Source organism: Myxococcus vastator (assembly GCF_010894475.1).
GTDB classification, from domain to species: domain Bacteria; phylum Myxococcota; class Myxococcia; order Myxococcales; family Myxococcaceae; genus Myxococcus; species Myxococcus vastator.
On the sequence record NZ_JAAIYB010000014.1, the window covers coordinates 1 to 41,836 of the forward strand.

Here is a 41,836-nt window from a genome sequence, read left to right on the forward strand (position 1 = left end):
GGGCCGCGGTGGCCCGGCGGCTCGTCCGGGAGGGCGCGAAGGTGGCGCTCTGTGCCCGCGGGGCGGAGCGGCTGGAGGCCACCGCCGCGGCCCTGCGCGCCGAGGGTGGAGACGTGCTCACCGTCCAGGCCGACGTGTCGCGTGCATGGGAAGTGGAGCACTTCGTGGATGCCGCCCACGCGCGCTTCGGGCGCATCGACGGGCTGGTGAACAACGCGGGCACCGCGGCGGGCCGGCCCTTCGCCTCGGTGAGTGACGCGGAGTGGGAGGCGGACCTCCAGCTCAAGGTCTTCGCGGCGATTCGCGCCTCGCGGCAGGCGCTGCCCTTCCTGAAGGAGTCGGGGAGCGGCGCCATCGTCAACGTGCTGGCCATCGCGGCGAAGACGCCGGGCGCCAACTCCACGCCGTCGTCGGTGTCTCGCGCGGCGGGGCTCGCGTTGACGAAGGCGCTGTCCAAGGAGCTGGGCCCCCACGCCATCCGGGTGAACGCGGTGCTGGTGGGCATCATCGAAAGCGGCCAGTGGGCGCGCCGTGCCAAGGAGGCGGGCAAGCCCGTGGAGTCCTTCCAGCAGGAGATGGCGCGTCACGCCGGGATTCCGCTGGGCCGGGTGGGGAAGGCGGAGGAGTTCGCGGACACCGTGGCCTTCCTGCTGTCGCCCCGCGGTGGCTACATCACCGGCGCGGCCATCAACGTGGATGGGGGCCTTTCCGCGGCCGTCTGATGTCCCTTCGTCAGGAACGGGCCGGGTGCCCGTGTGTGGACGGTGAAGACGGCTTCGCGCCGTCTGGCGACCGCGGCTGCTGACCCCGGGTCCCTCATCTCTCCGTCACGTCCCCCTGGCAGGTCCGCGCTCGGACCCCGGGGCATTCCTGAGTTGGGTCATGCAGCCGAAACTGAACCGGCTTCTCCGGGCGCTCGCCCGCGAGGGGCTCGAGGTGGCCTATGACGGCCGCCTCTATTCCGTCCGCCTCCTGGGTGACGCCCACGCGCCGCCCGCCGAAGTCCTCCTCCCACCGGACCTGCCCGTGGAGGGCAAGGCCTTCCAACAGCTCGCCCAGCTCGCGGCCCTGAGACACCCCGGTGGTGGCGAGGTGCTGCGGGTACGCGCCACGCCCGACTTCCACCCGGGAGACTCCGGGGTGGCCATTGGCTCGGTGCTCCACACGCGCGGGCTGGTGGTGCCTGGCGCCATTGGCACCGACATCAACTGCGGCATGCGGCTGCACGTCGCGGACCTCTCCGTGGAGGACTTCCTGGCGAAGCGGTCGGCCTTCGTCGAGCGGATGAAGGGCCACTACTTCTTCGGCACGCGCGACGTCACCATGGGCTCGCGGGCCTCCGAGGCGCTGCTACGCGACGGCGTGCAGGGGTGGCTCCTGGAGACGATGGAGCAGCCGCTGGGGTGCGCGGGCCGGGCCGACCTGGCGCAGCTCGACGCGGAGGTGTCGCGCATCCACCTGGGCGGCGGGCTGAAGGGCCATCCGCGCTGGGCGCCCGAGTCCTTCACGCGCGAAGGTCTGGTGCGCGACGCGGGGCTGGCCACCATTGGCGGCGGCAACCACTTCGTGGAGGTGCAGCGCGTGGAGGCCGTGGAGGACCGGGCGCGGGCGTGGGGCTGGGGCGTGCGCGAGGGCCAGCTCGCCTTCATGATTCACTCCGGCAGCCGGGACGTGGGCAAGCACGTGGGCGTCGCCTGGCAGGACCGCGCGCGCCAGGCGTGGCCCGCGGGCACGCCGCTCCCGGCCAGCGGCATCCTCCCCCTGGGTGACGCGCGGCTCGTCGCCGAATACCTGGAGGCGGAGGCGACGGCGGCCAACTACGCCTTCCTCAACCGCCTGCTGCTGGCGGAGCTGCTGCGCCAGACGCTCCGGGAGCTCTTCGGGGACGTGGAGGCGCCGCTCGTCTACGACGTGCCTCACAACCTGACGCTGCCCTACGAGGGCGGCTGGCTGGCGCGCAAGGGCGCGTGCCCGGCGGGGGCGGAGCAGCCCGTCATCATCCCCGGCTCCATGGGCGCCACGTCCTTCCTCATGGTGGGGTGTGGGGACGCGCGGGCGCTGGAGTCCGCGTCGCATGGGGCGGGGCGCGCGCGCTCCCGCTTCTCCCTGTCGCGGGGCGGCGCGGACCAGAGCGAGGCCGCCCTGGGGCTGACGGGCGTGGACTGCATCGCCCTTCGCGCGGAGCGCCGCGTCGAGGAAGCGCCCGTGGCGTACAAGCCCATCCGCCCGGTGGTGGACGCCCAGGTGGAGGCCGGCATCGTCCGGGAGGTGGCCCGGCTCTCCCCGCTGCTCACCTTCAAGGCCTGAGCGGGGAGGGGGACACGTCATTTCACTTGGCGTGCTCCCCTGTCTCCGGGTGGAATGGCCGCGCGGCGGGCCCACTGCCCGCACGGCAGCTCACGCGGCATCGAGGGGAACTGGGGACCATGGAGAACACCTACGGAACGATGAACTCGCCCGGCGGCGCGGGCGCGAAGGAGGCCGTGTCGCTGCCGGCCATCCTGCTGATGGTCCTGTCCGCCATCACCGTGCTGCTGGGGCTCGTCAACGTGCTCCAGGCCTTTGGTGGAGCGGACCCCGCCGTTGAGCAGATGCTCGAGGACCCCAACCTGCCAGAGGGCGCCCGGCAGTTCCTCGCGGGGATGACGACCACGGGCGGCAAGCTGCTGTTCGCGCTGCCCTCGCTGGTGCTCAACGGCATCGTCTTCTTCGGCGCGCTGAAGATGAAGAACCTGCAGAGCTACGGGCTGGCGATGGCCGCCGCCATCATCTCCGTCATCCCCTGCTGCGGCCCCTGCGCCTGTCTGGGCATCCCCGTGGGCATCTGGGCCCTGGTGGTGCTCAACAAGCCCGAGGTGAAGGCGGCCTTCACCTAGCCGCGGCGCCAGGCTGGCCACCGCCCCAGGGCCGTGGCCGGCCGCTGCTTCTGCATCCGCACGCACGCCAGCTGGACGTCGACCGTGAGGGGACGCCGGGCGGAGTGGACGGAGGCATAGCCGTGCCGCTGGTAGAAGTGTTCGGCGTTCAGGCTGGCATCCAGCCCCAGCAGCGCCGCGCTGCCCCGCCAGACGGCGGACTCCAGGGCCGACAGCAGGGCAGGGCCCACGCCATGGCCCGCCTCGTCCGGCACCACGTACAGCGCTTCCAGCTCACCCAGCGCCGCGTCCACCTGGCCGAAGCCCACCGCGCGCCGGCCGCGCTCCGCCACCAACACCGTGCGCGGACGCTCCGGTCGCAGGTAGCCCTCTGGTGTCAAGAGCCGCACCCAGGTGCTCACCTCGTGCGGCGCGTACGCGCGCGGGCACAGGGCTTCCACGGCCAGGGTGTGGATGCGCCACAGCGTGCGGCGGTCGGACTCCTTCGCGGGCCTCAGGAGGAGTCCGTCCGCGCCCATGGCCGCCTCAGGTCACCTTCATGCCCTTGGGAATCACCACGACGCCCCCGGGCGTGACGTGGAAGCGCCGCCGGTCCTCCACCGGGTCGAACCCGATGGTCATCCCCGGCGGAATCTCCACGTTCTTGTCGATGATGGCCCGGCGGATGCGGCAGCGCCGGCCGATGGTGACGTTCTCGAACAGGAGGGAGTCCTCCACCTCCGAGTACGAGTTGACGCGCACCTTCGGAGACAGCACCGAGCGCCGCACGCTGCCGCCGGAGATGATGCAGCCCTCCGCCACCAGCGTGTCCATGGCGTGGCCCACGCGGTGGTTCTGCTCGTCCGCGAAGACGAACTTCGCCGGCGGGTAGTTGTTGGGCTGGGTGTGGATGGGCCAGCGGTCGTTGTAGAGGTTGAACGTCGGGTCCACGTCCACCAAGTCCATGTTGGACTGGTAGTAGACGTCGATGTTCCCCACGTCCCGCCAGTAGCCGCGCTCCTTGGCCTCCTGGCCGGGGACCTCGTTCTGGGCGAAGTCGTACACGTACACCGGCGCGCGCTTGTACAGCTCGCTGATGATGGACTTGCCGAAGTCGTGCGCGCTCGTCTCGTTCGCCGCGTCCCGCACCACCTCCTGCACCAGCACGTCGGTGGAGAAGAGGTAGTTGCCCATGGAGGCCAGGCACATCTTCGGGTTGCCCGGCATGGGCGGCGGGTCCTTGGGCTTCTCCAGGAACTGCAGCATCCGCCCGTCCGGCCCCACGTCGATGATGCCGAACTCGCGGCCCTGTTCAATCGGGACGGGAATCGCGGCCACCGTGCACGCGGCCTTCTTCGCGCAGTGGAAGTCCAGCATCTGCCGCGTGTCCATCCGGTACACGTGGTCCGCGCCGAAGACGAAGATGTAGTCCGGCTCCTCGTCGGTGATGATGTTGAGGTTCTGGTAGATGGCGTCCGCGCTGCCCTTGTACCAGTCCACTCCGGTGCGCATCTGCGCGGGCACGGGCTCCACGTAGTGGCCCAGGAACGCCGTCATCCGCCAGGCTCGGGACAGGTGGTTGTTGAGCGAGTCGCTCTTGTACTGCGTCAACACCTTCATCCGGTACACGCCGGAGTTGGCGAAGTTCGAGAGAACGAAATCGATGATGCGGTAGCGGCCGCCGAAGGGGACAGCGGGCTTCGCGCGCTCGCGCGTCAGGGGCTCCAGGCGCGTGCCAGCGCCTCCAGCCAGAATCATCGCCAGGACTTTGGACATAGGTGCTCCGGACGTTAGCCGTCCCCGGGAGGCCGGCAAGGGCACGTGTGCCTGCCTGCCAGCCATCGTTGAGTGCCGAACCGCCTGTTCAGGTGGCCTGACCGGCGCTGGACGTCCCGATGCCTCGGGTCGCCGCGCCTCGCCGCGCCTGGCCGCCGCCCCGGGCGCATGTGGGAGAAACGCCGCCAAGGGCCGAAGAACCGGCCCCGGCTGCGTTGCATGGCGTCTGCCGAGGCTATCGTGCTAGCCTCGTTTCCGATGGCCGGCGACGAAACCCGCGTCACCAAGATCTCAACGCTCAACGTGCATGCCGACCGCAGCACGGAGTGTTGTCTCGTGCAGATTCACGGCCCGGAGCTCGGCAAGAAGTACCTCATCGAGGATGCCGAGCTCACCATCGGGCGGGATCAGCACAACCACATCGTGGTGGACCTGGACAACGTGTCCCGCCGCCACGCCCGGATTCTAGGGCGTGGGGGGAAGATGCTCGTTGAAGACCTGGGCTCCACCAACGGCACCTTCCTCAATGACCAGGAAGTGCTTCAGGCCTCGCCGCTGCGCAGCGGGGACCTGGTCAAGGTCGGAGGCTCCATCTTCAAGTTCCTCGATGGCGACAACATCGAGACCCAGTACCACGAGACCATCTACACGCTGACCATCGCGGACGGCCTCACCGGCATCAACAACAAGAGGTACTTCCTGGAGTACCTCGAGAAGGAGATGGGCCGGTCCTCGCGTTATCAGCGCACCCTCACGCTGATGATGTTCGACATCGACCACTTCAAGCAGATCAACGACGTCCACGGCCACCTCGCCGGGGACTACGTGCTGCGGGAACTGGCCCAGTCCATCAAGCGCCTGGTGCGCCGCGAGCAGTGCTTCGCCCGCTACGGCGGCGAGGAGTTCGCCGTCGTCCTCCCCGAGGACGGTCTGGACAAGGCGCGCCTGTTCGCGGAGAAGATTCGCCGGCTCGTCGCGGAGAAGTCCTTCGTCTACGACGAGAAGGAAATCCCCGTCACCATCTCCATTGGCGTGGCCGAGCAGACGTCGGACATGCTGGAGCCCACGCACTTCATTAAGGTGGCGGACGCCAACCTGTACAAGGCGAAGAAGTCGGGCCGCAACCGCGTGGTGGGCTAGGCCGTGGCCACCAGCGCAAGCGAGGCGGGTCCGTCCTTCCTCTCGCGGTTGGTGCTCGTGCTCCTGGGCTGCGTCTTCCTCGGCGCGGCCTGGGTGTGGAGCCACCGCTCGGAGCCCTGGGCCGCGCGCCTGGTGGACAACGCCCAGCGCACGGTGGGCGTGCCGCGGCGCTAGCGGTGAAGGGCGGGAGTCCGGAGGCTCCCGCCAGCGTCCCGCTCAGGTGTTCTCGCGCAGCTCCGCCAGCCGGCCCTTGGTGCCTGGCAGGCTCTGGGGCGGCATCTTCCCGTAGATGTGCTGCACCGTCTCGGAGAGCGTCTCCTGGATGTCGCGCGCGCGGAAGCCGAGCTCGGCCTCCGCCTTGGACGCGTCCAGCCAGAACCAGTGCTCGCCGATGTCGATTTCCTGCGGGTCCAGCGTCGGCGTGGTGCCGCGCACCTTGGCCCAGCGCTCCAGCAGCTTCCCGCCGAGCACGTTGACCTTGGAGGGCAGCTTCAGCTTCGGCGCGGGCACGCCGGACAGGCGCTCCAGCCGCTGGAAGAAGTCCTTCATGGACAGATTCACGCCCATGAGGTGACGGCCGTACACCTCGCCCCGGGTGAGCGCCTGGACGAAGGCGTCCGCCGCGTCGCGCGCGTCCACGAAGGAGATGCCGCCGCCCGGCATGGCTGGCAGCTCGCGGTTGAGGAACTTCACCACCGTCCACGTGGAGGACAGCCGGTCATCCCCGGGCCCCATCAGCAGGCTGGGGTTGAGCACCACCAGGGGAATGTCGTGCTTGCGGCAGTACGCGAGCGCCAGCTTCTCCTCGTAGATTTTCGACAGGTAGTAGGGCCACCGGCCCACCACCGGAATCGGGTAGTCGGCGCGCTCGTCGTGGACCTGCGCCTCCTTCGACACCGCGATGGTGCCGGAGGTGGAGGCCAGCACCACGCGCTTCACGCCGGCCTCGCGCACGTCCCGCAGCAGCTCGCGGGTGCTGTCCACGTGCAGCTCGAACATCTTCCGCGCGTCCTTCGGCTGGAAGGAGACGAGCCCCGCCAGGTGGTAGACGGCGTCCACGCCCTCCAGCGCGCGGCGCACCACGTCCCGGTCCTTCAAGTCACCAGGGACGTACTCCGTGCCCGCGTAGGGCGCGCCCGAAGGCCGTGAGCGGCCGATGAGCCGCACCTCGTGGCCCGCCGCCACCAGCCTGGGCACCAGGTGCGTGCCCAGAAAACCCGTGCCTCCCGTCACCAGCAGCTTCACGAGTCCTTCCCTTCCGTGGACGTGGTCGCGCGAGGCGTGGCCCCGGCCCGAGGCGGGTCCACGCGCTCCAGGCTCAGCACCCGGCCGTCGCGCAGCGCCCGCATCGAGTCCTCGGCGATGCGCGTGACGTAGCGGTAGCCCTCCGAGCGCGCCATGCCCTGCACCCGCGTGCGCAGGTCCGCGTGGCCCAGCACCGGACCGATGTTCACCCGCAGGGGCGTCTTCGTCTTGGGCAGCACGCTGCCCTTGGGCAGCGCGTCGAAGGCGCCGCCGATGTACAGCGGCAGCACGTCCATGTTGAAGGTGAGCGCCAGGTAGCCCAGCGTGGACTTGAACTCCATCAGCTCCCCGGTGGTGGAGCGCGTGCCCTCCGGGAAGATGAGGACGTTGAAGCCCTGCCGCAGCGCCTCGCCCGCCATGCGCAGCGACTCGCGCAGCGAGCCCTGCCGTTCGATGGGCACCAGGTTGGTGAAGTTCTCGAACCAGGCGCGCTTGAGCGGCGTGTTGAAGAAGTAGTCGCGCGCCGCCAGGGACACCAGCCGCTCGCCCTGGTCACCCAGCGCCGTGCGGACCAGGCCCGCGTCCAGGTGGCTGGAGTGGTTGGCGATGACGATGAAGTTGCGGTTGCGCGGGATGAAGGGCTTGCCCGTCACCTTCACGTCGAACACGCCGCCGTAGAGCACCTTCTGCCCGAAGGACATCAGCTGCCGGCCCACGTCCGCCACCACGTCGGGCACCGGAATCTCCACCTCTTCCGCGCGCGCGTTCTCCTTGGAGATTTCCTTCGCCCGCGTCTCCACCGAGGGGCGCTTGCCGGAGGACGCCACCACCTTGCGCAGGTCCTCCACCGTCTGCACCTGCGTCAGGTCCTCCACGGCGGGCAGCGGCACGCCGGCCGCCTCCAGCGCGGAGGACAGCTCGGTGAGCATCAGCGAGTCGAAGCCGAGGTCCCCGCTGAGCAGCGCGTCCGGACGCACGTCGGACACCGGCCGGTGGCTGACCTCCGCGATGAGCGGGAAGAGCCAGTCCGCGACGCCGCCCGTGGCGGGGTTGGCCGCCTTCTCGCGCGCCTTGCTGGCGCTGGCCGCCATGCGCTCCTGGCGCTTGAGCTCCTCCACCACCTGCTTGCGCTTCACGCTGCGCTTGGCGGTGCGGGGCAGCTCGCCGTCCCACAGGCGCAGCACCTTCACGCGCCGGTAGAAGGGCATGCCCGCGCTCACCTTGCGGAAGTGCTCCTCCAGCTCGCGGCGCACCTCCTCGCGCGGGCGGTTCGCGTAGTCAGGCACGCACAGGCACGCCACCTTCTCGCCGCCCGCGTCGTCGGGCAGGCCGACGATGGACAGCTCCTGGATGTGCGCGTGGTCCTGGTACAGCTCCTCCAGCTCGTCCGGGTAGATGTTCTTCCCGTTGTGGTCGATGATGACGTCCTTCGCGCGGCCCGCCAGGTACAGGTGGCCCTCCGCGTCCAGACGTCCCAGGTCGCCGGTGTGCAGCCAGCCGTCCTTGAGCACCGCCTCGGTGGCCTCGCGGTCGCCGAAGTAGCCGGGCATGACGTTGGGGCCCTTGGCCAGCACCTCACCCAGCCCGTCGTTGTCCGGGTTGAGGATGCGCAGCTCGATGCCGGGCAGCGCGCGGCCCACCGTTCCAGGCTGGCGCTTGTTGCCGGGCTTCGTCACCGCCAGCACCGGTGCGGCCTCCGTCAGGCCGTAGCCCTCCGTGATGTTGAAGCCCAGCTCGTGGAAGGCCTTGTGCACGTCGTCCGGCAGCGCCGAGCCGCCCGACACGATGACCTTGATGCGCCCGCCGAACTTGCGGTGCACCGGCCAGAACAGCAGCTTGCCCAGGTTGATGTTGTTGCGGTTGCGCAGCTCGCCGTGGGTGGCCATCAGCGCCTTGAGCGCCTGTTCGATGAACGGCGGGCGGCTGGCGAACTCCTGCGTAATCTTGCGGTGCAGGAGCTGCCACAGCGCCGGCACGCCCACCATGGCGGTGATGCGGCCCGTCTCGAACACTTCACCCAGCCGGTCCGACGTCAGCTCGTCGATGTACGTGATTTCCGCCCCGCGCCAGAACGGGGTGAGGAAGCCGGAGGCGAACTCGAAAGTGTGGTGCAGCGGCAGCACGGACAGCACACCGTCGCCCACGCCGATGTCGAAGGTCCCCGCCAGCTTCGCCACCAGCGCGGCGAAGTTGCGGTGGGTGAGCATGACGCCCTTGGGCGTGCCCGTGGTGCCGGAGGTGAAGATGATGCTGGCCAGGTCGTCCGCCGCGGCGGACTTGCGCACCGGCCCGATGCGGTCCGGGTGCGCCGGGTCGCCCGTCATCGCCTCCGCGAGGCTGGCCACGGTGACGCCGTCACCCAGCGCGGTGAAGAGGCCGGGGAAGTCCCGGGCCGCGTCTTCGGAGACGAGGCACGCGCGCGCGTCCGCCCGGCGGGCGATGTTGACCAGCTCCGCCTCGCTCAAGCCCGGGTCCACCGGAACGACGGTGGCGCCCGCGCGCAGGATGCCGAAGTAGCTGATGCCCCACTCGGGCCGGTTCTCCGACACCAGCAGCACGCGGTCGCCGTGCTTGATGCCCGCGGCCAGCAGGAAGCTGCCCACGCGCGCGGCGTAGCGGTGCACCTCGCCGTAGGTGAAGCGCTCCTCCTTCTCACCCGCCACCATGCGGAAGGCCACGCGGTGCCGGTACGCGTGCACCGTGGCTTCCATCAGCTCCAGCAGGTCGCGGTGCGCGGGGATGACGGTGCGCTTCTCGCGCTCCGACTCCATGCCCGGGAACACCCACTTCTCCAGGCCGGGGAGGTGGGTCCCCAGGAAGTACTCGCGCCAGTCGATGTGCTCCGGGTCCCAGGGCACCTTCATCCGGTCCGCGTGCGCCATGCGCGCGTAGACGGAGCGCGTGTTGTCGCAGCGGAAGACGTAGCGGTTCTCGTAGAGGAAGGGGAGGAACAGCTCCGTCAGGGCGATGATGCCCTGGGCGTTGCCGTCCACCTCGTCCAGCGACACCTTCGCCTTGTCCAGCATCGCCTGGACGGCCGGGGCGCCCCAGGCGGGTCGCACCTCGTCGATGGTCTTCTTCAGGAAGCGCGCGCCGCGCAGCAGCATGGGCGCGCTGAACAGCTCGAACTCCCTCTTGCTGACCGGCTGCGGCTCGACGCGCGAGCGCAGCTTGTTCAGCAGCGCGTTGCCGGACTCGCGGTTGCGGTAGTAGCGCCGCCGGTACAGGCCCACCAGCTCCACGGAGCGGCCGGCGTAGAAGGGGTTCTCGTCGCCGGAGGCGAGCTGGTAGATGCGCCGCTCCTCCACGTCCATGGCATGCGCGGTGATGCCAATGGTGGCGCCCGCCACCTGGTCCACCGGGATGATGTCCAGGATGGTGTTTTCGCCCGCGGGGATGCCGCCGGGGCCCTTGATGCCCGCGAAGGCCAGGGGCGCGGAGGTGGTGAAGCCCTCGTTCCAGCCGGGGAAGGGGAAGTGCCGCGCGCTCTCCACGATGGAGGGCCGGACGATGGAGTAGCGCAGGCCCGGCGTGGCCGCGAGCACCTGCTCGCCCAGGGACTTGGTGTACGTGTACGTGTTGGGCCAGCCCCAGTGGGCGGCGCGCTCCATGCCGGCGCGCACCAGCTCGCCGCTGAGCCACAGCTTGCGCTCACGGCCCACCGCCAGCCGCAGCGTCTTCTCGTCGTTGGGGTCGCGGCCTTCTTCTTCCAGCCGGTCCAGCGCCTTCTTGCGGAAGGTGGACGTCAGGGCCCGGTCATCCGCCTGCTCGCGCAGCCGCGCGACGATGCGCGCCGCGTCCTGCAGCTCCTGCTCCAGGCTGAAGTCGCGGCCGTCCATCTCCTCCCGCTTGGGGAAGTAGCCGCGAACCTCCTCGTCTTCAAAGACGAGCCCGCTGCGGTTGCCGGCCACGAAGGCCGTGGACATGTGAATCAGCGGGACGGACCAGCGCAGCGCCAGCGCCGCGGCGAACTTCAGGCCGTGGGTGTTGACGTTGAGGCCCACCTCCAGCGACGGGTTGAAGGACACCAGCCCCGCGCAGTTGATGAACGCGTGCACCTTGCCGGTGAGCGCCTCCACCTGGGGCTCTTCCAGGCCCATCCACGGGTCGGTGATGTCGCCGTCCAGCACCTCCACCTTCTGGCGGATGAAGGCCAGCGCGCCTTCATCCCCCAGGGTGTCGCGCAGCGGCTGGAAGGGCTCGCTGGTGGCCACCTTGTCGAAGAAGCGGCGCTCGGCGGACGCGGCGCTGCCCTTGCGGACCAGCACGTACACCTTGTCCAGGTCCTGCCCGTAGCGGGTCAGCAGCATGGACAGCGTCACCTTGCCCACGAAGCCGGTGGCGCCCGCGAAGAGCAGGCGCTTGCCGGTGAAGGTCTGGGTGACGTTCAGCTCGGGAAGGGCGGCCATGGGCGTCCTCACTTCACGTCCACCATCACCGTGGGCGCGATGCGCAGCAGGCTGATGGAGGCCGAGCGGCCCATGAACCCGCGGGCCTCTTCAATGGCCTCGGTGAGCGTGTCGGTGCGCTCCCAGCCCATCAAGGCGGGGACGTGGTTGTTCTCCGCGCCCGCGACGATGACCTTGCCCACGTGCTGGCGGCCATTCTCGCCCCAGTACCACATGTAGAAGGGGTGCACGCCGTGGTAGGCGTTGCCCTTGCGGTACAGGTGCACGTAGCTGGGGTTCTCCGCGAACTCGCGCTCGTACTTGTGCTCCAGCTTCATGGAGTCGCGCGTCTCCGGCAGCAGCCGGTGGAAGAATTCGATGTAGCTGGGGTGGTGCTCCGGGTCGAACTCGTCGTAGGCCGGGTGCAGGAGGATGAGCACGCCGCCCTTCTTCACCAGCGGCACGCCGCGGTTCAGGTTGTAGAAGTAGCCCAGCCCCATCACCTGCACCAGCAGCGGGTTGAGGATGGAGTTGACGCTGTACGGGGAGATGAACGGGATGGGGAAGATGACGATGTCGCTCTGTCCCTCCACCGGCACCACGTACTGCTTGTAGCTCGTCTCCAGCGTCTTCTGGTGCGTGGGCTCCGTCGCGCCGGCGTAGACACCCGTGACGTCGTAGGGCGCGGGGATGGAGTTGAGCACCTTGCGCGCCGCGGCGCGCGGCACCTTGGACAGCGCGAAGCGCATGGCCTGGAACTTCAGCCGGTCCGCCTCCGTGTAGTCCTCTTCCTTCTTCGCCAGGAAGTCGGTGGGGCCGCCGAACATGCGGTTGTTCAGCGCCGTCTCGATGTGGAAGACCTTCAGGTGCTTGTCGATGTTGCGCCCGATGCGCTCGTTGCTCTTGTAGAGCGCGCTCGTCTTCGGCTCCATGTAGCTGTCGGAGGCGCGGATGGTCTTCGGGTTGTGGTGGTGGCGCAGCGACGCGTAGTTGGACACGCCGGTGCCCATGGACTTGTGCCCGCCGTTCATGGGCACGAAGTTCACATTCACATAGACGATGAGGTCGCTCTCCGCCACGCGGCGGTTCACCGACACCTCTTCACCGTGGGACGTGCGCTCCAGCGCGACCATCCCGTCCGGGTCCTCGGCGTCGTGGTTGTAGTAGCGGTCCGGGTAGTAGGCGTCGAAAATCTTCTCGCCCACCATGCGCTTCATCTCGCCCTCCGTCATCCGGCGGTGCAGGGCGTTGGCGATGATGAGGTGCACGTCGTCCACGCCGCTGTCGGCGGCCAGCTCCAGGACGATTTCCAGGATGGTCTGCCGCACGTCCGGCGTCACCATGGGCGGCAGCGGCACGCTGATGTCGTCGATGACGCACGTCAGGCGCATGCCCGGCTTGAGCAGCGCGTGCAGCGGCTCCATGCCCTCCGGGTGGTTGATGGCGTAGCGGATGGCGGCCTTGACGTTGGGCACGCCGGCCAGGGGCGGGCGCGGGAAGATGACGCGCGTGCCGACCGGCAAATCCTCTTGCAGGAAGTTCTCACCGTGGAACAGCACGCGCGGGGGGCTGCCCTTCTCGGTGATGACGACCTGGCTTTCCTCGTCGTACAGCTTCTGGAGCGTCTTGAACGGGCGCATGGCGTGGGGGCTCTTACTTGAGGTCGAGGATGGGCCAGTTGTAGGCGCGCGCGATGGAGCGCAGCCGCAGGTCCGGGTTCACCGCGGTGGGACGGCCCACCACCGCGAGCATCGCGTAGTCAGAGGCGCTGTCGGAATAGCCGTGGCACTTGTCCAGCGACAGGCCTTCCCGGGTGCAGTAGGCGCGGATGGCGTTCGCCTTGTTCGCGCCTTCGATGATGGGCGGAATCACCTTGCCCGTCGCCTTGCCGCCCACGAACTGCATCTTGTTGGCGATGAGGTCGTCGGCGCCCAGGTGGCGCGCCAGCGGGCGCATGGTGAAGTCCAGCGCGCCGGTGACGAGCACGATCTTGCAGCCGCTGCGACGGGCCTGGTCGATGAGGTCCTGCGTCTGCTCGAAGAGGGCGGGCTGCAGCACGTCCTCGAACATGTCCTCGGCGATGGTGACCAGGCGGTCTTCGCTCAGGCCCGCGTAGTAGCGGTAGAAGAACTCGTTGAACGTCTTGCGGTCCACCGCGTCCATGACACCGAAGAGCGGCACGCTGAGGGCGGTGCTCAGGGTCCGCCCCGCGATGCCCAGGACGGAGCCGCGGTTCATCGCGTAGTACGCGTAGACGTGGACGACGTTCGTCTTCACGAGCGTCCCGTCGACATCGAAGAAGGCGGCTTTCGAGGGCATGGGGCTGCGGGCTTCCTGACACTTCGAGGGGGTGGAGGTCAACGATGCCGGGAGTCTGGCGCGCCTCCCGGCGGCTCGGGGAAGAAGGGCTAGAGCCAGCCTTGCTCCTGGTACCACCGCACGCTGCGACGGATGGAGTCCGCCAGGTCACGCCGGGGGTGAAAGCCCAGCAGCCGCTCGGCCTTGGCCCCGGAGCACGTCCAGGCAGGCGCCAGGAGCTGCTTCGCCAGCTTCCGGCTCAAGGCCAGCTTGCGGCCCGTCAACTGGGACACCCCGTCCGCCGCCGTGGCCAGGGCCTGGAGCACCGCGGGGGGCACGCGCACCGTGCGGGGCGTGAGCCCCAGGGCTTGCGCACCCAGGTCCTGCACCTTCTCCAGGGACAGGGGCTCGCCGGGGCCCGCGCAGAAGAAGGCCTCGCCAAGGGCCGCGGGGTGGGTGGCCTGCAGCAAGAGGACATCCACCACGTCCTCCACATCCACCATGGTCAGCGGGCGGGGGCCGCCGGACAGCTCCAGCCGGATGCCGCGCTGGGCCATCTTGAAGAAGGGGAGGTTCTCCCGGTCCCCGGGCCCCAGGATGCGCGGCGGCCGGGACACCGTGACGGGCAGCCGGTCTCCATAGGAGAAGGCGATGCGCTCGGCCTCCGCCTTGCTCTCCCCGTACCATTCGTGGGGGTGGAAGCCGTCCTCCTCCACGTGCGGCCGGGTGGGCGTGGACGGACCGCAGGCGGCCAGCGAGCCCGTGAGCACCAGCCGGGGGCGGTGCCCCGCGGCCACCATGGCCTCGCACAGGTGGCGGGTGCCCTCCGCGTTGACGCGCATGAAGTCGTCTCGTGTCGCGCCGCGGCGAGCGCCCGCCAGGTGGAAGACGACGTCCTGCCCCGCCACCGCGGCGGCCAGCGTGGAGGGCACCGTCACGTCGCCGTCCACCCGCGCATGGGTCACTCCCGCGAGCCCCGAGGCGTCACCTCCCGGGCGCAACAGGCATGTCACGCTGTCTCCGCGCGCGGCCAGGGCCTTGGCCAGCCACGTCCCCAGGAAGCCGCCTGCACCAGTGATGAGGGCTCTCATGAAGGGGTTTCATCCAAAAAAACACACCACGACCGCAAGGAGAATCCGGCGGCCGTTCGGGGGCTGATCCACGCCGACAAGGGTTTCCCCCAGGGCCCCAAGCGCTCCGGAGCCTGATTTTCGGGCTCCGGACGCGCTCCGAAGCGCGGGCGCGAGAGGGGGCCGAACGCTCCGGAGGCTGATTCTCGGGCTCCAGCCGCGTTCCCCGAGGGGCGCTCAGAGGGAAAAACGCAGGAGAGGGCTGTTTTTCGGGCTTGGGCGTGCTACTTCTACGCCGCATCGGCTCTCGCTTCACATAAGCAAAGCCGTACAACGTCCCCTTCGGAGGGGAGGAGACTCAAGACGAATGGCCGCCAAGAAAGCTGCTGCGAAGAAGGCTCCCGCCGCGAAGAAGGCTCCCGCCGCGAAGAAGCGCACGCCGAACGCGTCGTTCATGAAGGAGATGACGCCGTCTGCCGCGCTCGCTGAGATCGTCGGCGCGAAGCCGCTGCCGCGCACCGAGGTTGTCAAGAAGCTCTGGGCCTACATCAAGAAGCAGGGCCTGCAGGACGCGAAGAACAAGCGGCAGATCAACGCCGACGACAAGCTCAAGCCCATCTTTGGTGGCAAGAAGAGCGTCACCATGTTCGAGATGACGGCGCTGGTGAACAAGCAGCTGAGCTGAGCATTGGCCGGGGTCTCCCGGTGGCCGTACTCGGGGCTCGCCGCGACAAGCGGCGGGCCCTTTGCATTTCCAGGGGTTGGCGTGTCGGCGCGGAGCGTTGGATAGAGGGCGGACGCGTTTCTGTATGCTGGCGGTCGGCGCGTGGGCGGCCTACCTCTGGGCCCCATGTTGCTCGACGCCTTGGAAGAAGAGGGGTCCGCCTCGAATGGGGCGGGTGGCGCCACGATGACGGCGGAGGCCCTGGCCGAAGGGCTCTACGCTCGCGTCCAGGCAGACTTGGAGTCGCGTCCGCACACGCCCCTGTCCACGTACCGCGTGCAGTTCCACCAGGGCTTCACCTTCGAGGACGCGCGACAGGTGGTGCCGTACCTGGCCCGCCTGGGGGTGAGCGACCTCTATGCCTCCCCCTACCTGAAGGCCACGCCCGGCAGCACGCACGGCTATGACTGCGTGGACCACCAACAATTGAACCCCGAGGTCGGAACGCCCGAATCGCACGCGGCGCTCTGCGCGTCGCTGCGTGCGCGGGGCATGGGGCAGGTGCTGGACGTGGTGCCCAACCACATGGGCATCGAGCGGGACAACCGCCTGTGGTTCGACGTGCTGGAGAACGGCCCGTCCTCCGTCTACGCGAAGTTCTTCGACGTCGACTGGGCGCCGGTGAAGGAGGAACTGCGTGACAGGGTGCTGCTGCCGATTCTGGGGGACCAGTACGGCATCGTCCTGGAGCGCGGGGAGCTGAAGCTGTCCTTCCGCGAGGGCGCCTTCTTCCTCCATTACTACGAGCACCTGCTGCCGGTGGCGCCGCGTCAGTACGCCCGCATCCTGCGCCATGGCCTGGAGCGGCTGGAGTCGCGGCTGGGGGGGGAGCACCCCGGCATGCTGGAGTTCCTGTCCATCCTCACCGCCATCGACTACCTGCCCTCGCGCACGGAGGTGGAGCGGCCGAAGGTGGTGGAGCGCCACCGGGAGAAGGAGGTCATCAAGCGGCGGCTGGCCGCGGTGACGGCGGAGTTCCCGGAGGTGCTGGCCTACATCGAGGACAACGTCCGCGTCTTCAATGGCGAGCCGGGCAACCCGCACTCGTATGACTTGCTGGACTCGGTGCTGACGGCGTGCAGCTACCGGCTGGCGCACTGGCGGGTGGCGGGCGAGGAAATCAACTACCGGCGCTTCTTCGACATCAACGGCCTGGCCGCGCTGCGCGAGGAGGACCCGGACGTCTTCCAGGAGGCGCACGCGCTCATCTTCCGCTGGCTGCGCGAGGGGCTCGTCACGGGGCTGCGCATCGACCACCCGGATGGCCTCTTCGACCCGACCGCCTACTTCCTGGACCTGCAGGAGGCGTACTTCGTGGAGCGGGCCCACGCGCTGTTCCTCCAGACGCATGCGGAGGATGACACGCGCTGGTCGGCGGTGGAGTCCAGCTTGCGCGAGCGGTGGCGCGCGGAGGTGACGCAGCAGCCGGACAGCCCGCTGCGCAAGGCGCTGTACGTGGTGGTGGAGAAGATTCAGGGCGGCCGTGAGCGCATGCCTGAGTCCTGGGCCGTGCACGGCACCACCGGCTACCGCTTCGCCAACGCGGTGAGCGGCCTGTTCGTCCAGCCGGACGCGGAGAAGGCGCTGTCGGAGACGTACGAGCGCTTCGTGGGAGGGCAGGCGGACTTCGCCGAGCTCGTCTACCAGAAGAAGCTGCTCATCATGCGCGTGTCCATGGCCAGCGAAATCAACGTGCTGGCGCACGAGCTCAACCGCATCTCGGAGATGAACCGGCGCACGCGCGACTTCACGCTCAACTCGCTGCGGCGGGCGCTGGTGGAGTTCATCGCCCTGTTCCCCGTGTACCGCACCTACGTGGACGGCTGGCGCCCGGAGCTGGACGGGCGGGACGTGCAGTACATCGAGTGGACCATCCAGCGCGCCAAGGTGCGCAACGCCACCACCAACGCGTCCATCTTCGACTTCCTGCGCGACGTCCTCCTGCGCCGCTACCCGGAGCACACCGACGCGCGCGAGCGGGCGGACATGCTGCGCTTCGCCATGAAGCTGCAGCAGGTGACGGGGCCCGTCATGGCCAAGGGCCTGGAGGACACCGTCTTCTACATCTACAACCGGCTGGTGAGCCTCAACGAGGTGGGCGGCGAGCCGGAGCGCTTCGGCGTCCACGCCAACACCTTCCACCTGCGCAACCAGGAGCGCGCGGAGCGGTGGCCGGCCAGCCAGCTCACCTCCAGCACCCATGACACCAAGCGCAGCGAGGACGTGCGCGCGCGCATCAACGTGCTGACCGAGGTGCCGGAGGAGTGGCGCAAGCGGGTGAGGAAGTGGGCCCGCCAGACGGAGAAGGCGGTGTCCCAGCTGCCGTCCGGCCCGGCGCCCACTGCCAATGACATGTACCTCTTCTTCCAGACGGTGGTGGGGGCGTGGCCCATGGGCGACACCCACTCCGCGGAGGCGCTGGCGGACTTCCAGCGCCGGGTGCGCGAGTACATGGGCAAGGCCATCAAGGAGGCCAAGGTCCGCACCTCGTGGACCAACCCCGACAGCACCTATGACGACGCGGTGGCGCGCTACGTGGACGCCTGCTTCGATTCGAAGGTGACGGGCGCCTTCCTGGCGGACGCGCGGGACTTCAAGCGCTCCATCGAGCGCGCGGGACAACACAACGCGCTGGGGCAGCTGCTGCTGAAGCTGGCCTCTCCTGGCGTAGTGGACACCTACCAGGGCTCCGAGCTGTGGGATTTGTCGCTGGTGGACCCGGACAACCGGCGGCCGGTGGACTTCGCGCTGCGCGCGCGGCTGCTGGAGACGCTGGACGCGGAGGCGGAGCAGGACCGGGCCGCGCTGAGCGGGCGGCTGGCGGCGAACCTCGAGGACGGCCAGGTGAAGCTCTACGTCCTGACGGAGGCCCTGCGGCTGCGCCAGCGGCAGGCGGCCCTCTTCCGGGAGGGCGGCTACCGGGCGCTGGAGCTGACCGGCGACCGGGCGAAGGCGGCGGTGGCCTTCGCCCGAGAGCACGGCGACGCCGTGGTGGTGGCCTGCGCGCCGCGCTACACCCTGTCCGCCCTGCAGGGCCCCGAAGGGCTGGCGGGGGCCTACGGCAGCACGTTCCTGGACCTTCCGGAGGCATATGCGGGCATGATGTTCCGCGATGTGTTCACCGGACGTCAGGTGCGGCCCGAGCGTGGACCGGGTGGCGCGGTGCTGCCCCTGGGGCCGCTCCTGGCGGAGTTTCCGGTGATTCTGCTGGAGAGGAGCGCCGGATGAGGAGGGCCGAGGTGCTTCCAGGGAAGCCGTATCCCCTGGGCGCCACGTTCGACGGGCACGGGGTCAACTTCGCCGTATTCAGCGAGCACGCCAAGCGGGTCGAAGTCTGCCTCTTCGACCCGGAGGACCCCACGAAGGAGACGCGCCGCTTTCCCCTGCTGGAGAACACCCACCAGGTGTGGCACGGCTACGTGCCTGGGGTGGCCGCCGGGGCCCTCTACGGGCTGCGCGTGCACGGGCCCTACGAGCCGAAGAAGGGGCTGCGCTTCAACCCCCACAAGCTGCTGGTGGACCCGTATGCCCGGGCCATCCACGGCCAGGTGGACTACCAGGCCCCCATCTACGCCTACACGCCGGGCGCCAAGGAGGACGACCTCGCGTTCGACACGCGGGATGACGCGGCCGCCGTGCCCAAGGGCGTGGTGCTGGGCGCGGACACCTTCGACTGGGAGGGAGACGCTCCGCCCCGCGTGCCGTGGCACGACACGCTCATCTACGAAGTCCACGTGAAGGGCTTCACCAAGCTGCACCCGCGCGTCCCGGAGGCGCAGCGGGGCACCTACGCGGGGCTGGCGCACCCGGCCAGCATCGAACACCTGAAGCGGGTGGGCGTCACCGCGGTGGAGCTCCTGCCCATCCAGCACATCGTCGACGAGCCCTTCCTCATCCAGCGCGAGAAGGTCAATTACTGGGGCTACAACACGCTGGGGTACTTCGCGCCGGACGCGCGCTACAGCGGCTCGGGGTCGCTGGGCGGGCAGGTGGACGAGTTCAAGCGCATGGTGAAGCAGCTGCACCGCGCTGGCATCGAGGTGCTGCTCGACGTCGTCTACAACCACACCTGCGAAGGCAACCACCTGGGCCCCACGCTGTCCTTCAAGGGCGTGGACAACGCGGCGTACTACCGGCTCACGGAGAAGGACCCGCGCTACTACCTGGACTTCACCGGGTGCGGGAACTCGTGGAACGCCACGCACCCGTACGCGCTGAAGCTCATCGCCGACTCCCTGCGCTACTGGGTGGAGGAGCTGCACGTGGACGGGTTCCGCTTCGACCTGGCCACCACGCTGGGGCGGGACAGGCACGGCTACGACACCCGCGCCGCCTTCTTCCAAATCATCCACCAGGACCCGGTGCTCAGCCGGGTGAAGCTCATCTCCGAGCCCTGGGACGTGGGCGACTTCGGCTACCAGGTGGGCAACTTCCCGGTGCTGTGGAGCGAGTGGAACGGCAAGTACCGCGACACCATCCGCCGCTACTGGAAGGGCGATGACCGGCAGGCGGCGGAGATTGGCTACCGCCTCACCGGCAGCTCGGACCTCTTCTCCCTGTCCGGCCGCAAGCCCACCGCGAGCGTGAACTTCGTCACCGCGCACGACGGCTTCACGCTGCACGACCTCGTCACGTACAACGACAAGCACAACGAGGCGAACGGCGAGGAGAACCGCGACGGCGCCAACGACAACCACTCCTGGAACTGTGGGGTGGAGGGCGAGACGGCGGACGCGAAGATCAACGCCCTGCGCGAACAGCAGAAGCGCAACTTCCTGGCCACGCTCTTCCTGTCCCAGGGCGTGCCCATGCTGGTGGCCGGCGACGAGATGGGCCGCACGCAGCAGGGCAACAACAACGCCTACTGCCAGGACAACGCGCTGTCGTGGGTGGACTGGGAGCTGAACGACACGCAGCGCGCGCTGCTGGACTTCACCTGCGCCCTGACGAAGCTGCGGCGCGAACAGCCCGTGCTGCACAAGCGGCGCTTCTTCCGCGGCGCCCATATGTGGGACAGCGAGCTGAAGGACCTGGCGTGGTTCCGGCCCGACGGCAAGGAGATGCGCAAGGACGACTGGGAGAAGCCCTACGTGCGCTCCCTGGGGTTCCTGCTGGGCGGTGACGCCATCGCCGCGCCGGACGACGAAGGAAACCGGATTGTGGGGGACACCGTCCTGGTGCTGATGAACGCCCACCACGAGCCCATCACCTTCATGCTGCCCGCCATCGAATGGGGCGCGGACTGGGAGCTGGTGGTGGACACCGCGCTGGCGGGGGAGTCGCCGCGCACGCACACGCCGGCGGGGGGCACCGTGCAGGTGGCGGGCCGCTCCCTGGCGGTGCTGCGCCGCCCGGCCACGGAATAGCCCTCCGAGGGGCCGCACGGGGCCCGCTGGACGAAAGCAGGAGGTCCAGCGGGTTTCACGCGGGGGTCGACGCCCGGGCATCCCGCCGGTAGGGTGCGCCCCGCCGTCCCCTGCAACAGGATTGCTACGTGAACACGCAAGTCGCGCTCTGGGTGGGTTTCAACGTCTTCGTCCTCGCGATGCTCGCGATGGACCTCGGGCTGTTTCATCGCAAGGACCATGCGGTGACGCCGAAGGAGGCGGGCCTCTGGACGCTGGTGTGGATTACCCTCAGCCTGATTTTCTGCGCGGGCATCTGGCACTACCAGGGGCCCACCGTGGGGCTCCAGTGGTTGACGGCGTACGTGGTGGAGTACGCGCTCTCCGTCGACAACCTCTTCGTCTTCCTGATGGTGTTCAGCTACTTCCGGGTGGCGCCCGAGCACCAGCACCGGGTGCTCTTCTGGGGCATCCTGGGCGCCTTCGTCATGCGCGCTGCCCTCATCATCGCCGGCACGGCGCTGGTGAAGCAGTTCCACTGGCTCATCTACCTGTTCGGCGCGTTCCTCGTCTTCACCGCGGTGAAGATGCTGGTGTCCAAGGACGAGGAGATCGACCCGGAGCAGAAGGGCATCGTGAAGTTCGCGCGCCGGGTGCTGCCGGTGGCGCGGCTGGGTGACGGCAGCCGCTTCCGGGTGACGGAGGATGGCCGGCGCAAGTTCACGCCGCTGTTCATCGTGCTGCTGGTGGTGGAGGCCACGGACCTGCTCTTCGCGCTGGACTCCATCCCCGCGGTGCTGGGCATCAGCCAGGACGCCTTCATCATCTACACGTCCAACGTGTGCGCGATTCTGGGCCTGCGCTCGCTGTTCTTCGTCGTGTCCAGCCTGATGGACAAGTTCCACTTCCTGAAGGTGGGCCTGAGCGCGATTCTGGGCTTCGTGGGCGTGAAGATGCTCATCACCTTCTTCGACATCCACGTCCCCATCGGCATCTCCCTGGGCGTGATTGCCGGCGTGCTGGTGGCGGCCATCATCGCCTCGCTGGTGTGGCCGAAGCAGCCGGAGCCCGGACAGGACCGCGAGAGCGCCAAGACGTAGGCAAGGCGCCGGGCCGCCAACCCGGCGTTTTCCTTGCAAGTGGCCGCCGTTACCGCCAAATCTGGGGGCATGTCCTCCAGCGCCACCACTGACGGCATCCGCATCACCGTGAAGCCCGCCTACTGGCCGGAGCGCAGCGCTCCAGAGTCCGGGCAGTTCGCCTTCATGTACACGGTGGAGATCGCCAACGAGGGCGACGCGCCGGCGCAGCTCAAGGCGCGGCATTGGGTCATCACCGACGCCACGGGCAAGGTGGAAGAGGTGAAGGGCGAGGGCGTGGTGGGCCGCCAGCCCCACCTGGGGCCCGGAGAGCGGTTCGAGTACACGAGCTGGGCCATGCTGCGCACGCCCTTCGGCACCATGCGCGGCACCTATGACATGGTGCGGCCGGACGGCACGCACTTCGACGCGCGCATCGCCGAGTTCGCGCTCACCCTCCCCAACTCCCTGCACTGATGCCAACGCCCACCTCGAAGCGAGGGTTGCTGCTCGTCAACCTGGGGACGCCGGATGCGCCTCATGCGGGGCCGGTGCGCCGCTACCTGCGCGAGTTCCTCAGTGACTCGCGCGTCATCGACATCCACCCGCTGGGCCGCTGGGCGCTGCTCAACCTCATCATCCTCCCGGTGCGTCCGGCGAAGAGCGCGGAGGCGTACCGCAAAATCTGGATGAAGGAGGGCTCGCCGCTGCTCGTGTACAGCCAGGCCCTGGCGGCCCAGGTGGCCGAGCGGCTGGCAGGGGAGTACGAGGTGGTGCTGGCCATGCGGTATGGCTCGCCCTCCATCCCCGACGGCATCGCGGCGCTCAAGGCGCGCGGCGTGTCGGAGTTCACCGTGCTGCCGCTGTACCCGCAGGAGGCCGCGTCCTCCACCGCGTCCTCGCTGGCGCGCACCTACGAGGTGCTGGCCCAGTCCTGGGACGTGCCCTTCGTGCGCGCGGTGCCGGCCTTCTTCGAGCACCCGGGCTTCCTGGACGCCTTCACCGCCGTGGCGCGGCCGGTGATTGACGACGCGCGCGCCGACTACGTCCTCTTCAGCTTCCACGGCCTGCCGGAGCGGCACATGCGCAAGAGCGACCCCACGGGGACGCACTGCCTGTCCACCGCCTCGTGCTGCGACGCCATGACGGACGCCAACCGCCACTGCTACCGCGCGCAGAGCTACGCGACGGCGCGGGGGCTGGCCCAGCGGCTGGGACTGCCGGCGGGCGGGTGGAGCGTGTCCTTCCAGTCACGGCTGGGCCGCACGCCGTGGGTGAAGCCGTACACGGACGTGGTGTTGCCGGAGCTGGCGAAGCAGGGCGTGAAGCGCCTGGCGGTGATGTGCCCGGCCTTCGTGGCGGACTGCCTGGAGACGCTGGAGGAGATTGGCCTCCGGGCGCGGGAGCAGTTCCTGGAGGCGGGAGGGGAGGCGCTGACGCTGGTCCCCTCCCTCAACGCCCACCCGGCCTGGGTGGACGCCGTGGTGCGCATGGTGCGCGAGTCGGACGGGCCGCCTACTGCTGTGGCTGGGCCGTCGGCGTCGGCGGCGACTCCACCGCGGTGAGGCGCAGCTTCAGGGCGCCGGCGGGCACCTGGAGCGCGGCGGTGGGGAAGCCGCCCTTCGTCACCGAGGTGACGGTGCCTTCCCAGGAGCGCCACCGCCCGGCCTTCACCAGGAACTCGCCGCGGCCGGTGATGCGCACCTCGGCGCTGGCGCTGCCCTCAGGCGTGGCTCGGGGCCGGGGGCGCTCCGAGTCGTCCGCCTCCGCGTCCTCCTCCGCGGCGCGCGCGGGCGAGGTGGGGGGCGCGTCCTTCGCGAGGACCTTGCCGGCCAGCTTCTCGGAGAGGTCGTACTCCAGCGTGGCCACCTGCTCGCCCCCGTCGGCGGGCGTCAGGCTGGCGAGCTTCACGCGGTTGATTCGCTCGGGCTGGTCGGCCTGGAACTGGGGCCCCAGCGCCTCCACGCGGATGAGCTCGGTGCCGAGCGACCACGTATCACCGGTGCCGACCGCATCTCTGGGCAGCTCCAGCACCAGGGTGGCGGTGTTGCGGGTGGCGCCCTGCAGGCCGTCGAGCACGAAGCCGCGCTCGCTCAGCGTGGCCGTGTCCGCGTCGGCGTTGGCGTTGGCGTCGCGGCCCACGGGGATGACGCGGAGGCGGTAGTCACCCGAGTCGGTCCGCTCCATGAAATAGGTGACGGGACCGGGGAGGGCCACGGCGACGGAGGCGGGCTTCTCCTTGCCCTTCCCCCGGGCGCTCTTGGGGCGCGTGTCTTCCTCGGTGCTGGCGGGCGCGCCGCCGGTGCGCTCGATGTCGAGCCGGTACGACGTGGGCGCGCCCTGGGCAATCTTCCAGCGGAGGACCACCTTCGAGGGGTCCACGGGCGGCTCCGCTGCGGCGACGGGAGCGGCCTCCGCGGGAGGCGGAGCGTCCTTCATCCCCGGCGGGCGGGGAATGGGCTCCATCTTCCCACGGGGCTCCTCCTTGCACGCGGTCAGTGACAGGGCGACGACCAGACCAAACACGCTTTGCTTCACGCGGGGACGCTCCTTGGCAGCCTTGGTGGGATATCGAAGCAGGCGAGGTCATTCAAGTACGTCACCCGGCCGCTTCGAGGATGACTGGGCGAGTGACACGTCGACCTGCGTCTTGACGCGTCCGGCGAAGTCTGGGCCGGGCTCGAAGTCTCCGAGGCGCGGCGCCTTGCAGGGCGACCCGCCGTCTTGCGTCCTCGCGTCACGGGGCCGCTTGCGTTTCGTGCGTGCTTTGCGAAGAAGCGGGGGCATGTCCGAGCCGCTCGAGAAGCCCGTGACTCCCTTGTTCGATACGAGCCGTGACGCGCTGGCGTGGCTGCGGGAGCAGGGGCTCGAGCACCTGTCGCGGCTGAGCCTGGCGGTGCTGATGCCGCTGGTGGAGGCGGCCTGGCTGCCCCAGGCGCGTCCCGTGCTCGCTCGCCGCAGGCTCGTGGAGCTGCTGAGCACGGACTCGCTGGCGCGCTGGATGACGGAGGCGATGCCGGCTCCCCGGATGAAGGTGCTGTTGCCCACGCTCGCCTGGCGCTTCGTGGAGGCGGAGCGGCTGGGCGCGGAGGCGTCACGGGCTTCGCTCGAGGAGCGGCTCGCGCCGCCCGCCGAGACCCGCACGCACCGCGTCCATGGCCTGCTGCTGGCGCTGCGCGCGCGCGTTCCGGCGTCCGTCGCACCCCGGCCGATGCACGCGCTGGTGCCGGACCTGATGCAGTTCGACGCGCCGCTCCCGGGCTTCCGTCTCCGCGAGACGCGCATCTCCGAGCTGCCGGTGGGGGCGCAGGCGGGTTTCATCCTCCCCGAGGCCCGGCTGATTTTCGCGCCCACCGAGGTGACGGGGGACTGCTCCTGTGGCGCGACGTTCTGCGTCCACCTGCTGGCGGCCATCGACACGGCGCTGCTGTGGCTGCGGCAGCCGTGGACGGAGACCTTTGGCGAGGAGCTGGAGGAGCTGGTCCGTCCCGGCTGGGAGCGCGCGCTGCGGGCGCTGGAGCGGGCCGTCGACGACAGTCCCGGTGGGCCCGGCGGCGGCGAGGTCTCCTGGCGGCTGGACGTCATCAACGGGTACGGCGTGGAGCTCGCGGCCTACGTGCACAAGCACAACAAGAAGGGCCAGCGCAGCACGGGCGCGAAGGTGAGCCGGCGCAAGCTGCTGCAGGACCACGGCTCGCAACTGTCGGCGGCGGACGCGCGCCTGGCGGCGTTGCTGCCGGAGTCGGAGGCCCCCGCGTCGCGCGCGCTGCTCTTCGAACTGGTGGGGCATCCCCGCATCCACCTGGATGAGAATCCGGACCTGCTGGTGCGCATCGAGCGCGCGAAGGTCGGGCTCGTCGCCGAGGACCGGGACGGCGTGGTCATCGTGAGCGCGGGCGTGGATGGCGCGATGCTGCCCACGGCGATGCTGGAGCGGGTGCGCAGGGCGCAGCCGGAGGAGGGGCTCTACGTCTGGGATGACAGCCAGCGGGTGCTCACGGTGTTGGACGCGGGGCCCGAGGTCCGCGCGCTGATGACGGCGCTGAACCGCCACGGCAACGCGTTTCCGCCGGAGAGCCACGTCGCGCTGCTGGACCAGTTGTCGAAGCTGTCCCTGCGCGTGCCGGTGGCGCTGCCGCGGAGCGTCCTGGGGGAGTCGGTGCCGCTGCGCTACGCGCCCGTGGTGCGCATGGAGGCGCACGCGAGCGGGGCGGTCCGCGTGGAGCTGCGCACGCGCCCGTTGCCGGACAGCCCCACGTTCATTCCGGGCGAGGGCACGCGCGACGTCCACGTCCGGCGGGGGACGGGGGCCGCGCACGCGGTGCGTGACTTCGTTCAGGAGCGCGACGCGGCGGAGCTGCTTCAGGCCCGGTTGCCGCTCGAAACGGCGGAGCCCGAGGAGCTGCCCTTCACCTTCCGCTTCACCAGCGCGCAGGGCGGCCTCGCGGTGCTCTCGGCCTGCGTGGAGCTGGAGCCGAAGCCGGAGCTGGAGTGGGTGGGGGCGCCGGTGCGGCTGTTCCACGCCGCCGCGCCTCCGGCGCTGAAGGTCATCCTGGAGCGGAAGCGGGACTGGTTTGGCGTGCTGGGTGGGCTCGCAGTGGAAGGCGAGCGGGTGGAGCTGGCGCGGCTGCTCGATGCGGCGCGGCGGAAGGAACGCTTCGTCCAGGTGGACTCGACGTCCTACGTGGAGATTGAAGGGGCGCTGCGGGAGCACCTGGAGCGGCTGGCGGACCATACGCATGCCACGCGCCATGGCCTGGAGGTGGGGCCTTCCGCGGTGGAGACGCTCACGGCGCTCCAGGACGCGGGCGCCGAGGTGGAGGCGGACAAGACGTGGCAGTCGCTGGTGGAGCGCATCTTCGCGGCGAAGGAGCTGAAGCCCCGGGTGCCCACGGGCTTGAAGACGGCGCTGCGGGACTACCAGTTGGAGGGCTTCCGCTGGCTGACGCGGCTGGCGTCGTGGGGCGCGGGTGGGGTGCTCGCGGACGACATGGGGTTGGGCAAGACGGTGCAGGCGCTGACGGTGCTCCTGGAGCGGAGCAAGCTGGGACCCGCGCTGGTGCTGGCGCCGACGTCGGTGGCCTTCAACTGGGTGGACGAGGCGAAGCGCTTCGCGCCGTCGCTGCGGATGACGTTGTTCTCGGAGGCGGCGGACCGGGGGCGTACGTTGGAGCAGTTGGGGCCCAAGGACGTGCTGGTGCTGAGCTATGGACTGCTCACGCGGGACATCGAGCGGCTGTCGAAGCTGCGCTTCTCCACCATCATCTTCGACGAAGCGCAGACGTTGAAGAACGCGACGACGCACCGCTTCCGCGCGGCGCGGGCGCTCCAGGGGGACTTCAAGTTCGCGCTGTCGGGCACGCCGCTGGAGAACCACCTGGGCGAGCTGTGGAGCCTCTTCGCCGTCGTCTTCTCGGGACTGCTCGGGAGCTGGGAGGCGTTTCGCTCGCGCTTCGCCGCGCCGATTGAGCGGGGCGTGGACCCGACGGCCGCGCCCGCGCTGGCTCGGGTGCTCCAGCCCTTCCTGCTGCGCCGGACGAAGGCGCAGGTGGAGGCGCAGCTCCCGCCTCGGACGGACATCCGGGTGCCCATTGTCTTGTCTTCGGAGGAGTGGGCGCTCTACGAGGACGCGCGGCTGGCGGCGCTCTCTGATTTGGAGACGCGCAAGCCGAAGATGAAGGAGCAGGAGCGGCGCATCGAGATTCTGGCGGCGCTCACGCGGCTGCGGCTCCTGGCGTCACATCCGCGGCTGTATGACGCGGGGTCGAAGCTGGAGTCGGCCAAGCTGGAGCGGTTCATGGAGCTGGTGCGGGAGCTCCGCGCGGAGGGGCATCGCGCGCTCGTGTTCAGCCAGTTCACCTCTCACCTGGCGCTGGTGCGCGAGGTGCTGGACGCGGAGGGGATTGATTACGAGTACCTGGATGGGCAGACGCCCGCGGGGGCTCGGGCGGAGCGGGTGCGCGCGTTCCAGGAGGGAGACGTGCCGCTGTTCCTGATTTCGCTCAAGGCCGGTGGCTTCGGGCTCAATCTCACGGCGGCGACCACGGTGATTCACCTGGACCCGTGGTGGAACCCCGCCGTGGAGGACCAGGCGTCCGACCGCGCGCACCGGATTGGGCAGGAGCGGCCGGTGACGGTGTACCGCCTGGTGACTCGGGGGACCATCGAGGAGCAGATGCTGTCGCTGCACGAGCACAAGCGCGCGCTGGTGGCGGGGGTGCTCGAAGGGAAGGACGCGGCGGGACGGCTGTCGACCCAGGAGTTGCTGGGGCTGTTGTCCCAGCGGCTGGCTTCTCCTGGGGAGGAGGAGGGGCCTCGGACGCGGCACTGAGCCATAGGGGATTCAGGGGCCAATCCTGGTTATCGCGCCCCGACGCCGAACACCCTGCATCACGTCGGGGACGTCCCAGGGAGCGGGCGACTCTCACGCGGTTCGAGCATGAACAAAAGGTTATCGGTCCTCCATGGGAGCGCGGCATTGAAAGTGGGATTCCCGTTCAACAGGCTGAGAGCCCCGAGGATCATGAGGCTTGCGAGCAGCGACATGGCCAAAGAGCTCTGTCGGTCTTGCTTCAGGCAGAGCCAGATGAAGGCCACGGTTGAGATGATGCCTCTCAAGGGCCACCAGAAAAGGGCGGAGCGAAACAACGTTTCCAGCTCGGGAGGGGGCGCGGCATCGGACCACGCAATGACGGCGGCGGCCGGGGCGAAGCGGATGAACTCCGTGGTGACGATGCCAGTCCAGAATGCTTTCGGACTCACTCTTCCAATCATGAAAACAGCCACAAGTTGCGCAAGGCTTGTCATGATGTCCGCGACCCCGTGGCCGAAGTACATGCAATCCCCCGGCCCGCCCGTCATGGAGTAAGACCACTCGTCCGATACCCGTCTGCTTGCGAATTCGAAGACCTGGACTGCGAAGATCGCCGCCCAGGTCCATCCGAAAATTCGGAGCCATTCAGGACGATGCCTTTCCCGCGTAGTGCCCGCAGTCACGGAAGGTTCCATCTCAAAAGCGTACAGTATCTCTTCCGTCGATGCGGAGCGGAGGCCTTTCGGCGGGACTCGTCAGGGCTGATTCAGGGCGTGTCACGACGACTTGCTCCACGTCAGCCATTCAATCGCATCGGCGGCTTTGCGCCCGATGGTGTCACCCCATCCGGGCACTGGCGTTGAATCACCGAGCAGTGCTTCGAGTGCCGGGACAACCTGTCTTCGACCTCGAGCAACTTCAGCAGTTCCTCCATCGTCGTTGGGTCCCCCGAAAGGAGTGTGGCCGCCTTGACGATGGCGCGCCGGTCAGAACCCACGATGTCCTTCATCGCTGCGCTACGTTGCTCGTCGGAGAGTGGCTCTTTCTTGTTCCTGTTCAATGTGGAAGTCCGCGTAGGGCCAGGTTCAAGAGGAGGTCAGCTCTCCATGGGAGGATGGGATTCGCGGGGAAGTCATCCCACCGAAGGCTCAGGAACACTAGCAGTGTGACACTTGCGAGCACCGAGACGACCATGTCACGCGGGGCGGGGCCGTCTCGCTTCACGCAGAGCCAGATGGCGACCGTCGTTGCGATGAGTGCCCTCGACGTCCACCAGAAGATTGCCGAGTGGTGCAGTGTGCCTATTTGGATGGGAGTGAACGCGATGACCCACGCCATCAGCGCGGCTGAGGGGACGTACCGAACGAATTCGGTGGTCACGACGCCAGTCCAGAAGGCGCTTGGGCCTTTTCTGCCGAATAGGACTCCGGCCAAGACTAGTGTCATACCAAGGACGACATCGGAAGTTGCGGACCCGATGGAAATGCAATCGCCCTGTCCACCGGACATCGTGTAGCTCCCTCCGAACGAGGTCACCGCCGAGAGTACGAAGTTCACCATGACCGCGATGACGGTCCAGCCAACCCACCGGCCCCATTCCAGGTAGCGTGTCCACAGTGAGGGCGCTGCGCTCGGTGAATGCTCCATCCGCGGAGCATATCGCCTTTCTCTAGGTGACGGAGACGGACGGTCCTTGGCGGGCCGCGAGTTCGCTGAAGCGAATGCCGCGCAAGGCGAACTGCTTCACGGAGTCCACCATCCGTTCGGTCGCCACGATGAAGGTGGGCCAGTCATAGGTTCGGAAAAGATCTGGAGGAGCGGGCATCGAATGAACGTCGAGAATCAGTGGATGGGGTAGCTCGTGTCGAAGCATCCCGCAGGTCGGGCAGACAGGGCGGTCCCCAGGAGGCACGCGATCGATGAGCAGTCGGCCATGAAGTTCCAACTGCATGGCGAGCAACGCGGGTGGGTTCTTTCCACGGAACCGCACGTTCAGCGGGCAGCCTGAGAGGCCCTGAATGCCCGCGTCCTGAAGCCGCTCCAGGGCTTCACGGCGAATGTAGAGCGACCATGGGTTCTGCATGAAGAGGTCGCCGAAGGTGCCGCTGCCCGTTCCCGTGGGCGGGCCGAAGTCGGCGCCTGGTTCCAGTCGAGCCCAGTCGGGCGCGAATGGACGGACCAGTTCCCTCAATCGGGAGAACTCCTCGAAGCTGACCTGTCGGCCTGGGTTTTCGAGTGCCTTGCGCTCCTGAAGGTCCGACAAGTCAACACACGGGTACTGGAGGCCAGCCCAGCCGCCCGCGGCTCCACATGCATCGCATGGGGTAACGCCTGGGAGTCCCCAGGGAGGCACGGCTCGTAGGTTTCCAGTGAACCCAGCGGCCCTGTCTTCTTCAATCACGTAGAACTTCAAGAGCCCTGCTTCCTCGGCGTGACCTTACTGGCGGATGCACTCGGGATTCACCAACATGAATGCCGTGCGTCTTGATGCCGGGTCACTGCGCGAGCAGTTCCCACAGGAGTTCGCTTCTCCCTGGAAGGATGAGGTCGATGCCGAACCCGTGGTGTTGCATGCTGACCATCCACAGCAGTGAAGCACTGGTGAGTGCCGAGACGAAAATAAGGCCCACGCTTGGAGGCGCTCGTTTCATGCATAGCCAACCGAGGCATGCGGTTGCGATAAGGGCCCTGACTGTCCACCAGACGAACGGGCTGTAGTGCAGCGCTCCAATCTCGAATGTTGTGGTCGCAGCAATCGCAGCGAGCAGTGCTGCCCCGGGGATAAATCGAACGAATTCGGTGACGATGATGCCAGTCCAGAAGGCAGGTCGGCCCTTCCTCCCGTACATGAAGACGGCCAGGCACTGCGCAATGCCAGCCGACACATCCGAAAGGATTTCGCCAGCATAGGGGTGGACGCCTGGAAATCCATTCAGGTTGTAGGACGTCGCAGCCCCCAGCCCCTTGGTTATATACGCGAAAGCGAGGCTGGCTAGGACTGCGATGCATGTCCAACCGAACCATCGGACCCAGTCCAAGTGAACGGACGAGCTACTGGATGCGCTGTGCGCTGTCGCCATCGGCCCACTGTACCGGAGGGGGCTCGACTGCGTAATCGCTACCCCCGCGGCGCGGCTGCGCGCGACAGCCGGTCCCGGACCGCGATGCCCAGCCCGCTCTCCGCCGGGAGGCAGGCCACCAGCACGTCGTGCCCCTGCGCATCCGCCTCGCGCAGCCGGGCGTACAGCACGCGCGCCGCCCCAGCGGGCTCATCCGGTACATCGAAGCGCGGCACGTCGGGGGGCAACGCAAGGCTCGCAGGCCCCAGCACCCCCACGCGCAATCCCTGTCCTCTGAGCTCCTGGACGCGCGCCACCGCCTGCCCGGCCTCCGCCAGCACCACGCCAGCACGCGGCGCGTAGTGCGACTCCAGCGAGCCCGACACACGCACCTTGGACAAAGTCCTCACCGGCACCTTCCGCCCCAGCACTCGCTCCACGTCCTCCGCCGCCAGCCCTCCGGGCCGCAGAATCGTGGGCTCATCCGCGCTCAGGTCCACGATGGTCGACTCCACCCCCACCGTGCACGGGCCCCCATCCAGGACGAGGTCCACGTCTCCGCCCAGGTCCTCTTGCACATGCTCCGCCGTGGTGGGGCTCACCTTCCCGAACCGGTTCGCGCTCGGCGCGGCCAGCCCTCCGCCCAGCTTCTGGAGCACCGCGAGCGCCACCGGGTGATTCGGCACGCGCAGGGCCACCGTGTCCTGCCCACCTGTCACGGCATCCGTGGCCCTCGCCGTGCGCGAAAGGACCAGCGTCAACGGCCCCGGCCAGAAGGCCTCCGCAAGCTTCCTCGCGGCCTCCGGGACCACACGTGCCCACGTTCCCAGGTGCTCGACGCCCGGGATGTGGACGATGAGCGGGTGGGTGGCGGGGCGGCCCTTGATGGCGAAGACGCGGCGCACGGCCAGTTCGTCCTCCGCGTTGGCGGACAGACCGTAGACGGTTTCCGTCGGCAGGGCGACGACACCCCCGTGCCGCAGCAATTCTACCGCGCGTTCAAGGGACTCTGGAGCAATCATGCGCCGCCGCACTGTCGCCCCAGGAGGGAACATGGGCAAGTCGCACGTCTTCGATGCTCGCAGTCGGATGCCAGTCCCCGCCGTTGAGCTCTTCGCCTGGCATGCCCGGGAAGGGGCGTTCGAGCGCCTGTCACCGCCCTGGGAGCGGCTGGAGGTCCTGGAGCGCACCGGCGATGGCATCCGCACCGGTGCCCGCGTCGTCGTCCAGATGCGCGTGGGCCCCATCCCCCAACGTCTGGTGGCCGAGCACACCGCCTACACCGAAGGCGCCATGTTCCAGGACACGCAGGTGTCCGGTCCCTTCTCGAAGTGGGTCCACACCCACCGGATGTGGCCCGAGCCCACCACGGGCACCTCCATCCTGGAGGACGAGGTGGAGTACGTCCTCCCCGTGGGCCCGCTGGGCAGCCTCTTCGGCGGAGGCTTCGCCCGGCGCACCCTGGAGCGGATGTTCGCGTACCGCCACCGCGTCACGCTCGAGGACCTGAAGCGTCACGCCGCCTTCGCCGGGCAGGGGCCGCTCACCATCGCCGTCACCGGGGCCTCGGGATTGGTGGGCTCGTCGCTGGTGCCCTTCCTCACCACCGGCGGCCACATGGTGAAGCGCCTGGTGCGCGGCAAGGCGGACCCGGCGCGGAACGAGGTCGCCTGGGCGCCCGACAAGGGCGAGGTGGACACCGACGCGCTCGAAGGCGTGGACGCCGTGGTGCACCTCGCGGGCGTCAACGTGGCCGGCCAGCGGTGGACCCCCGAGTACAAGGACGCCATCCTCAAGAGCCGCACCCAGGGCACCCGCTCCCTGGCCGAGGCCCTGGCGCGCATGAAGCGCAAGCCGAAGGTGCTCGTCTCCGCGGGCGGTAGCAGCATCTACGGAGACCGCGGCGACGAAGTCCTCACCGAGGAGAGCAGCACGGACGGGAAGGGCTTTCTCTCCCAGGTGTCACGGGAATGGGAAGCCGCCGCCGCGCCCGCCGAGGCCGCGGGCATCCGCGTGGTGCACCTGCGCATCGGCCCCGTCCTGGACGCAAGCGAGGGCGCCCTGGCGAAGATGCTGCCGGCGTTCCTCGCGGGCGGCGGCGGGCCCATCGGCTCCGGGCAGCAGTGGATGAGCTGGGTGTCGCTGGAGGACGTGCTCGGGCTCATCCACTTCTCCATCTTCACCGACGCCGCGCGCGGCGCGCTCAACACCGTGGCGCCCGGGGCGGTGCGGCAGGCGGACTTCGCCCGGACGCTGGGCAAGGTGCTGCGGCGTCCGGCCGTCTTCCCGGTCCCCGCGCCCGTCGTGCGGACCCTCTTCGGACAGATGGGGCAGGAGGCGCTGCTGGAGGGCGCGCGAATCGTGCCCCAGGCGGCTCAGCGGCTGGGGTTCGCCTTCCTCCTCCCCGACCTGGAAGGCGCGCTGCGCTTCACGCTGGGGCGCACGACGGAGGGCCCTGAATACCGCCACTCCTAGCGAGTCCGGCGCTTGACAATCCCCTCCGCTGCGACAGAAGGAACGACGCATTCGAAGGGGAGAGGACTCCTGATGATTCAGGTCGAAGGGCTGACCAAATACTACGGTGAGCACGCGGCGATCCGGGACCTGGCCTTCACCATCAGCCAGGGAGAAGTCATTGGCTTCCTGGGCCTCAATGGCGCTGGAAAATCGACGACGCTGAAGGTCCTGGGGTGCGTGCTGCTGCCGACCTCGGGGCGCGTCGTCATCGACGGCCATGACGTGGTGAGCAATGCCCACGAGGTCCGCCAGCGCATCGGCTACCTGCCAGACGTGCCTCCGCTGTACGAAGAGATGACCGTGGGTGAGTACCTGACCTACGTCGCGCAGCTTCGCGGCGTCACGTCCCGGGACACCGCCAGCCGCGTGGGCGAGGCCGAGGAGAAGACGGGCCTGCGTGACGTCCACGGCGAGCTCATCTCCACGCTCAGTCACGGCTACCGCCAGCGCGTGGGCGTGGCGCAGGCGCTGGTGCACAAGCCCGCGCTGCTCATCCTCGACGAGCCCACCAGCGGGCTCGACCCCCGGCAGATTGTCGAGATGCGCGACGTCATCCGCGGCTTGAAGGGCGCGCACACGGTGCTCGTCTCCAGCCACATCCTCCCGGAGATCTCCCAGACGTGTGACCGGCTGCTCATCATCCACAAGGGGATGTTGGTGGCGCAGGGCACGGAGGAGGAGCTGGCGGCGCAGATGGGCGGCCGGGGCACCATCGAGCTGGAGCTGCGCGGCGACAGGGCGCGCGCGGTGGAGGTGCTCCAGCGCTTTGGCGCGGTGGAGGTGGACCGCGCGTCGGACGGCCTGGTGGCGCTGACGGTGCGGGCCTCGCCCGACCAGCGGCCCCAGGTGGCGCAGGCGGTGGTGGGCGCGGGCCTGGACTTGTTGCGGCTGGACCAGGGCGCCGGTCAGCTTGAATCCATCTTCCTGCGGCTGACCCATGGCCAGGAGGTGCGCGCGTGAAAGCGCTGCTCATCGCCCGCCGCGAGCTGTCCGCGTACCTGCGCACGCTCAGCGGCTACGTCATCATCGCCGTCATCCTCGCGTTGAACGGCTTGTTCTTCAACGCGTATGCCCTGGGCGGCGCCAGCAAGCGCTCCGCCGAGGTGCTGTCCCAGTTCTTCTATTATTCGAGCGGCTTCACCGTCGTCGCCTCGGTGTTCATCTCCATGCGCCTGCTGGCCGAGGAGCGCCAGACGGGCACGCTGCCGCTGCTGTACTCGTCACCGCTGCGAGACAGGGACATCGTCCTGGGCAAGTTCCTGGCGGGGCTGGCCTTCCTGGCGCTGTATGTGCTGTGCACCCTGTACATGCCGCTGCTGGTGCTGGTGAACGGCAAGGTGTCCTTCGGCCACGTGGCGGCGGGGTACCTCGGCCTGCTGCTGCTGGGCAGCGCGTCGCTGGCGGTGGGGACGTTCGGCTCGGCGCTGGCGCGCAACCAGCTCCTCGCGGCGATTACGTCCGCGGTGATGCTGGTGGCCCTCATCCTGTGCTGGCTGCTGGCGCGCATCACCGAGCAGCCGCTGGCGGATGTCTTCAGCGCGATGTCGCTGTGGAATCAGCACTTCCCGCCGTTCCAGGCGGGGCTCATCCACGTGCGTGACGTCGTCTACTACCTCGTGGTCACCTACGTGGCGCTGTTCGCGTCCACGCGGGTGCTCGAGGCGCGGAGGTGGCGATGAGCGCGCGTCCTTCGAGCGGGGGGCTCCCCGTGACGCTGGCCTTCGTCTCGGGCCTGCTGGCCGTCTTCCTCGGTGAGCGGCTCTTCGGCATCGGGACGGGCCGCACCGTCCTGTCGGGCCTGGGCGTCGCGGTGGCGGTGGGTGCGCTGGGCTGGCGCGTCGCGCGCCTGCGGTCGGCCAGCGCGGACCGGCGCGCCGTCGAGGCGTGGGTGTCGGGCCTGTACGGCGTGGGCCTCCTGGCCCTGGGGCTCTACTTCGTCCAGTCGGACGTGGGCACCGGGCTCTTCGGCGGGCCGTTGTCGCAGAAGGCGCCTCGGGTGGCGGTGTCGCTGGCGGCGCTCTTCCCGGCGTTGCTCGCCTGCTGCTTGCTGCCGCTGGCGATGGTGGAGGTCGCCGCCGCGGCGATGACGCGCGCGCCGGTGCTGGAGACGGGCCGGGTCCGCAGCGCGCTGTACTCCGGCCTGGGGCTGGCCTTCGTGCTCGTCTTCGCCTTCGCGTCCATGTTCGTCGCCACCCAGGCCGACGTGACGTGGGACCTGTCCTACTTCCGCACCGCGAAGCCCGGCGATGGCACCCGCAAGGTGATCCGAGGGCTCAACGAGCCGCTCCAGGTGACGCTCTTCTTCCCACCCGCGAACGAGGTGGGTGAAGCGGTGGGGCAGTACTTCCGCGACCTGGCGGTGGAGAGTCCGGGCCTGCTCAACGTGGAGCGGCTGGACCAGGCGGTGGAGCCGGCTCGGGCGAAGACGCTGGGCGTCCACAACAACGGCACTGTCGTCCTGGCGCGCGGCGACCGGAAGGAGCCGCTCACGGTGGGCCTGGAGATCGAGCGGGCGCGCGGCCAGCTTCAGCGGTTGGACCAGGAGGTCCAGCGCCGCCTGCTGACGGTGGCCCGGCCTCGCCGGGTCGTCTACTTCACGGCGGGCCACGGCGAGCGCGCCGAGTCGCGCGCGGTGCCGGGGGAGACGATGCGCCCGTCCGTGGAGAAGCTGAAGGAGCTGCTGCGCGCGCAGAACGTGGACGTGCGGTCGCTCGGCGTCTCCGAGGGCCTGGGCACCGAGGTGCCGCGTGACGCCTCCGTGGTGGTGGTGGCGGGCCCGACGCAGGCGTTCCTCCCCGAGGAGCTGAATGCCCTGCGCGAGTACTCCGCGCGAGGGGGCCGGCTGTGGCTGGCGCTGGAGCCGGAGGGGCCGGACTTCCAGCCGCTGCTGGAGCCCCTGGGCCTGAAGTACCTCAAGACGCCGCTGGCCAATGACCAGGTGTACTTCCGCACGTCGCGGCAGCAGAGCGACCGCGGCAACCTGGGCACGGCGACGTTCTCCTCGCACCCGTCCGTCACGTCGCTGTCGTCGTTGGCGGGACAGGCGCCAGCCGTCTTCGTGAGCGCGGGCGCCCTGGAGCAGCTTCAGCCGTTGCCGGGCGGTCTGGCGCAGGACGTGTCGGTGCGCGCGCACGGCGCCACCTTCGCGGACGCCAATGGCAACTTCATGCTGGACGCGGGGGAGCCGCGGCGGCCCTGGCCCCTGGTCATCGCGGTGGAGAAGCCCGCGCCGGCCGGCCAGGAGGCGATGCGCGCCGTGGTGATGGCGGACGCGGACGCGGTGGGTGATTTGCTGCTGGGCAACATGGGCAATGCGTACCTGGCGGTGGACACGCTGCGGTGGCTCACCGGCGAGGAGTCCATCTCCGGCGCCGTGTCCTCGGAGGAAGACACGCCCATCCAGCACACGCGGGAGCAGGACGTCCTCTGGTTCTACGCGACGGTGTTCCTGGGGCCGGCCCTGGTGCTGGTGGTGGGCTTCGTGATGACGCGCCGGCGGGGACGCCGCGCGCCGCGCCCCGCGGTGGCGGGAGGTGAGCGATGAAGGTTCGGGACCTGGCCCTGCAAGGGGCCCTGGCGGCGGCCGCGCTGGTCGCGGCGTTCGTCGTCTGGCAGCGCGAGCCCTCCGCGGGCCCGGGAGAAGTCACGGTGGTGGATGTCCCAGTGCGCGCGCTGGACAGCATCCGCTACGAGGACGACTCCCGCTTCGTGGACGTGTTCCGCGATGCCAGCGAGCGCGACCGGCTCTGGGTGCGTCTGGGCCACAAGGCCTCCAAGACGGCCTCCGGCGGCGCGAGCGCGGGCGCCGCCGATGCGGGTGTGGCTCAGCATGCGACGGACGCGGGCGTGGCCACCGCGGCGGTGGGCACGGACGCGGGCACCCACGCCGCGCTGGGACCGCCGCCCGTGGCCACGCGTGAGGCGCCGCCCCCGCCGCGTGAGCTGCGCGCCAACGAGGTGGCGGACAAGCTGTTCTCCCGCTTCGCGCCCATGCGCGCCATGCGGGCGCTGGGGGAGCTGGACGCGAAGAAGCTGGAGGAGGTCGGCCTGGCCACGTCCCCGCGCAAGCTGACGCTGACGGTGGGCGGCAAGGCGCGGGTGTTCGCCCTGGCGTCGCCCGCGGGCGGCTGGGGGACGCCGTACCTGCGCAGCGAGGAGGATGGCCGCGTGTACCTGCTGGGCCCGGCGATGCTGCCGGACCTGGAGAACGCGAGCAGCCGCCTGGTGGACCGCCGGCTGCACACCTTCGACCTGGGGGACTTCGACGCCGTGCGTGTCAGCGCCGGCGGTGCCACCCGCGCCTTCCGGGCCACGGGCAAGGCGCCGGGCCCGGTCGTCCTGGCGCCGGAGGAGGCGCCGGAGCAGCCGGACGACTTCGCGCGCAACTGGCATGACCGCGTGTGGCGGATGATGCCGGTGGATTTGCTCGGCCGCGACGAGCCGCTTCCCGGGGGCGAGCCGCGGGAGTCCTTCCGCGTGGACTACCTGCGCGCGGGCCAGCCCGTGGGCCACGTCATGGTGGCGAAGGGCGAGGGTGGCTTCTACGCCCGGACCGAGCACACCTCGGGCTGGGCCCGGCTCCACTCCGGGATGGAGGCGTTGGCGGAAGAGGCGGCGCGGGTGACGGCGCCCGTGTCCTCCGCTTCCGGGAAGTGACGCGCGGGGGACCTGGGCTCAGGTCCCCACCGCGTCCACTTCACGCAGGCCCAGGTGCACGTCCACGAAGCTGTAGGGCGCCCAGGGGCCGGTGAAGCGGAACGTGTACGTGTCCGAGCGCGCGGCCAGGGAGCGGACCTTCGCCTCGAAGGACTCCAGCCGTGCCCGCTCCACGAGGAAGGCCGCGTTGAGCAGCATCCGCTCACCCACGGGGGGATGCTCGCGCGTGGCGGCGGCACGGGGGCGCAGGCCTTCCAGCAGCGCCCGCATGTCTCGCCCGGCGCGGTCCTCCACGGCGGCCTCCAAGCGGCGCTCGTGCTCGGCCTCCGGCTCCGCGTCGCGCCGGTGAAGCCGGGCGTCTTCCAGCACCAACCGCTGGGCGAGGTGCTCGCGGTGCCAGAGCACCTTCAGGCCCAACTCCACCTTGCCCTCCAGCGCGTCCAGCACGCCGGACAGCGCGTCATGGGCCGTGCGCAGCACCGCTCGGACCTGGGCCTCGGAGGCCATGACGGTGCCGAAGGCCACGGGGAGCACGGTGTGCTCACGGAGCAGGGCTTCGGTGACGCGCTGGTGCCCGAGCAGGTGCGCCCGCGTCGGGTCCACCACGCGGCCGGGGGCCACGGACACCATGGCGGCGAGGCCGGCCTCGCTCACCGCGTACACCTGGGATGGAGCGGCGCCCACGCCGATGCGCCCGACGTCCGGGGGCGCGGAGGCCCGGAGGATGCCGTAGAGATACCGGGGCCCGTCGGGCGCCGCCGTCTCCGCCGTGGGAGGCGAAGGCGGTGAGGCCTGGGACGTGCGCCTGTCGCTGCGAGCCGCCCCCTTCCGGGGCCGTGTCGTCCGGGACATGGTGCGCTTCACCTCGACGATGCGCCTCCGTGGGTGGCGAGCACGCGGCGGACTTCATCCACCAGCGCGTCCGGCAGGCAGGGCTTGGTGACGAAGGAGTCGCAGCCCGCGCCCTTGGCTTCGTCGGACTGCCCCGTCATCGCATGGCCCGTGAGCGCCACCACGGGGATGGCGCGCGTGCGGTCGTCGCCCTTCAGCCGCCGCGTCGCCTCCCAGCCGTCCATGACGGGCAGCGACAGGTCCATGAGGATGATGTCGGGCCGCAGCTCGAAGGCCTTGTCCAGCGCCTCCTGGCCATTCTTGGCCTCGGCGACGCGGAAGCCCGAGAACTCCAGGTACTCGGCGTACATCTCTCGGGCATCTTGATAGTCGTCTACGACGAGCACGAGGGGCTTCGGGTTCTCAGCTGGGTTCGTCATGCGCGCCTCGCGCGTCGGGGGAAGTGCAGGGTGAATGTCGAACCCTCGCCCTGGGTGCTCTGGAGGGTGACGCGTCCCCCCAGCATGGCGGCCAGGCGCCGACAGATGGAGAGGCCCAGCCCCGTGCCTCCATAGGCGCGGGTCGGAGAGCTGTCCACCTGCTGGAAGTCCTCGAAGATTTTTTCCTGGTTCGCGGAGTCGATGCCGATGCCGGTGTCCGTCACGGAGATGGTGAGCGTGGACGTAGCAGCCACGTACTCCGCCTGCACCCGCACCGAACCTTCATGCGTGAACTTCAACGCATTCGACAGGAGGTTGAGGACGATTTGTTTCACCTTCTGCCGGTCACTGTACACCGCCGGCACGCGCGGGCCGAGGTGGGCGCTCACCGCCAGCTTGCTGCGCGCGATGATGGGGTCCAGCTCCGCCATCACCTCCTGGAACAGCTCCGGGATGCCGAAGTCCGACAGGTTCAAGGGCATGCGGCCCGCCTCGATGCGGGTGATGTCCAGAATCTCGTTGATGACCTCCAGCAGGTGCCTGCCGTTGGAGTCGATGCGCGTGAGGTTCCGCTTCTGCGCCGGGTTCAGCTCGCCGGACACGCCCTGCAGCAGCATGTTCGTGTAGCCGAGGATGGCGTTGAGCGGCGTGCGGAACTCGTGGGACATGTTGGCCAGGAACTGGGACTTGGCCGCGCTGGCCTGCTCCACCTGGATGGCCTGCCGGCGCAGCATCTCGTTCTGTTCGGCCAGCTCCGCGGTGGCGGCCTGCACGCGCGCCTCCAGGTGGACGGAGCCCTCCTTCACCCGCTCCAGCAGCCGCGCCTTCTCCATCGCCTCGCTGCGGTCGTGGAAGAGCGTGACGATGCCCGTCAGCTCGCCGGAGTCGCCCAGGACCTTGCTGGCCACCGCCTCCATGGGGAGCGTGGCGCCCGTGGCCGGGTCCACCAGCCCGAGCTGCCCACGCCAGCGGGGCCGGCCCTCCGCGTCCATCAGGTTGGCGAGGAACGACGCGAAGCCCGCGTTGTTGGAGTGCAGCCGGCGCAGCGCGGCCTCTCCACTGTCGGGGTGCGTGGCGAAGAGCTTCTCCGCCGGGCCGTTCATCATCACCATGCCGCCCGCCGGGTCGGACAGGATGAGGGGGTCCGGCACGGAGTCCAGCACGCGGTCCAGCCGGTGACGCTCGCTGCGGGCCTCCCGCTCCGTGGCGCGCAGGCGCCGGTAGCTCTCACCCAGCGCCTGGGTGGCGCGGCCCAGGTCCGTCACGTTGCGCAGCACGCTCACCAGGGCCTCGCGGCCATCCGGCTCGAGGACGGGCGTGCTGACGACCTCGAAGAGCAGGTCGATTCCCTCCACCGGGTCCACCAGCGGGACTTCCCGGCGGCGCACGGTCGCGGTGTCGCCGCTGGCGAAGCTGGCCAGCGCGGAGGAGAACACCTGCCGGTTGAGCTCGGTCGCCCGGCGGCGGCCTTCGCTCGCCTCCGGCCCCGCCACCAGCAGCACCTCCGCGCGGGCGTTGGCGATGTGGGGCCGCCCCTCCAGGTCCGTCAGCAGCACGGGGTCCGCCACGGTGTCGATGATGCGACGGAGCAGCTGGCCGCCCGCCACCTCGCGCCGCTCCGTGGGCAGCATGGCGGCCAGCCGGGGGCCCACGTGCGCGCTCACCCACTCGGCGTCCGGCGTCAGCATGGCGCCGTCCGCGGACAGCAGCAGCAAGCCGACCGCGGGCGCTCCGGGCCGGCCCAGGGGGACCGCGATGCATCCCACGGACGGCAGCGGGGCCCGGGGCGCGGCGAAGAAGCGAGGCGTCCCCTGCGCCAGCGTCTCCGCCAGGGGATGGTCGGCCTCACCGGGCTGGAACGCCAGGGCGGCGCACTGGGCGTCGGAGAGGTTCCGGGCCGCGAGGCAGACCCAGCCTCCCGTGCTGCTGTCGCGCGCGAAGCAGGCGGCGACGTCCGACGGCCGCTCGCGGGTGAGCCAGTCCACCACGTGCCGCGCGCACAGCCGTGGCTCGTCGCAGGCGAGCAGGTGCTCGGCCAGGGCGAGCCGTGCTTCGACGTCTGGCTCGGGCGTTGGGTTGGGCAGCGCGGCGGGAGGGGCC

34 protein-coding genes are annotated in these 41,836 nt (G+C 69.5%); 17 read left to right on the forward strand and 17 right to left on the reverse strand.

Annotated elements, in window-relative coordinates; all coding sequences use genetic code 11:
• From G4D87_RS02455 to G4D87_RS02465, 3 genes are all read left to right on the forward strand, one after another.
• The coding region (locus G4D87_RS02455) for an SDR family oxidoreductase (protein ID WP_163778133.1) at nucleotides 1-722 on the forward strand (722 nt) is incomplete at its 5' end.
• Nucleotides 723-882: 160 nt separating this feature from the next.
• On the forward strand, nucleotides 883-2,307 hold the full coding sequence (locus G4D87_RS02460; RefSeq protein ID WP_163778136.1) for an RtcB family protein: 1,425 nt from the start codon (nucleotides 883-885) through the stop codon (nucleotides 2,305-2,307).
• Nucleotides 2,308-2,426: 119 nt separating this feature from the next.
• Nucleotides 2,427-2,876: a hypothetical protein gene (locus G4D87_RS02465; RefSeq protein ID WP_240357957.1), complete on the forward strand. Its 450-nt coding sequence runs from the start codon at nucleotides 2,427-2,429 to the stop codon at nucleotides 2,874-2,876.
• Here G4D87_RS02465 and G4D87_RS02470 read toward each other — a convergent pair.
• Both G4D87_RS02470 and glgC read right to left on the reverse strand, forming a co-directional pair.
• On the reverse strand, nucleotides 2,873-3,394 hold the full coding sequence (locus G4D87_RS02470; RefSeq protein ID WP_163778141.1) for a GNAT family N-acetyltransferase: 522 nt from the start codon (nucleotides 3,392-3,394) through the stop codon (nucleotides 2,873-2,875). The two genes, G4D87_RS02465 and G4D87_RS02470, sit on opposite strands and share 4 nt — an antisense overlap.
• A gap of 7 nt (nucleotides 3,395-3,401) precedes the next feature.
• A complete protein-coding gene (gene glgC / locus G4D87_RS02475; protein ID WP_163778143.1) occupies nucleotides 3,402-4,631 on the reverse strand; it encodes a glucose-1-phosphate adenylyltransferase in 1,230 nt (409 codons plus the stop codon).
• A gap of 258 nt (nucleotides 4,632-4,889) precedes the next feature.
• Between glgC and G4D87_RS02480 the strand changes: the two genes are divergently transcribed.
• Nucleotides 4,890-5,771, forward strand: a complete 882-nt coding sequence (locus G4D87_RS02480) for a GGDEF domain-containing protein (protein ID WP_163778145.1) — start codon at nucleotides 4,890-4,892, stop codon at nucleotides 5,769-5,771.
• Between the two features lie 3 nt (nucleotides 5,772-5,774).
• Nucleotides 5,775-5,945 carry a hypothetical protein gene (locus tag G4D87_RS38800; protein ID WP_176409140.1) on the forward strand — a complete coding sequence of 57 codons (171 nt, stop codon included), beginning with the start codon at nucleotides 5,775-5,777 and terminating at the stop codon, nucleotides 5,943-5,945.
• A 42-nt stretch (nucleotides 5,946-5,987) separates the two neighbouring features.
• On the opposite strand, the gene G4D87_RS02485 is transcribed toward G4D87_RS38800, so the two are convergent.
• From G4D87_RS02485 to G4D87_RS02505, 5 genes are all read right to left on the reverse strand, one after another.
• The gene (locus G4D87_RS02485) at nucleotides 5,988-7,016 is read right to left on the reverse strand and encodes an NAD-dependent epimerase/dehydratase family protein (protein WP_163778146.1); all 1,029 of its coding nucleotides are present in this window, start codon (nucleotides 7,014-7,016) and stop codon (nucleotides 5,988-5,990) included.
• Nucleotides 7,013-11,425: an AMP-binding protein gene (locus G4D87_RS02490; RefSeq protein WP_163778148.1), complete on the reverse strand. Its 4,413-nt coding sequence runs from the start codon at nucleotides 11,423-11,425 to the stop codon at nucleotides 7,013-7,015. Before G4D87_RS02490 ends, G4D87_RS02485 begins: the two co-directional genes overlap by 4 nt.
• Nucleotides 11,426-11,433: 8 nt before the next feature.
• Nucleotides 11,434-13,044 carry an NPN-dependent hydroxyacid isomerase, LarAH14/15/16 family gene (gene larAH / locus G4D87_RS02495; RefSeq protein WP_163778151.1) on the reverse strand — a complete coding sequence of 537 codons (1,611 nt, stop codon included), beginning with the start codon at nucleotides 13,042-13,044 and terminating at the stop codon, nucleotides 11,434-11,436.
• Nucleotides 13,045-13,057: 13 nt separating this feature from the next.
• Nucleotides 13,058-13,723, reverse strand: a complete 666-nt coding sequence (locus G4D87_RS02500) for an HAD family hydrolase (RefSeq protein WP_163778154.1) — start codon at nucleotides 13,721-13,723, stop codon at nucleotides 13,058-13,060.
• An 89-nt stretch (nucleotides 13,724-13,812) separates the two neighbouring features.
• Nucleotides 13,813-14,793, reverse strand: coding sequence for an NAD-dependent epimerase/dehydratase family protein (locus G4D87_RS02505; protein WP_163778157.1), 981 nt, complete (start codon nucleotides 14,791-14,793; stop codon nucleotides 13,813-13,815).
• Between the two features lie 346 nt (nucleotides 14,794-15,139).
• Here G4D87_RS02505 and G4D87_RS02510 point away from each other — a divergent pair, with 346 nt between their 5' ends.
• The 6 genes from G4D87_RS02510 (at nucleotide 15,140) to hemH (ending at nucleotide 23,485) form a co-directional block, all read left to right on the forward strand.
• Nucleotides 15,140-15,457 (forward strand): SWIB/MDM2 domain-containing protein, encoded by a 318-nt coding sequence (locus G4D87_RS02510; protein WP_011551643.1) that lies wholly within the window; start codon nucleotides 15,140-15,142, stop codon nucleotides 15,455-15,457.
• 165 nt (nucleotides 15,458-15,622) lie between these two features.
• On the forward strand, nucleotides 15,623-18,724 hold the full coding sequence (gene treY, locus G4D87_RS02515; protein ID WP_205507389.1) for a malto-oligosyltrehalose synthase: 3,102 nt from the start codon (nucleotides 15,623-15,625) through the stop codon (nucleotides 18,722-18,724).
• A complete protein-coding gene (glgX, locus tag G4D87_RS02520) occupies nucleotides 18,721-20,862 on the forward strand; it encodes a glycogen debranching protein GlgX (RefSeq protein ID WP_163778160.1) in 2,142 nt (713 codons plus the stop codon). The genes treY and glgX overlap by 4 nt, the downstream gene beginning before the upstream one ends.
• 128 nt (nucleotides 20,863-20,990) lie before the next feature.
• Nucleotides 20,991-21,941 carry a TerC family protein gene (locus G4D87_RS02525; protein ID WP_163778163.1) on the forward strand — a complete coding sequence of 317 codons (951 nt, stop codon included), beginning with the start codon at nucleotides 20,991-20,993 and terminating at the stop codon, nucleotides 21,939-21,941.
• Between the two features lie 69 nt (nucleotides 21,942-22,010).
• The gene (apaG, locus tag G4D87_RS02530; protein WP_163778166.1) at nucleotides 22,011-22,397 is read left to right on the forward strand and encodes a Co2+/Mg2+ efflux facilitator ApaG/CorD; all 387 of its coding nucleotides are present in this window, start codon (nucleotides 22,011-22,013) and stop codon (nucleotides 22,395-22,397) included.
• Nucleotides 22,397-23,485, forward strand: a complete 1,089-nt coding sequence (gene hemH, locus G4D87_RS02535; protein WP_163778169.1) for a ferrochelatase — start codon at nucleotides 22,397-22,399, stop codon at nucleotides 23,483-23,485. The genes apaG and hemH overlap by 1 nt, the downstream gene beginning before the upstream one ends.
• Here hemH and G4D87_RS02540 read toward each other — a convergent pair.
• Nucleotides 23,436-24,458, reverse strand: coding sequence for a hypothetical protein (locus G4D87_RS02540; RefSeq protein ID WP_163778172.1), 1,023 nt, complete (start codon nucleotides 24,456-24,458; stop codon nucleotides 23,436-23,438). The two genes, hemH and G4D87_RS02540, sit on opposite strands and share 50 nt — an antisense overlap.
• 247 nt (nucleotides 24,459-24,705) lie before the next feature.
• Between G4D87_RS02540 and G4D87_RS02545 the strand changes: the two genes are divergently transcribed.
• Nucleotides 24,706-28,251, forward strand: coding sequence for a DEAD/DEAH box helicase (locus G4D87_RS02545; protein ID WP_240357958.1), 3,546 nt, complete (start codon nucleotides 24,706-24,708; stop codon nucleotides 28,249-28,251).
• 59 nt (nucleotides 28,252-28,310) lie between these two features.
• On the opposite strand, the gene G4D87_RS02550 is transcribed toward G4D87_RS02545, so the two are convergent.
• The 6 genes from G4D87_RS02550 to G4D87_RS02575 all read right to left on the reverse strand — a co-directional run bounded on the left by G4D87_RS02550 (nucleotide 28,311) and on the right by G4D87_RS02575 (nucleotide 32,314).
• Complete coding sequence (locus G4D87_RS02550; RefSeq protein WP_163778177.1) at nucleotides 28,311-28,757, reverse strand: hypothetical protein; 447 nt, start codon at nucleotides 28,755-28,757, stop codon at nucleotides 28,311-28,313.
• A 272-nt stretch (nucleotides 28,758-29,029) separates the two neighbouring features.
• On the reverse strand, nucleotides 29,030-29,242 hold the full coding sequence (locus tag G4D87_RS02555) for a hypothetical protein (protein WP_240357959.1): 213 nt from the start codon (nucleotides 29,240-29,242) through the stop codon (nucleotides 29,030-29,032).
• A gap of 47 nt (nucleotides 29,243-29,289) precedes the next feature.
• Nucleotides 29,290-29,793, reverse strand: coding sequence for a hypothetical protein (locus G4D87_RS02560; protein ID WP_163778181.1), 504 nt, complete (start codon nucleotides 29,791-29,793; stop codon nucleotides 29,290-29,292).
• Nucleotides 29,794-29,902: 109 nt separating this feature from the next.
• A complete protein-coding gene (gene sitI6, locus G4D87_RS02565) occupies nucleotides 29,903-30,646 on the reverse strand; it encodes a SitI6 family double-CXXCG motif immunity protein (RefSeq protein WP_163778184.1) in 744 nt (247 codons plus the stop codon).
• 82 nt (nucleotides 30,647-30,728) lie between these two features.
• On the reverse strand, nucleotides 30,729-31,271 hold the full coding sequence (locus G4D87_RS02570) for a hypothetical protein (RefSeq protein WP_163778188.1): 543 nt from the start codon (nucleotides 31,269-31,271) through the stop codon (nucleotides 30,729-30,731).
• Nucleotides 31,272-31,351: 80 nt separating this feature from the next.
• Nucleotides 31,352-32,314 (reverse strand): L-threonylcarbamoyladenylate synthase, encoded by a 963-nt coding sequence (locus G4D87_RS02575; RefSeq protein ID WP_163778192.1) that lies wholly within the window; start codon nucleotides 32,312-32,314, stop codon nucleotides 31,352-31,354.
• Nucleotides 32,315-32,345: 31 nt separating this feature from the next.
• Here G4D87_RS02575 and G4D87_RS02580 point away from each other — a divergent pair, with 31 nt between their 5' ends.
• From G4D87_RS02580 to G4D87_RS02600, 5 genes are all read left to right on the forward strand, one after another.
• Nucleotides 32,346-33,767, forward strand: a complete 1,422-nt coding sequence (locus G4D87_RS02580; protein WP_163778194.1) for a TIGR01777 family oxidoreductase — start codon at nucleotides 32,346-32,348, stop codon at nucleotides 33,765-33,767.
• A 72-nt stretch (nucleotides 33,768-33,839) separates the two neighbouring features.
• The gene (locus G4D87_RS02585; RefSeq protein WP_163778197.1) at nucleotides 33,840-34,769 is read left to right on the forward strand and encodes an ABC transporter ATP-binding protein; all 930 of its coding nucleotides are present in this window, start codon (nucleotides 33,840-33,842) and stop codon (nucleotides 34,767-34,769) included.
• Nucleotides 34,766-35,488, forward strand: coding sequence for an ABC transporter permease (locus G4D87_RS02590; RefSeq protein WP_163778200.1), 723 nt, complete (start codon nucleotides 34,766-34,768; stop codon nucleotides 35,486-35,488). Before G4D87_RS02585 ends, G4D87_RS02590 begins: the two co-directional genes overlap by 4 nt.
• Nucleotides 35,485-37,353, forward strand: a complete 1,869-nt coding sequence (locus G4D87_RS02595; protein WP_163778203.1) for a Gldg family protein — start codon at nucleotides 35,485-35,487, stop codon at nucleotides 37,351-37,353. Before G4D87_RS02590 ends, G4D87_RS02595 begins: the two co-directional genes overlap by 4 nt.
• Nucleotides 37,350-38,465: a hypothetical protein gene (locus G4D87_RS02600; protein WP_163778206.1), complete on the forward strand. Its 1,116-nt coding sequence runs from the start codon at nucleotides 37,350-37,352 to the stop codon at nucleotides 38,463-38,465. The genes G4D87_RS02595 and G4D87_RS02600 overlap by 4 nt, the downstream gene beginning before the upstream one ends.
• A gap of 18 nt (nucleotides 38,466-38,483) precedes the next feature.
• Here the strand turns inward: G4D87_RS02600 and G4D87_RS02605 are convergent, their stop codons facing one another.
• From G4D87_RS02605 to G4D87_RS02615, 3 genes are all read right to left on the reverse strand, one after another.
• A complete protein-coding gene (locus G4D87_RS02605; protein WP_176409159.1) occupies nucleotides 38,484-39,317 on the reverse strand; it encodes a GvpL/GvpF family gas vesicle protein in 834 nt (277 codons plus the stop codon).
• Between the two features lie 8 nt (nucleotides 39,318-39,325).
• Nucleotides 39,326-39,736 carry a response regulator gene (locus tag G4D87_RS02610; protein ID WP_163778212.1) on the reverse strand — a complete coding sequence of 137 codons (411 nt, stop codon included), beginning with the start codon at nucleotides 39,734-39,736 and terminating at the stop codon, nucleotides 39,326-39,328.
• Nucleotides 39,733-41,836: PAS domain-containing sensor histidine kinase (locus tag G4D87_RS02615; protein ID WP_240357960.1), on the reverse strand; the 2,104-nt coding region annotated here is incomplete at its 5' end. The genes G4D87_RS02610 and G4D87_RS02615, both read right to left, overlap by 4 nt.

Bases quoted from the DNA above. Each gene is read 5' to 3' on its own strand.
- G4D87_RS02545 (WP_240357958.1), top strand. From the start codon at position 24,706: ATGTCCGAGCCGCTCGAGAAGCCCGTGACTCCCTTGTTCGATACGAGC.
- G4D87_RS02505 (WP_163778157.1), bottom strand. From the start codon at position 14,793: ATGAGAGCCCTCATCACTGGTGCAGGCGGCTTCCTGGGGACGTGGCTG.
- G4D87_RS02600 (WP_163778206.1), top strand. From the start codon at position 37,350: ATGAAGGTTCGGGACCTGGCCCTGCAAGGGGCCCTGGCGGCGGCCGCG.
- G4D87_RS02510 (WP_011551643.1), top strand. From the start codon at position 15,140: ATGGCCGCCAAGAAAGCTGCTGCGAAGAAGGCTCCCGCCGCGAAGAAG.
- G4D87_RS02605 (WP_176409159.1), bottom strand. From the start codon at position 39,317: ATGTCCCGGACGACACGGCCCCGGAAGGGGGCGGCTCGCAGCGACAGG.
- G4D87_RS02560 (WP_163778181.1), bottom strand. From the start codon at position 29,793: ATGGTGAACTTCGTACTCTCGGCGGTGACCTCGTTCGGAGGGAGCTAC.
- G4D87_RS02460 (WP_163778136.1), top strand. From the start codon at position 883: ATGCAGCCGAAACTGAACCGGCTTCTCCGGGCGCTCGCCCGCGAGGGG.
- G4D87_RS02465 (WP_240357957.1), top strand. From the start codon at position 2,427: ATGGAGAACACCTACGGAACGATGAACTCGCCCGGCGGCGCGGGCGCG.
- G4D87_RS02575 (WP_163778192.1), bottom strand. From the start codon at position 32,314: ATGATTGCTCCAGAGTCCCTTGAACGCGCGGTAGAATTGCTGCGGCAC.
- G4D87_RS02470 (WP_163778141.1), bottom strand. From the start codon at position 3,394: ATGGGCGCGGACGGACTCCTCCTGAGGCCCGCGAAGGAGTCCGACCGC.
- G4D87_RS02580 (WP_163778194.1), top strand. From the start codon at position 32,346: ATGGGCAAGTCGCACGTCTTCGATGCTCGCAGTCGGATGCCAGTCCCC.
- larAH (WP_163778151.1), bottom strand. From the start codon at position 13,044: ATGCGCCCGTTCAAGACGCTCCAGAAGCTGTACGACGAGGAAAGCCAG.
- G4D87_RS02500 (WP_163778154.1), bottom strand. From the start codon at position 13,723: ATGCCCTCGAAAGCCGCCTTCTTCGATGTCGACGGGACGCTCGTGAAG.
- treY (WP_205507389.1), top strand. From the start codon at position 15,623: ATGTTGCTCGACGCCTTGGAAGAAGAGGGGTCCGCCTCGAATGGGGCG.
- G4D87_RS02490 (WP_163778148.1), bottom strand. From the start codon at position 11,425: ATGGCCGCCCTTCCCGAGCTGAACGTCACCCAGACCTTCACCGGCAAG.
- G4D87_RS02595 (WP_163778203.1), top strand. From the start codon at position 35,485: ATGAGCGCGCGTCCTTCGAGCGGGGGGCTCCCCGTGACGCTGGCCTTC.
- G4D87_RS02610 (WP_163778212.1), bottom strand. From the start codon at position 39,736: ATGACGAACCCAGCTGAGAACCCGAAGCCCCTCGTGCTCGTCGTAGAC.
- G4D87_RS02585 (WP_163778197.1), top strand. From the start codon at position 33,840: ATGATTCAGGTCGAAGGGCTGACCAAATACTACGGTGAGCACGCGGCG.
- G4D87_RS02550 (WP_163778177.1), bottom strand. From the start codon at position 28,757: ATGTACTTCGGCCACGGGGTCGCGGACATCATGACAAGCCTTGCGCAA.
- hemH (WP_163778169.1), top strand. From the start codon at position 22,397: ATGCCAACGCCCACCTCGAAGCGAGGGTTGCTGCTCGTCAACCTGGGG.
- apaG (WP_163778166.1), top strand. From the start codon at position 22,011: ATGTCCTCCAGCGCCACCACTGACGGCATCCGCATCACCGTGAAGCCC.
- glgX (WP_163778160.1), top strand. From the start codon at position 18,721: ATGAGGAGGGCCGAGGTGCTTCCAGGGAAGCCGTATCCCCTGGGCGCC.
- G4D87_RS02555 (WP_240357959.1), bottom strand. From the start codon at position 29,242: ATGAAGGACATCGTGGGTTCTGACCGGCGCGCCATCGTCAAGGCGGCC.
- glgC (WP_163778143.1), bottom strand. From the start codon at position 4,631: ATGTCCAAAGTCCTGGCGATGATTCTGGCTGGAGGCGCTGGCACGCGC.
- G4D87_RS02480 (WP_163778145.1), top strand. From the start codon at position 4,890: ATGGCCGGCGACGAAACCCGCGTCACCAAGATCTCAACGCTCAACGTG.